The following is a 57,412-nucleotide window of genomic DNA, read 5'->3' as shown; positions in this document are numbered from 1 at the left end:
TTCTGGTTCTGCCAGTCTTCGGTGTGTTCTCCGAAATCGCGGCAACCTTCTCGCGTAAACGTCTGTTTGGTTACACCTCGCTGGTGTGGGCAACCGTGTGTATCACCGTTCTGTCGTTCGTTGTTTGGCTGCACCACTTCTTCACCATGGGTGCAGGCGCTAACGTAAACGCCTTCTTCGGTATCACCACCATGATTATCGCCATCCCGACCGGGGTGAAGATCTTCAACTGGCTGTTCACCATGTATCAGGGCCGTATCGTATTCCACTCAGCAATGCTGTGGACGATTGGCTTTATCGTCACCTTCTCAGTCGGCGGCATGACCGGTGTACTGCTGGCGGTGCCGGGTGCGGACTTCGTTCTGCACAACAGTCTGTTCCTGATCGCGCACTTCCATAACGTTATCATCGGCGGTGTCGTATTTGGATGCTTCGCTGGTATGACCTACTGGTGGCCAAAAGCGTTTGGCTTCACGCTGAACGAAACCTGGGGTAAACGCGCATTCTGGTTCTGGATCATCGGCTTCTTCGTAGCATTTATGCCACTGTACGTGCTGGGCTTCATGGGTATGACCCGTCGCCTCAGCCAGCAGATTGATCCACAGTTCCATCCGATGCTGGTCGTTGCCGCCTGCGGCGCCGCGCTGATTGCACTGGGTATCCTGTGCCAGCTGATTCAGATCTTCGTTTCTATTCGCGACCGCGAGCAGAACCGTGACCTGACCGGTGACCCATGGGGTGGTCGTACGCTGGAGTGGGCAACCTCTTCCCCGCCTCCGTTCTATAACTTTGCCGTTGTGCCGCACGTTCACGAGCGTGATGCCTTCTGGGAAATGAAAGAAAAAGGTGAAGCGTACAAGCAGCCTGCGCACTATGAAGAAATTCATATGCCGAAGAACAGCGGTGCCGGTATCGTCATTACCGCCTTCGCAACACTGTTTGGTTTCGCCATGATCTGGCATATCTGGTGGCTGGCAATTGCAAGCTTCGCAGGCATGATCATCAGCTGGATTGTGAAAAGCTTTGATGAAGACGTGGATTACTACGTGCCGGTCCCGGAAGTCGAAAAACTGGAAAACCAGCATTTCGATGAGATTACTAAGGCAGGGCTGAAAAATGGCAACTGATACTTTAACGCACGCGACTGCCCACGCGCACGAACACGGGCACCACGATGCAGGCCAGACCAAGATCTTCGGATTCTGGGTCTACCTGATGAGCGACTGCATTCTGTTCTCTATTCTGTTTGCAACCTATGCCGTTCTGGTGAACGGCACCGCAGGTGGCCCGACAGGTAAGGACATTTTTGAACTGCCGTTCGTTCTGGTTGAAACATTCCTGCTGTTATTCAGCTCCATTACTTACGGCATGGCAGCGATTGCCATGTACAAGAACAACAAGAGCCAGGTTATCTCCTGGCTGGCGTTGACCTTCTTGTTCGGTGCCGGATTCATCGGGATGGAACTCTATGAATTCCATCACCTGATTGTTAACGGTATGGGCCCGGATCGCAGTGGCTTCCTGTCTGCGTTCTTCGCGCTGGTCGGCACGCACGGTCTGCACGTCACCTCCGGTCTTATCTGGATGGCAGTGCTGATGGTGCAAGTTGCTCGTCGCGGCCTGACCAGTACTAACCGTACCCGCATCATGTGCCTGAGCCTGTTCTGGCACTTCCTGGATGTGGTGTGGATCTGTGTGTTCACTGTTGTTTATCTGATGGGGGCGATGTAATGAGTCATTCTAACGAGAGCGGCGGCGCATCCCATGGCAGCGTAAAAACCTACATGACAGGTTTTATCCTGTCGATCATCCTGACGGTCATTCCGTTCTGGATGGTGATGACAGGTTCTGCCTCACCGGCCGTCATTCTGGGAACTATTCTGGCAATGGCAGTGGTACAGATTCTGGTGCACCTGGTGTGCTTCCTGCACATGAATAGCAAATCTGATGAAGGTTGGAACATGACGGCCTTTGTCTTTACTGTGCTAATCATCGCCATCCTGGTTGTGGGCTCCATCTGGATTATGTGGAACCTTAACTACAACATGATGATGCACTAAGAGCGGCGATTATGATGTTTAAGCAATACCTGCAAGTAACGAAACCAGGCATCATCTTTGGCAACCTGATCTCGGTGATTGGGGGATTCCTGCTGGCCTCGAAAGGCAGCATTGATTATCCCCTGTTTATCTACACGCTGGTTGGGGTGTCACTGGTTGTGGCGTCGGGTTGTGTATTTAACAACTACATCGACAGGGATATCGACAGGAAGATGGAGAGGACCAAAAACCGCGTGTTGGTTAAAGGTCTGATTTCCCCTGCGGTCTCGCTGGTATACGCCACCCTGCTGGGTATTGCTGGCTTTATGCTGCTGTGGTTTGGCGCGAACCCTCTGGCCTGCTGGCTGGGGGTAATGGGCTTCGTGGTCTATGTGGGCGTTTATAGCCTGTACATGAAGCGCCATTCCGTTTACGGCACGCTGATTGGCTCACTCTCCGGCGCTGCGCCGCCGGTGATTGGCTACTGTGCCGTAACCGGTGAGTTCGATAGCGGTGCGTTGATTCTGCTGGCTATTTTCAGCCTGTGGCAGATGCCGCACTCGTACGCGATTGCGATTTTCCGCTTCAAGGATTATCAGGCTGCCAACATCCCGGTACTGCCGGTGGTGAAAGGTATTTCGGTCGCGAAGAACCATATCACGCTGTACATCGTGGCGTTTGCTATCGCCACGCTGATGCTAACCCTGGGCGGCTATGCAGGTTATAAATACCTGATTGTTGCAGCGGCGGTGAGCGTCTGGTGGTTGGGCATGGCGCTGCGCGGTTATAAAGTGGAAGATGACAGAGTCTGGGCGCGCAAGCTGTTCGGTTTCTCCATCATCGCCATTACCGCGCTTTCCGTGATGATGTCCGTCGACTTTATGGTGCCAAACTCGCAGAACCTGCTGACTTACGTCTGGTAAGTTAATCGTCACACCTTCTATGCCGGATGGCGGCTGACGCCTTATCCGGCCTACAAAAAAGCACATAGCTTGTAGGCCGGATAAGTTACGTTCAGATCGCTATCCGGCATTTTCGTCTCCAGCCGACGCCCCTCACAACCCCAACATTTGTTAATAAAGCGCATATTTACCCAGCCTGCTTAGCGCTTTACACTAGGCGCGAAATTAATACAGAGGTGGGAATGAACGATTACAAAATGACGCCCGGTGAGTTGCGCGCCACCTGGGGTTTAGGGACCGTATTCTCGTTGCGCATGCTTGGCATGTTTATGGTCCTGCCGGTTCTGACCACATACGGTATGGCGCTACAGGGTGCCAGTGAAGCGCTGATTGGCCTTGCCATCGGCATATATGGTCTGGCACAAGCCGTTTTCCAAATCCCCTTTGGCCTACTCTCTGACCGCATCGGTCGTAAGCCACTTATTGTCGGCGGGCTGGCGGTATTTGTTCTCGGCAGCATAATTGCTGCTCTCTCCGATTCAATCTGGGGAATTATTCTTGGCCGGGCTTTGCAAGGCTCTGGCGCGATTGCTGCTGCCGTAATGGCGCTACTTTCCGACTTAACCCGTGAGCAAAACCGTACCAAAGCGATGGCGTTTATCGGCGTCAGCTTCGGTATCACCTTCGCCATTGCGATGGTGCTGGGACCAATAGTTACCCATGCGCTGGGGCTACACGCGCTGTTCTGGATGATTGCAGCTCTTGCTACCACGGGTATTGTGCTAACCATTTGGGTCGTTCCCAATAGCACTACCCACGTGTTGAACCGCGAGTCGGGCATGGTAAAAGGCAGCTTCAGCAAAGTGCTGGCGGAGCCAAAACTGCTGAAGCTCAATTTTGGCATCATGTGCCTGCACATTTTGCTGATGTCCACATTCGTCGCCTTACCAGGCCAACTGGCGAAAGCGGGCTTCCCCGCCGCAGAGCACTGGAAAATTTATCTGGTGACGATGCTGCTGTCCTTTGTTTCCGTAGTGCCGTTCATCATTTACGCCGAAGTGAAGCGCAAGATGAAACGTGTGTTCCTCGCCTGCGTGTTACTGATACTTATTGCAGAGATTGTATTGTGGAGCGCTAACATTCGTTTCTGGGGGCTGATTGCGGGCGTGCAGATATTCTTCCTCGCCTTCAACCTGATGGAAGCCCTCCTCCCCTCGCTTATCAGTAAAGAATCACCTGCGGGTTATAAAGGCACGGCGATGGGCGTTTACTCCACCAGCCAGTTTCTTGGCGTGGCGATTGGCGGTTCGCTCGGCGGTTGGGTGGTTGAAATGTTTGATGGTCAGGCCGTATTCCTGGCCGGCGCGTTTCTGGCAGCAGTTTGGTTAGTTGTGGCAAGTACAATGAAAGAGCCGCCGTATGTCAGCAGCCTGCGTGTGGAAATTCCACCGGAGATTGCCGCCGATGACACTTTAAAGCAGCGCCTGCTGGCAAAAGAAGGAATAAGCGAAGTGTTAATTGTGGCAAAAGAGCATTCGGCCTACGTGAAAATCGACAGCAAAGTCACCAATCGATTTGAGGTTGAGCAGGCCATCAGTCAGGCGTGATGATTGCCGGATGGCGACTATCGTCTTATCCGGCCTACAAATAACGTGTGCTACCTGTAGGCCTGATAAGCGTCGCGCCATCAGGCATTACGACTTAATCGCGGAAGTTCTTAAACTGGAACGGCTGGCCGAGGTCGCCGCCGCGAACCAGTGCCATGACGGATTGCAGGTCGTCACGCGCCTTGCCGGTTACACGGATTTCTTCGCCCTGAATCTGCGCCTGCACCTTCAGTTTGCTGTCTTTGATCAGCTTAACGATCTTCTTTTGCACTGCGCTTTCAATGCCTTGTTTCAGCTTAGCTTCAACAAACCAGGTTTTACCGCTGTGCACGAAGGTTTCTGGTACGTCCAGCGACGTGCCTTCAATACCGCGTTTGAGCAGCTTGGCACGCAGAATATCCAGCAACTGATTGACCTGAAAATCAGACTCGCTCAGCACCTTAATCGTCTTATTTGACTCATTCAGCTCAAAAGTCGCTTCAACGCCACGAAAATCAAAGCGTGACTCCACTTCGCGGCTGGCGTTATCTACCGCGTTACGGGCTTCCTGAAGATCAACTTCAGAGACAATATCGAAAGATGGCATCTTTTCCTCTCCCTTCATTTTTGATGCGAAGCATAATACCTGCAAAGTTACCCAACAGACAGCGCTATACTAGGCTGTATCCTTTAATTGTACGTGGTACTGATACCTGCGAACAATAATGGGGTACGGCCGATATGGATTAACACCTGGTGCTGTTGCAGGTGAGGAGGAAGAATGAAAATTACCGTACTGGGATGTGGAGCGCTAGGACAGCTTTGGCTTACCACGCTATGCAAACATGGACATGAGGTGCAAGGGTGGCTACGCGTACCGCAACCCTATTGCAGCGTAAACCTGATCGACACGGATGGGTCAGTTTTTAATGAATCCCTGACGGCAAACGACCCCGACTTTTTGGCAAAAAGCGACCTGCTGCTGGTCACCCTGAAAGCCTGGCAGGTTTCTGATGCGGTAAAAGGCCTGGCCGCAATTCTGCCTGAAACCACCCCGATTCTGCTGATTCACAACGGTATGGGGACGATTGAAGAGCTGCATAGCATTAAGCAACCTCTGCTGATGGGCACCACCACCCACGCGGCACGCCGTGACGGCAACGTCATCATTCATGTCGCTCAGGGAACAACGCGCATTGGTCCGGCGCGTGAACAAGACGGTGATTTCAGTTATCTGGCTGAAGTCCTGCAAGAGGTGCTACCGGACGTCGCCTGGCACGACACTATTCGCGCCGAGCTGTGGCGCAAACTGGCCGTCAACTGTGTCATTAACCCGCTGACCGCATTATGGGATTGCCCAAACGGCGAGTTACGCCATCATCCTGAAAAAATAGCACTCATCTGCGAGGAAGTGGCCGCGGTCATTGAACGCGAAGGCCACCACACATCTGTGGATGATTTACGCTATTATGTCGAGCAAGTGATTGACAGTACGGCGGAAAATATCTCATCGATGCTGCAAGACATACGTGCCCTGCGCCATACTGAGATCGACTACATTACCGGTTATTTGTTAAAACGCGCCCGCGCGCACGGCATCGCCGTTCCGGAAAATGCCCACCTGTTTGAAATGGTTAAGAGAAAGGAAAGTGAGTATGAGCGCTCAAGCACTGGTATGTCTCGCCCCTGGTAGTGAGGAGACCGAAGCGGTCACCACTATCGATCTGCTGGTTCGCGGCGGAATTAAGGTCACAACCGCCAGCGTCGCCAGCGATGGCGGCCTGACTATTGTGTGCTCACGCGGAGTAAAGCTGCTGGCGGATGCACCATTAGTCGAAGTTGCTGACGGCGATTTCGACATTATCGTGCTACCGGGCGGTATTAAAGGCGCCGAGTGTTTTCGCGACAGCCCGCTGCTTATCGAAACCGTGAAACAGTTTCATCGTTCCGGGCGCATTGTCGCGGCAATTTGCGCCGCGGCCGCCACCGTACTCCTCCCACACGATATTTTCCCCATCGGTAACATGACCGGTTTTCCGGCGCTGAAAGACCAAATTCCCGCTGACCAGTGGCAGGACAAGCGCGTCGTATGGGATCCGCGCGTCAATCTGTTAACCAGCCAGGGACCGGGAACCTCAATCGATTTCGGTTTAAAAATCATTGATCTGCTGGTGAGTCGCGAAAAAGCTCACGAGGTGGCGTCACAGCTGGTGATGGCCGCGGGAATCTATAACTACTACGAGTAAATCTTCGAGCCACTCCCTTATAAGGAATCATAATGAAAGGATATCTGAGTGGAGTGGCTTTACTGCTCCTTTCCGGTTATGCCACAGCGACGCAACTCGAAATAAAGAGTATTGAATATCGCTATCCCGGAAGCACTGAAATGCAGTATCGCGTGCCATGGTTTTCCTCGACGGATAACCCCAGAGTTGCAAAACGCATTAACGATTATATTTTCGCAAACTTTATCAATCAGCTACCGGGCAATACTCCACAGGCCACAGTAAATCAGTTTGCGAAATCAGCCATGAATCCCACCGCAAACCTTGACTACACGGTTGAGTATCGCGACGCAAAAATCCTGACGCTCAACATGTTTATCGAAGGTTGCGGGGCGTATTGCGAGTCGTACAATGTGCCGATCAGCTTCGATTTAGCCAGCGGTGCGGCAATTACCCTTAACGATCTCTTTTCCCGGGCTACAATCGCCGAATTAAACACCCGCATCAGAAAAAATATCCGCGGCCAAATCGATACCTTTGTTACGGCACATAATTCGCAAACACCAGAACAAATAAAAGAAGAGAAAGGTGAAGATTTTAACTATGCCGAATTCTACGCATCGTGCGCAACCTACACCGACGGTTTGTACTACATCGACAAATTCTCCCTGCAAAAAGACCATCTGGCTTTCCTGAACGGACGCTGTAGCAACCACGCCAGCCGTGCGCTCGACGAGTTGGGTGATTTCACAACGAAAATCCCAACCGCGGAACTGCAAAATCGACTCACACCGTACGGCCAATATCTGACTACCGTAAAGAGTACAACACCAGTTTCTCCAGCGCCCGGCATTGACGGCAAAGTCATGTACGGCACGCTGGGAAAAAGCATGCGTATTGTGTTGAAGGTGGACTGCAAATACGGTGATTTTTTTGAAGGGGCTTACTTTTACCAAAAATTTGGCGCGCCGATTGAATTGACCGGCAAATGCGACACAGCCGACAATCAACATTATGAACTGAAGACATCTGCGGCTGAACAAACGCAAGAGAAGATAACGCTAGAGTTTAAAGACGGTGTCTATCAGGGGGTCTGGGAGTCGAACGGGAAGACGCTTCCCGTTCGTTTTGAATAATATCGTTATATTGCCGGATGGCGGCGTAACCGCCTTATCCGGCCTACAACACGATGTTTACTCAATTACGGGCGATACACCTTCACATTTTCAAAGCCCTGCTCGCGCAGATAAAGCGCCTGCAGGCGACTCATCACCCCGCGTTCACACCACAGCAGCCAGGTTTTACTCTGGTCCAGATCGCCGAATTTAGTGCTCAGCTTGTAGAATGGCAGAGAAACGACGTCCACACCTTCAACCTTCAGCGGTTTATCATCCTGTTCATCCACAGAACGGATATCAAGGATTACGTCATTCGGGCCGAAACCGCTCACGGTTTCCACTTCTACCACGGTCTGCTGCGTCTGCTGGGCGATATCGCGAATATCGATATTGTTCGCTTCTTCAACCACTTTATCGAGGATAGAGAAATCGAAGTTTTCTTCTTCGGCCTCAATCTTCGCTTTGATCGCTTTCACCGTCGGGCTTTTTGAAATCACACCGCAGTATTCCGGCATGGTACGGGCAAAGTCCTCGGTACCAATTTCACGCGCCAGATTGATGATGTGCTCTTTATCATGGGAGATAAGCGGGCGCAGGATCAGGGTGTCGGATACGTTATCGATCAGACGCAGGTTGGTCAGCGTCTGGCTGGACACCTGGCCCAGTGCTTCACCGGTTACCAGCGCCTGTACGCCGTAGCGCTCAGCGACTTTCGACGCCGCGCGAACCATCATACGTTTGAGAACCACGCCCATCTGGCCGTCATCAACTTTCTCCAGGATCTCACCGACCACCGGTTCAAAGTTGATAGCAACAAAACGCACGCGATGCGAACTACCGAAGCGATTCCACAGGTAATGCGCCACCTGGCGAACGCCGATTTCATGCGCTGCGCCGCCAAGGTTAAAGAAGCAATAGTGCACACGGCAGCCGCGACGCATCAGCATATAGCTGGACACACCGGAGTCGAAACCGCCGGAAATCAGCGACAGTACATCTTCCTGCGTACCAATAGGGAAACCGCCAATACCTTCATAGCGGCCTTTAACCAGCAGCAGACGGTCGTTTTCGATTTCAAGATTAACCGTCACGTCCGGCTTCGTCAGCTTCACGCGTGCAGATTCAATATGTTGGTTCAGTCCACCGCCAACATAACGTTCCACCTCAATGGAGCTAAACTCATGCTTCCCGCGACGCTTAACGCGTACGCAGAAGGTTTTTCCTTCCAGTTGATCGCGATACTGCACCAGTGCCTTCTCAAAAATATCGTGCATATCGGTAAACGGCACGTCTTCTACTTCGAGAATGTGGTGGATACCCGGAATACGGGTCAGCGCGTCGCGAATATCCAGGCGCTGGCTTTCATCTTTAGCGCGAACCTCTACGTGATCCCAGTGACGGACAACGGCAAGGTCTTCATCATAGTGCTTTAAAACGTTACGAATGTTCCCTGTCAGAATTTTTATAAAGCGCAAACGCACAGATTGGCTTTTGATGGTGATTTCTGGGAACAATTTAATGATAAACTTCATGGCGGCAATGGTTCTTAGGCAAGTCTGAATGACTTGTAATGGAAAAAAATACAGCAGCCCATACCCGCGACTGCATCCAGGCGCGCAAGTATATCACCATCACGCGGCTACTGTGCACATTGCGCGTTATTTGCTTATCAGTGCGAGTCCGTTACCATAGTCTTGTGCTGCCAATACAGAGAGTCAGACATTCATTATGCCGAAGAAAAATGAAGCGCCCGCCAGTTTTGAAACCGCGCTGAGCGAGCTGGAACAAATTGTTACCCGTCTGGAAGGCGGCGACCTGCCGTTAGAAGAAGCGTTGAACGAATTCGAACGTGGCGTACAGTTGGCGCGTCAGGGACAGGTCAAATTACAACAGGCTGAACAGCGCGTACAAATCCTGCTGTCAGATACTGAAGACGCCGCCCTTACGCCTTTTACACCGGATAATGAGTAAATGGATTTTACGCAGCAGCTACAGGCTTGCGTTGAGCAGGCAAACCAGGCACTGAGCCGTTTTATCGCGCCACTGCCCTTTCAGAACACTCCCGTGGTAGAAACCATGCAATATGGCGCATTATTAGGCGGTAAACGTCTGCGCCCGTTCCTGGTGTATGCGACCGGTCAGATGTTTGGTGTCAGCCTGAGTACGCTTGATGCTCCCGCTGCCGCCGTCGAATGCATTCATGCCTATTCGCTGATGCACGATGATTTGCCCGCGATGGATGACGATGACCTGCGACGCGGTCTGCCGACTTGCCACGTAAAATTTGGCGAGGCAAATGCGATCTTGGCCGGAGATGCGCTACAAACGCTGGCATTCTCCATTATCAGCGACGCCCCAATGCCGGAAGTCACTGACCGTGACCGCATCGCGATGATCTCTGAACTGGCTCAGGCCAGCGGCATTGCCGGTATGTGCGGCGGCCAGGCACTGGATCTGGAAGCTGAAGGTCATCAGGTTGAGCTGGGTGCACTGGAGCGGATTCACCGCCATAAAACCGGAGCATTGATTCGCGCCGCCGTGCGTTTGGGGGCGTTAAGTGCTGGCGATAAAGGGCGAGAATGCCTGCCAATACTCGACAAATACGCAGAAAGCATCGGTCTGGCTTTCCAGGTTCAGGATGACATCCTGGATGTGGTAGGCGATACTGCAACATTGGGTAAACGTCAGGGTGCTGACCAGCAGCTTGGCAAAAGTACCTATCCTGCACTTCTGGGTCTTGAGCAAGCCCAGAATAAAGCCCGGGATTTAATCGAGGACGCCCGCCAGTCGCTAAGTCTGCTGGCCGCACAGTCACTCGATACCTCGGCACTGGAAGCGCTAGCGGACTACATAATCCAGCGTGATAAATAAACCAACATATCCCATGAGCTTGCGATGAGTTTTGATATAGCCAAATACCCGACCCTGGCGCTGGTCGACTCCACCCAGGAGTTACGTCTGCTGCCAAAAGAGAGCCTGCCAAAGCTTTGCGACGAACTGCGCCGCTATTTGCTCGACAGCGTAAGCCGTTCCAGCGGGCACTTCGCCTCTGGTCTGGGCACGGTGGAACTCACCGTCGCGCTGCACTATGTCTACAACACCCCGTTTGACCAGTTAATCTGGGATGTGGGACATCAGGCTTATCCGCACAAAATTCTGACTGGTCGCCGCGATAAAATCGGCACCATTCGTCAGAAAGGCGGCCTGCATCCGTTCCCATGGCGCGGTGAAAGCGAGTATGACGTACTGAGCGTTGGGCACTCTTCAACCTCCATCAGCGCAGGTATAGGTATTGCCGTTGCCGCCGAGAAAGAAGGTAAAGAGCGCCGTACCGTGTGTGTGATTGGTGATGGAGCCATCACCGCAGGGATGGCGTTTGAAGCGATGAACCACGCGGGCGATATTAGGCCCGACATGCTGGTTATCCTCAACGACAACGAAATGTCGATTTCAGAGAACGTTGGCGCGCTGAACAATCATCTGGCACAGCTGCTCTCTGGCAAACTCTACTCCTCGCTGCGCGAAGGCGGGAAGAAAGTCTTCTCCGGCGTGCCGCCGATTAAAGAACTGCTCAAACGTACTGAAGAACACATTAAAGGTATGGTTGTGCCGGGGACTCTGTTTGAAGAACTGGGCTTTAACTATATCGGTCCGGTGGACGGTCACGACGTGCTGGGGCTTATTACTACGCTCAAAAACATGCGCGATCTGAAAGGCCCACAGTTCCTGCACATCATGACCAAAAAGGGTCGTGGCTACGAGCCTGCGGAAAAAGATCCGATAACCTTCCACGCGGTACCCAAATTCGATCCGTCCAGCGGATGCCTGCCGAAAAGCAGTGGCGGCCTGCCGAGCTATTCAAAAATTTTCGGTGACTGGCTGTGCGAGACCGCAGCGAAAGACAATAAGCTGATGGCAATCACCCCGGCGATGCGCGAAGGTTCCGGAATGGTGGAGTTTTCACGTAAGTTCCCAGACCGCTATTTCGATGTGGCGATTGCCGAGCAGCACGCGGTGACGTTTGCTGCCGGTCTGGCGATTGGCGGCTACAAGCCGGTGGTAGCCATTTACTCGACCTTCCTGCAACGCGCCTACGATCAGGTGCTGCACGATGTAGCCATCCAGAAACTGCCGGTCCTGTTCGCCGTTGACCGGGCAGGGATTGTTGGCGCAGATGGACAAACCCATCAGGGGGCTTTCGATCTCTCCTTCCTGCGCTGCATCCCGGAAATGGTCATCATGACCCCGAGTGATGAAAACGAATGCCGCCAGATGCTGTTCACCGGCTATCACTACAATGACGGTCCAACGGTCGTGCGCTACCCACGCGGCAACGCGGTAGGCGTTGAGCTGACCCCGCTGGAACAACTGCCAATTGGTAAAGGCATCGTGAAACGTCACGGGGAAAAAGTGGCGATTCTCAACTTCGGTACCCTGATGCCGGAAGCCGCTCAGGTAGCAGAGTCGCTGAACGCCACGCTGGTCGATATGCGTTTTGTAAAACCACTGGATGAAACGTTGATCCTTGAAATGGCTGCCCAACACGAGGTGCTGGTTACCATTGAAGAGAACGCCATTATGGGTGGTGCTGGCAGCGGCGTAAACGAAGTGCTGATGGCCCATCGTAAGCCCGTCCCGGTGCTGAACATTGGCCTGCCTGACTTTTTCATCCCGCAGGGAACTCAGGATGAAGCTCGTGCCGATCTGGGTCTGAATGCCGCCGGAATTGAGACCAAAATCAAGGCCTGGCTGGCATAATCCCCTCCCCGCTCCTGCTATGCTTAATTCATCACGAGCTAAGCAGGAGTGGATTGATGAAATACAACATCTTAGGAAAAACCGACCTACGGGTCTCCCGCCTTTGCCTGGGTTGCATGACGTTTGGCGAACCCAATCGCGGCAATCACGCCTGGACGCTACCTGAAGAAAGCAGCCGCCCGATAATCAAACACGCCCTTGAGGGTGGCATTAACTTTTTCGATACCGCCAACAGCTACTCCGCTGGCAGTAGCGAAGAGATTGTCGGTCGCGCGCTGCGTGATTTCGCCCGCCGCGAAGATGTCGTGGTCGCTACCAAGGTTTTTCATCAGGTGGATGATTTAGCGGAAGGTTTATCCCGCGCACAAATCCTGCGCTCAATCGACGACAGCCTCAGACGCCTGGGTATGGACTATGTGGACATCCTGCAAATTCACCGCTGGGATTACAACACGCCGATCGAAGAAACGCTGGAGGCCCTCAACGACGTCGTAAAAGCCGGTAAAGCTCGCTATATTGGCGCCTCATCCATGCACGCTTCGCAGTTTGCCCAGGCACTGGCCTTACAAAAGCAACACGGCTGGGCGCAGTTCGTCAGCATGCAGGATCACTACAACCTAATCTACCGCGAAGAAGAACGCAAAATGCTGCCGCTTTGCTATCAGGAAGGCGTGGCCGTCATCCCATGGAGCCCGCTGGCGCGCGGTCGCCTGACGCGTCCCTGGGGAGAAACGACCGCACGTCTGGTTTCCGATGAAGTCGGTAAAAATTTGTACAACGAGAGCGATGAAAACGACGCGCAAATCGCCGCACGACTGACCGGTGTCAGTGAGGAGTTGGGTGTAACGCGGGCACAGGTTGCGCTGGCCTGGCTGCTGAGCAAACCCGGCGTGGCAGCGCCAATTATTGGCTCTTCGCGTGAGGAACAGCTGGATGAGTTGCTCAACGCGGTAGATTTAACGTTGAAGCCGGAGCAAATTGCCGAGCTGGAAACGCCGTACAAACAGCATCCGGTGGTGGGATTTAAATAAGCGCGGTTGAAGATTGTAGGCCGGATAAGCATAGCGCATCCGGCACTGATCGCCCGATGTCTCGGCGTTTATCGGGCCTACAATAGCCCCTGAAAAGGGTTAAATGATACCTACCGGCCAGTGATGACCGATAAAATACAAAATTCCGGCAGAGAGTATTCCAGCCACAATATCGTCGATCATGATTCCCGTCCCGCCATGCACGTTGCGATCGAACCAACGAATCGGCCACGGCTTCCACATATCCAGAATACGGAAAATCACAAATCCGGCGGCAACCCACTGCCAGTCGTTTGTCGGCAGCGCCATCAGGGTAATCCACATCCCGACAAACTCATCCCAGACTATGCTACCGTGATCGTGCACGCCCATATCTTTCGCCGTTTGATGGCACAGATAAACGCCGATACAGATAGATAACATCACCACCAGCGAATACAGCTGCCACGGCAGAAAGGTCATTAAATACCAAAAAGGGATCGCCGCCAGCGATCCCATCGTGCCAGGAACAATTGGGCTCAGCCCGCTGCCAAAACCGGTGGCTAACAGGTGCCACGGATTGCGCATACTCAGGCGGCTTTTGGCGACATCTTTTTTAAGGCGCGGCAAAATGGTCATATCCTTTCCAGTCAAACGTGACGGGTTTTCCATCGCGCGTAAAGTGAATGCCTTCCACGTCCGCGCTCATCTGCCCAATGCAGGTAAACGCTGCGCCGAGATTTCCCAGCGCCACGTCCAGCGCACCACGATTAATTTCCGGTACGGTAAAGCATAACTCATAATCTTCACCGCCCGAGAGCGCCCAGCGCAGGGCCTGTTCCGGCTCAACGTGCTGTGACAATGCCGTGGAGTATGGCAGCACATCAACGTTAACCCGTGCGCCACAGCCGCTGGCATTAACGATGTGCCCCAAATCGGAAATCAAACCGTCGGAAATATCGATAGCCGCACTGGCCAGATCGCGCAGGGCTTGTCCCTGCAAAATACGCGGCGTGGGACGCAGATGGCGTTGCAGCAGATAGTCCGCGTCTGTTGCATCTGCAACCTGCAATCGGTTCTGCAAAATCGCCAGCCCGGCCGCACTGTCACCCGGCGTGCCGGTAACATAAATCCAGTCACCCGGTTTCGCGCCAGAGCGTTTTAAGGCCCGCCCAACGGGGACGTAGCCATGGATACCCAGCGTCATCGACAGCGGCCCACGCGTGGTGTCACCGCCAATCAGCTGCATATCATAGTAATTGAGGAGTTCAAACAGGCCATCGCTGAAGGCTTCCAGCCAGGCTTCATCGACGTCAGGTAACGTGAGCGCCAGCGTCAGCCACGCAGGATCCGCCCCCATCGCCGCCAGATCGCTCAAATTCACCGCCAGCGCTTTCCAGGCGAGATCGGTCGGATCAATGTCGGGGAGGAAGTGGTTACCTGCCACCAGCGTATCGGTACTGATCGCCAGCGTTTGTTTTTCAGGGATGTTCAGAAGTGCGCAGTCGTCACCAATACCGGTTTCGACATCAAGACGAGAAGTTCTTACGCGGTCAAAATAACGGGCAATCAGGGAAAACTCGCCACATGCCATACGTTATGCCTCAGCAGAAAAAAAAGAAAAAGCCGGGGACAGCGGAAACAGGTTCCACCATCCAGCCGGCCTCGGGATTACTTTTTGTTGGGGCGAATCACAGGTGCTGCTTTATCCAGTACGCCGTTCACGAATTTGTGGCTATCTTCGGCGCCGAAGGTTTTTGCCAGTTCAATCGCTTCGTTGATGGCCACTTTGTACGGCACATCACTACGTTTAGACAATTCAAACAGCGCAATACGCAGTACAGCTTTTTCTACCTGACCCAGCTCTTCCAACAGACGAGACAGGTAAGGCTTCATTAATCCATCCAGGTACGCGCTGTTAGTCGCCACCCCGGACAGCAGTTCACGGAAATACAGAACGTCGACATCTTTAACGTCCTGTTCCGCCAGGAACTGGTATTCAACATCAGCGATGTCGTTCTGGGACAACTGCCAGGAGTAGAGCGCCTGGACGGCACACTCACGGGCGCGGCGACGAGCAGCAGGTTTCACGGATTTCCCCTTACAAAAATCAGGCCTTGATGGCTTTCAATACATTAATCATTTCAAGCGCAGTCAGTGCAGCTTCTGCGCCTTTGTTACCGGCTTTAGTGCCAGCACGTTCGATGGCTTGTTCAATACTTTCGGTGGTCAGAACACCGAAGGCTACCGGAATGCCACTGTCCTGAGCGACATGCGCCAGGCCATTGCTTGCACCGCCAGCCACATATTCGAAGTGCGCGGTACCGCCACGGATCACCGTACCGAGCGCAATCACTGCGTCGTATTTACCGGTTTTTGCCAGTGCGTCGGCCGCCAGTGGCAGCTCATATGCACCTGGAACCCAAACAACGGTAATGTTTTCATCTTTAACCTGGCCAATACGTTTCAGGGCGTCGATAGCACCTTCCAGCAGGCTGTCATTGATAAAGTTGTTGAAACGCGCAATGGTGATGGCGACGCGAGCGTCCGGAGTAGCAACGTTAGCTTCAATAATGTTCATATTCTTCCTTCGGGTTCGATTTATGGCCCCTTCGGGTTCGATTTATGGCCCCGTAAGGGGGGCGGATTTTATCATAATATTCTGTGCGCTGCTTCCTCTAAATCAGAAAGCCTCACGCAGTCGTTAAATGCAGGCAAACGTCCGGGCCCACCTGACGTATCTCATTGAATTTGAAATGGGGTGCGTCAGCCAGTTTCTCAAGGCCTGGAAGCACACATAATCCTCTCGCATCGCTGCCTAACAGTTTAGGCGCAACATAAACGATTAGCTCATCGACCAAACCGGCCTGTAATAATGCCCCTGCGAGCGTTGGGCCTGCTTCAACCCAAATGCTGTTAATTTGCTGTTTGCCCAGTTGCATCATTAGCACCACCAGATCCAGATGCCCGTTATGTTCCGGCACCTTCAGGCTGCGCACCGTCTCCGGCCAGCTACGAGGGTCGTCTTCAGTCCGGACAATCCAGGTTTCTCCTGGCTGTTGCACAATTTGGTGCTCCGGTGTGACCTGATTCTGGCTATCAAGAACAATGCGGATTGGCTGGCGCAGCTGTTCCTGCGGGTAACTCGCCTGAGTTGACTCCCCTAGCTCCGACCAACGCACGGTAAGCTGAGGGTCGTCTGCCAGCACCGTAGAACTGCTGGTTAAAATGGCATGGCTTTGCGCGCGCAAGCGTTGCACATCGCGGCGCGCCTGTGGCGAGGTAATCCACTGGCTTTCACCGCTGGCCATCGCCGTACGGCCATCAAGCGACGCGCCAAGCTTAAGCTGAAGATACGGGAATCCCGTACGCATGCGCTTGAGGAAGCCTTTATTCAGTTGCTCAACTTCGCTCATCATCAGCCCGTGGCTGACGTCGATGCCCGCCTGCTGTAAACGGTAGAGCCCACGTCCTGCGACCTGCGGATTGGGATCCTGCATCGCCGCAACCACACGCGACACCCCCGCCGCAATCAGCGCATCGCAACACGGCGGCGTGCGACCATGATGACTGCAGGGTTCGAGCGTCACGTAGGCAGTTGCCCCCTGCGCTTTTTCTCCGGCCATCCGCAGAGCATGAACTTCGGCATGCGGTTCGCCCGCACGGTGATGATATCCTTCACCGACGATCTCCCCATCTTTCACAATCACGCAGCCCACGTTGGGGTTGGGGTGAGTGGTAAAACGTCCGCGCGCAGCAAGCTTCAGCGCGCGCGCCATGTACAATTCATCCTGCATGGCTTAGTCCTGTAGGCGAGCAATCTCTTCGCCAAATTCTTTGATATCTTCGAAACTCCGGTAGACAGAGGCAAAGCGGATGTAGGCGACTTTATCGAGCTTTTTCAACTGCTCCATCACCAGGTTGCCAATCATCTTACTCGGCACCTCACGCTCGCCCGTCGCACGCAGCTGTGATTTGATATGGTTTAACGCCATTTCGACGTCATCTGCGCTGACAGGCCGTTTCTCAAGCGCTCTGAGCATGCCGCTGCGCAGCTTTTCTTCATTAAAGGGTTCACGCACATCGTTGCTTTTCACAACGCGCGGCATGACAAGTTCAGCCACTTCAAAAGTGGTGAAACGTTCGTTACAAACCAGACACTGCCGACGGCGGCGTACCGAGGAGCCCTCGCCTACAAGACGAGAGTCAATTACCTTAGTGTCTACGGCGAAACAGAATGGGCAATGCATACGGCGTCCTGTACCTCAGTGGTTAACAGAATCTATTTTACCCTGAACTGCCGTGACAACAAAGGCGCTGCGCTTTTGAGACAAAGGATCGATGCCTTCGTGCTCAGTGCACACTACCATTATGCTATCGCGACAATGAAGGAAGTAATCACAATGACAAGACGTTACCTAAGAATTCTCCTGGTGGGAAGTCTCTTTAGTCTTAGTGCCTGCGCACAGCAAAGCGAAGTACGCCAGATGCATCAAAGCGTTAGCACGTTGAATAAAGAGATGACGCAGCTTAATCAGGAAACTGTAAAAATTACGCAACAAAATATGTTGAATGCAAAATCAACCAGCGGCGTCTATCTGCTACCGGGTTCCAAAACCCCGGCACGACTGGACAGCCAGATTGGCACCTTACGCATGTCGCTGGTGAACATTGCACCGAACGCCGATGGTACGCACCTGACGCTACGGATTCAGGGTGAATCCAACACGCCTTTACCCGCTTTTAGCGCCACCGTTGAGTACGGGCAAATTCAGGGCACCACGGACAATTATCAGGAAGTGAACGTTCACAACCAGTTGGTCAACGCTCCGGCGAGTATTCTTGCTCCCAGCGACGTAGACATTCCGTTGCAGATAAATGGCCTCACTCCAGATCAGTTAGGATTTGTTCGCATCCACGACGTCCAGCCTGTTAGCCAATAAACTTTTTTGCGGAACGTTTTGTGCGTTCCGCAACATCATCCCAGTCCATTTTGTTACTCCTCTGACATCACCGATATTTCTGGTAAAACTTGGCAACATTCATGGGAGCCAGTACAATTCGCCGCCTAAAGTACGCAAACGTGAACGCAATCGATTACGTAAATGATAGAACTGTGAAACAAGACATATTTTTGTGAACAATGATTTTTATAATAGGCTCCGAAGAATTACGAAATATTTAGAAACGCAAATTGCGCATTTTTCACTCCCGAAAGGGATTTCAAACAGTGGCATACATATGAAAAAAACATTACTTGCAGCCGGTGCAGTGCTGGCGCTCTCCTCGTCTTTTACTGCCAACGCAGCAGAAAATGACAAACCGCAATATCTGTCCGACTGGTGGCACCAGAGCGTTAACGTGGTGGGTAGCTATCACACCCGTTTCTCCCCGAAACTGAACAACGACGTGTATCTGGAATACGAAGCGTTTGCTAAAAAAGACTGGTTTGACTTCTATGGCTACATCGATATTCCGAAAACCTTCGACTGGGGTAACGGCAACGATAAAGGTATCTGGTCTGACGGTTCCCCGCTGTTTATGGAAATCGAACCGCGTTTCTCCATCGACAAACTGACCGGCGCTGACCTGAGCTTTGGTCCGTTCAAAGAATGGTATTTCGCCAACAACTACATCTACGATATGGGTGATAACAAAGCCAGCCGCCAGAGCACCTGGTATATGGGTCTGGGTACCGATATCGATACCGGTCTGCCGATGGGTCTGTCTTTGAACGTGTATGCTAAATACCAGTGGCAGAACTATGGCGCATCCAACGAAAACGAGTGGGATGGCTACCGTTTCAAAGTGAAATACTTTGTGCCGATCACCCAGGTTTGGGGCGGTCAGTTGACCTACATCGGCTTCACCAACTTCGACTGGGGCTCAGATTTGGGTGATGATCCGAACCGCACCAGCAACTCTATCGCGTCCAGCCACGTCCTGGCGCTGAACTACGATCACTGGCATTACTCCGTCGTAGCGCGTTACTTCCATAACGGCGGCCAGTGGAAAGGTGGAGATACCCTGAACTGGGGCGAAGGCGATTTCAGCGCGAAATCTACCGGTTGGGGTGGTTACCTGGTCGTAGGTTACAACTTCTAATCCAGACAATGTTTCGCAGACAAGCCAGCTTAACCGCTGGCTTTTTTATGGCTGGTCTTCACAGCGTACTTTACGCAAAAAGTCACTTAGCGAGCGATCTGCCGATTCGCGAAAATGCCTGTCGAGTGGCGTAATCTTCAGACATCGATCAACGCGAAAGCAACGATAATCGTCACGCTTCTCGCACCAGCCAACCAGCAGCCAGTGCTCGCCCCAGAAAAATAATCCCAGCGGCTGAACGTCGCGCCAGGAGAGGTTCCCGGACTCATCGCGATAATGCAGCGCCAGCACCTGCTGTGCTGAAACCGCGCGATGTATGAGATCGAAGGCACTACGTGAATGCGGCTGATTACCAAAATCTGGCGCGAAAATCCGCGTTTGCTCGGCTCTGCGCCGACTCTCTGGCGGCAATATCGCCAACACTTTTTCCTGCGCGGATTCCAACGCCTGTGAGAGTGAATCCCCACCCCATGTTTTCAGCAACCGAATCGCTACCATCAATGCTTCTGATTCGTGATGCGTTAACATCAACGGCGGTAGATCAAACCCGGCCATTAAGCGGTATCCGCTGCCCACTTCGCCTTCAATAGGCACGCCGGATAAAGAGAGATCGCGGATATCGCGATAAATCGTCCGTTCAGAAACCTCAAGACGCTCTGCCAGCAGCGCCGCCGTTGTCACTCGCCTGCCACGCAGGATTTGCACAATCTGAAACAAGCGGTCGGCGCGTCTGCTCATTTTAATCCTCAGTGCTGAAAATATTACGCGGGTTGATGTAAACCAACACGATTGCCTTCGCTGTCAGTAAATAGCGCAATCGTACCAATGTCCTGCCCCAGTTCGAGTGGGCCAAACACACACTGACCGCCAGCAGTGGCGACGCGTTCAAGCGTTGCAGCCAAATCGTCCGTATGCAGATAAATAATAGCGCCCTGCGCTGAAGGCGTAATACCATCAAATTTAGCCAGCGCCCCGCCGGGAGCGGGATCCTGATGCGGAAATACGGCGAGCTCAGCGCAGTCCATGTTCTCCCTACGCAAAGAAACCTGCATCACTGGCTCATAAAAAGCGATGGCGCGATCCATTTGTGCCACGGGGATTTCAAACCAATTAATTACGTTGCTCATACTTCCTCCTGCCTGTGTGGGTAATCTCAGGAGGACTATAAGACAGGGCTACTGACAGCATACTGTCAGTAGTGTGGCGACAGGAAAAGATAATTACCTGTCGCTAACTCACAGGCAAAAAAAATCCCGACCTTGCGATCGGGATTCCAGTATCTTCACTCCTTGATGGGTTAAGGCAGAATCGACGGTTGATCCGCCCCTTCTTTCTCGACCTTCTGCTGCAGCATGTGCTCACGCTTCATACCCAGCTTCAGCGCCAGCGCCGAAGCCACGTAGATAGAAGACGCAGTACCGATGGAAACACCGATCAGCATCGTCAGTGAGAATCCTTCCAGTACCGGACCACCGAACAGGAACAGCATCAGAATAACCATCAACGTTGTACCGGACGTAATCAACGTACGGTGCAGCGTTTGAGTCAGTGACACGTTAAAGATTTCGTAAGGCGTACCGCGACGAATTTTGCGGAAGTTTTCACGAATACGGTCAGATACAACGATACTGTCGTTCAGCGAGTAACCGATTACCGACATCAGTGATGCGACGATAGTCAGGTCAATCTCGATATGGAACAACGACAGGATCCCAAGTGTGATAATCACGTCGTGCGCCAGCGCGATAACTACCCCTGCCGCCAGTCGCCACTCAAAACGGAAACCGACGTACACCAGGATGGAGATCAACGCCGCCATCAGCGCCATCGCACCGGTTTGCGCCAGGTCTGCACCCACGCTCGGACCCACGAATTCAATTCGCTTCACCGCGGCGTTTTGGTTGGTGGATTCGTTAATCACACTCAACACTTTACTACCCAGCACCTGACCGCCGTCTGCACCTTCAGTTGGCGGCATACGTACCATAATGTCGTGGCTGCTGCCGAAGTTCTGCAGAAGCGGATCAACGAAGCCCGCTTTCTCCAGCGCATCGCGCATCACGTCCATATCGGCCGGTTTTTCCAGCGTGATTTCAATAACCGTACCACCGGTGAAATCGAGACCCCAGTTAAACCCGCGTACGCCCATCACCACGATGGCCGCAATCAGCAGGAAACCTGAAATGCCGAAAGCCCAGTAGTCCCAGCGCATAAAGTCCCAGACTTTACGGTCGTGGTTCAATTGTTCAACAGTATATTCCTGTGCCACTTCGCACTCCTCAGATTGACAGCTTTTTGACGCGCTTGCCGCCATACAGCAGGTTTACGATGGCACGTGTACCGACAATCGCGGTAAACATCGACGTCGCCACACCAATACCGGTAGTAATCGCGAACCCTTTAATTGCCCCGGTGCCCACTGCGTACAGGATGATGACCTTGATCAGCGTCGTAATGTTCGCATCAAAGATGGAGCTAAATGCGCCCGCATAACCTTCATTGATGGCCTGCTGCACCGAACGCCCGTTACTCAACTCTTCTTTGATACGTTCGTTGATCAGTACGTTCGCATCGACCGCGACAGCAAGGGTTAAGACGATCCCCGCAATCCCCGGCATACTCAGCGTAGCACCCGGCAGCAACGACATAATACCGACAATCAGCACCAGGTTAGCAATCAGCGCACTGGTCGCAATCAGACCGAACTTCTTATAGAAGAAGATCATGAACAGGATAGACACCACCAGACCGGCCAGACATGCTTCCAGACCCTGTTTAATGTTCTGCATACCCAGGGTTGGGCCGATGGTACGTTCTTCAACAATCTGAATTGGCGCAATCAACGCACCGGCACGTAACAGCAGGGAAAGCTGGCGTGCTTCGTTCGGGTTGTTGATACCGGTGATACGGAAGCTGTTACCCAGACGAGACTGGATATTGGCGATGTTAATCACCTCTTCCTGTTTCACCAGTACTGCACGACCGTTAGCATCTTTCTTACCGCTGTCTTTGTACTCCACAAACAGGGTCGCCATCGGCTTACCGATGTTGTCCTTAGTGAAGTTGGACATGATGTTACCACCTGCGCTATCCAGCGAGATGTTAACCTGCGGCTGATTGTATTCGTCCTGGCTGGAAGTAGAGTCGGTGATATGGTCACCGGTCAGAATCACGCGTTTGTACAGCACAACCGGCTGGCCTTCACGAGACTGTTTCACTTCCGAATCACCCGGAACACGACCCGATGCCGCAGCGGACTGGTCAACGTTGGTGTTTACCAGACGGAACTCCAGCGTCGCGGTTGCGCCCAGAATTTCTTTCGCACGCGCGGTATCCTGAATACCCGGCAGTTCGACCACAATGCGGTCAGCCCCCTGGCGTTGTACCACCGGCTCAGCAACACCCAGTTGGTTAACACGATTACGCAGAATGTTGATGTTCTGCTGTACCGCGTATTCACGGGCTTCGCTCAGGCGCGCATCGGTCATTACCGCACGCAGAGCATTGCTGCCCTGGCTGGAAATAACCAGATCCTGGTGACGTTTGCTCAGGTAAGAGATAGCTTCATCACGGGCGCTGCTATCACGGAAAGTGATGCTCAGACCGTAGTTATCTTCTTTGCGAACAGTAGTATAAGGAATGCCTTTTTCACGCAGATCGCTGCGCAGGCTATCGATATTTTGTTCCTGCAACTTACTCAGCGCGGTGTCCATATCCACTTCCATCAGGAAGTGAACGCCGCCACGCAGGTCAAGACCGAGTTTCATCGGTTCTGCGTGAATGGCAGCCAGCCAGCGTGGGGTTGCCGGAGCAAGGTTAAGCGCCACGACGTACTGATCGCCCAGTACGCCCATTAATACTTCACGTGCGCGCAGTTGGGTATCAGTGGAGTCGAAGCGCGCGAGAATAGCACCCTCTTCCAGAGCCACAGACTTAGGTGTGATTTTATCTTCTTGTAACGTTTTCTGGACCTGGATCAGCGTTTGCTCACTGGCGGCGGCACCGCGCACGCCAGTGATTTGAACAGCCGGATCCTCACCATACAGGTTGGGAAGCGCATAGAGCAGACCGACGACAATAACGACGATCAGCATGACATACTTCCACAAAGGATAACGGTTTAACACGGCAGTTCCCTTTGGGAAAACAATAAATTACAGCGCCTTCATGGTGCCTTTCGGCAGAACGGCAGCTACGAAATCACGTTTGATAACCACTTCAGTGGTGTCGTTCAGCGCGATAGCGATGTAGCCAGATTCTGCTACTTTAGTCACGCGACCCACAAGACCACCGTTAGTCAGTACTTCATCGCCTTTCGCAATGGAGTTCATCAGGTTCTTGTGTTCTTTGGTACGCTTTTGCTGTGGGCGCAGGATCATAAAATAGAAAATCAGACCAAACACCACCAGCATCAGAATCAGAGACATCGGGCTGCCCTGCGCCGGAGCACCTGTTGCCGCTACCGCATCAGAAATAAAAAAGCTCATTCAAATTCCCTCATTATTAAAATTAATCAACGTTCACAGGTGGAACTGGTCTACCCTGACGTTGGTAAAAATCGGTCACGAAGCTCTCTAATTTACCCTCTTCAATAGCCTTGCGTAAACCCGCCATCAAACGCTGGTAGTAGCGAAGGTTATGAATCGTGTTGAGTCGCGCGCCCAATATTTCGTTGCAACGGTCGAGATGATGCAAGTAAGCGCGCGAATAATTGCGACAGGTGTAACAATCACACTCAGCATCGAGCGGACTGGTGTCGCTTTTATGTTTCGCGTTACGAATTTTTACCACGCCGTCAGTCACAAACAAATGACCATTACGGGCATTTCGCGTTGGCATCACGCAGTCAAACATATCGATACCGCGACGCACGCCTTCAACCAGATCTTCTGGTTTGCCGACGCCCATCAGGTAACGCGGTTTATCTGCCGGAATCTGCGGGCAAACATGTTCCAGAATGCGGTGCATATCTTCCTTCGGCTCACCGACAGCCAAACCGCCGACAGCGTAGCCATCAAAGCCGATATCTACCAGACCTTTGACGGAGATATCACGTAAATCTTCGTAAACACTGCCCTGAATGATGCCAAAAAGCGCATTTTTGTTGCCGAGACTATCAAAACGGTCACGGCTGCGCTTCGCCCAACGCAAAGACATCTCCATTGAGCGTTTAGCATAGTCCCAGTCGGCCGGATACGGTGTACATTCGTCGAAGATCATCACGACATCGGAACCGAGATCGTATTGAATCTCCATCGACTTCTCGGGATCGAGGAAAATCGGATCGCCGTTGATCGGGTTACGGAAATGCACGCCCTGCTCGGTTATCTTACGGATATCGCCCAGGCTGAACACCTGGAAGCCGCCGGAATCGGTAAGGATTGGCCCTTTCCACTGCATGAAATCGTGCAGATCGCCGTGCAGTTTCATGATTTCCTGACCCGGGCGCAGCCACAGGTGGAAAGTGTTGCCGAGGATGATCTGCGCGCCGGTCGCTTCAACTTCTTCCGGCGTCATGCCTTTTACTGTGCCGTAAGTACCGACCGGCATAAAAGCAGGCGTTTCTACTACGCCACGATCAAAAACCAGGCGGCCACGGCGAGCGCGACCGTCTGTGGTATCCAGTTCAAATTTCATTTTTTCTCCTGCATCAGAGAGACAGTCTGATGATTAAACTTTCCCCACGGAATCACTCCACGGAGTAAAAATATATTAACCCACTGGCGAAGGCGCAATCGGCGCAGCCAGTTTGGGGGCGACCAGCGCACAGCCACCGGAGCGTACACGCAGTACGTGAGGATGGCGAGCACTGCCCGACATCAAAATGGCAAGTGAGATAGCCTTCTCACGGTCGCTCAGAAATAGCCTGCGGATTGTACGTGATAAACATGGCATCCCCGTAACTAAAAAAGCGATATTCCGCTTTTACCGCTTCATGATAGGCGTGCATGGTGTTTTTATAACCAGCAAATGCGGAAACCAGCATAATCAGCGTCGATTCCGGCAGGTGGAAGTTGGTGACCAGAGCATCAATCACCTGATATTTATAGCCTGGATAAATAAAGATTTGTGTATCGCCGAAGAACGGCTCGATGAGATCGTTTTTGGCCGCCTGCGCCGCACTTTCCAGTGAGCGAACGGACGTTGTTCCCACGGCTATCACGCGATTACCGCGCGCTTTCGCCGCCAGCACCGCGTCCACCACATCCTGCGGCACTTCCGCATATTCAGAATGCATAATGTGGTCTTCGATGGTGTCTACGCGCACCGGCTGGAAAGTACCCGCGCCAACGTGCAGGGTGACGAACGCCATTTCAATGCCTTTATCGCGCAGTTTAGCCAGCAGCGGATCGTCAAAATGCAGACCCGCGGTCGGCGCTGCGACGGCACCCGGTTTTTCGCTGTACACGGTCTGGTACAGCTCGCGGTCGGCGTCTTCATCCGGACGGTCGATATACGGCGGCAACGGCATATGGCCGATGGCGTTGAGGATATCCAGCACGCTGCGTTCGTCGTTAAACTCAACTTCAAACAGCGCGTCATGGCGGGCGACCATCGTCGCTTTAATACTTTCGTCGTCGCCCAGCAGCAGCTCGGCACCCGGTTTCGGCGCTTTCGAGGCACGAATATGCGCCAGAATACGTTTGTCATCCAGCATACGCTCGACCAGCACTTCAATCTTGCCGCCGCTGGCTTTACGACCAAACAGACGCGCAGGAATGACGCGGGTGTTGTTAAAGACCAGCAAGTCTCCAGGGTTGAGCTTGTCGAGCAAATCGGTGAAAGTACCGTGCGTCAGCGCGCCCGTCGGCCCGTCCAAAGACAGCAAGCGGCAGCTACTGCGCTCAGCTTGCGGATAGTGGGCAATCAGGGATTCGGGTAGTTCAAAGGTGAAATCGGTAACGCGCATGACACTGACTCAGACTAAAATAAGAGGCGGGTAGTCTAGTGCCGGGGCGTTCTCCCTGCAACCTTTACCCCTCTGGATAAACGTTTAACTATGAATTTTCTTGCACATTTGCATCTCGCTCACCTTGCCGATAGCTCGCTTTCCGGCAATCTGCTGGCCGATTTTGTCCGGGGTAATCCGGAAACGCACTACTCGCCTGATGTGGTAGCAGGCATCTTTATGCATCGTCGTATCGATGTGATGACCGATAACTTACCGCAGGTGCGTGAAGCCAAAGAGTGGTTTCGTAGCGAAACGCGCCGCGTCGCGCCGATTACGCTGGACGTTATGTGGGATCATTTTCTGTCGCGCCATTGGTCGGAAATCTCACCTGACTTCCCGCTGACGGACTTTGTGCGCTATGCCCGTACCCAGGTAACCACTATTTTGCCGGAATCGCCGCCGCGCTTTATCAATCTGAACAACTATATATGGTCAGAGAAATGGCTTGAGCGCTACCGGGACATGGATTTTATCCAGAACGTCCTGAACGGCATGGCCAGCCGCCGTCCACGGCTCGATGCCCTACGCGACTCATGGTATGACCTCGATACGCATTACGATGCGTTAGAAGAACGATTCTGGCAGTTTTATCCGCAAATGATGGAACAGGCGCGGTGCAAAACCCTTTGATCGCAGCCCGTATTCCCCGCCGGATAAGCAGTAGCCACCGTCCGGCAAAAGATTGATAGACAAAACCTGTCTCATTGATTGCCAGCGCCTCTTTGTCTTATTCCCGAACACTCTCTATACTGGCCCGCGTTGCGTTCCAAAAACCCCTTAACTTTGCAGGAGAATTATATGGTACTGGTAACTCGTCAGGCTCCGGATTTCACAGCAGCTGCGGTACTGGGTAGCGGTGAGATCGTTGAAAACTTCAACTTCAAACAGCATACCAACGGTAAAACCACCGTTCTGTTCTTCTGGCCGATGGACTTCACCTTCGTTTGCCCGTCTGAACTGATCGCATTCGACAAACGTTACGAAGAATTCCAGAAGCGCGGCGTTGAAGTTGTTGGCGTTTCCTTCGACTCTGAATTTGTCCACAACGCATGGCGTAACACCCCTGTCGACAAAGGCGGCATCGGTGCAGTGAAATACGCAATGGTTGCTGACATTAAACGCGAAATCCAGAAAGCCTACGGCATTGAGCACCCGGAAGCGGGCGTTGCGCTGCGCGGTTCTTTCCTGATCGACGCTAACGGCGTTGTTCGCCACCAGGTGGTTAACGATCTGCCGCTGGGTCGTAACATCGACGAAATGCTGCGCATGGTTGACGCGCTGCAGTTCCACGAAGAGCACGGCGACGTTTGCCCGGCACAGTGGGAAAAAGGTAAAGAAGGTATGAACGCGTCTCCGGACGGCGTGGCAAAATACCTGACCGAGAACGTTTCCAGCCTGTAATTGGCATGAATCGACGAAAGGCCCGCAAATGCGGGCCTTTTTTATTGTTCGCAGATCAGATAAGCGATTGCGTCACTTTCCGTTAGTATCGCCAGTGACGATACGCTTATCCAAACCACAATTAAAACGCGAAGCAGGAGCAGCCAAGCGCGCCCCAGAAAGCCCGGTCATCTGACACCGGAATCCCCGATTTCCGCGCAATATCATGCTGGTGACCGTGTACACCGCAGCTACCGCAGCACTGGTGCATCTGCACCATTGCGCCAATTTTCGCCGCAGCAGGTGGCGCTGAGCGATAGTGCCCCGGCACCTTCACTACCGGCGACCAGTCCGGCACAACCGGAATAGCAGGTGGTGCCAGCGGGGTGAAATGCCCGGCGGCGTAAACCACTTTGCCATCAACAATGGTCATTACCGACTCAATACCTTTAATCTCTTCTTCCGGCACGCTGAAGTAATCTTTGGACAGCACCACCAGGTCGGCCAGTTGATCTTTCTCGATGCGCCCTTTCTTACCCTGTTCGCTGGAGAACCAGGCGCTACCGGCCGTCCACAGTTCCAGTGCCACATCGCGTGGCAGGCGATTGTTATCATCATACATCGCCATACCACCAACGGTACGGCCCGAAACCAGCCAGTAGAGCGCGGTCCACGGGTTGTAGCTGGCCACGCGTGTGGCGTCAGTCCCCAGTCCGACCGGAACGTCAGCCGCCAGCATTTTCGCCACCGGCGGTGTATGTTTGACCGCATCTTTACCGTAGCGATCGACAAAATATTCGCCCTGGAACGCCATGCGGTGCTGAACCGCTATCCCGCCCCCCAGCGCTTTTACACGCTCGATATTCCGTTCGGTAATCGTTTCGGCGTGATCGAAGAACCAGTGCAGACCATTGAACGGGATATCACGATTTACCTTCTCAAACACGTCCAGCATTCGGCTGATGGATTCATCGTAGGTAGCATGCAAGCGGAACGGCCAGCGGTGCTCAACCAGGTGTCGCACCACGCGCTCCAGCTCATCTTCCATACCTTCCGGCAGATCCGGGCGTGGCTGGAGGAAGTCTTCAAAATCCGCGGCCGAGAAAACCAGCATTTCCCCTGCCCCATTGGCACGATAGAAGTCGGTTCCCTGCCCTGGCTTGAGCATATCAGTCCAGCGTTCAAAGTCTTCCAGTTCCTGCTTCGGACGCTGGGTAAACAGGTTGTAGGCAATACGCACCGTCATCTGTTTGTTGGCGTGTAACTGCTCAATGATCTCGTAATCTTCCGGGTAGTTCTGGAACCCGCCGCCCGCATCGATGGCGCTGGTCAGTCCCAGACGGTTCAGCTCGCGCATAAACTGACGGGTCGAGTTAACCTGCATTTCCAGCGGCAGTTTTGGTCCCTTTGCCAGCGTCGAGTAAAGGATCATCGCGTTCGGTTTAGCGATCAGCATTCCGGTCGGGTTGCCGTTGCTATCACGCACAATCTCACCGCCCGCCGGATCCGGCGTCGCTTTGGTATAGCCAACCGCTTTCAGCGCGGCGCGGTTGAGCAAAGCCCGGTCGTAGAGATGCAGAACAAAAACCGGAGTATCAGGAGCGGCTTCATTCAGTTCTTCGAGGGTTGGCATGCGACGTTCGGCAAACTGGAATTCACTCCAGCCGCCCACCACGCGTACCCATTGTGGCGACGGCGTTCTGTCAGCCTGGTCTTTGAGCATGCGTAGCGCGTCCGCCAGTGACGGCACGCCCTCCCAACGCAATTCCAGGTTGTAATTCAGTCCACCACGAATAAGGTGCAGGTGCGAATCGTTCAGGCCAGGGATCACCGTATGCCCTTGCAGATCGACAACCTGCGTCCCTTCAGCGGTAAAGCTCATTACCCGTTCGTGGCTACCGGTCGCCAGAATCTTTCCGTTGGCGATCGCCACCGCCTCGACCTGAGGACTTTGTCTGTCGAGAGTATGAATTTTTCCGTGAGTCAGAATCAGTGTGGCAGTTTGAGACATAACAATCTCCTGAGATACCGGTCAGGCTTTTTTCAGCCATCCGGCAAACAGACGGGTTACGATGGGCATCCAGAACCAGACCACCAGCGCAACCACAAAGGCATCATTGATGAGATGCAGGAGTAACGAGCCCTTCATTGCAGGCAGCACAATGCCGGTCAACCACGGCACCAGATTGGTGCTTGGAAATATCACCAGCAGGGTTATCAGAAACTGTTTCCAGCGTTTGGGCTGTCGTACATGGGGCGCGGGCGGCGTAAACCAGAATGCTGCTTCGGTGCGAATTTCGGTTTTGTCACCTTCAGCCAGCAGTGGAGCAATCTCTTCGACCAACACGCGACGCGTATCGGACTGGGTCCAGCTATACAGATGCTCAAGCGTGTCGAAGCGGATAATGATGTTCCACAGGTTGTTGCCATCTGCCGGGCGAATCACGTTCGCCCCGAGATGACCGGGAAATTCAGCCGCTACAGGCATGATTTTCCCCAGCCACTGCTCATACCGCTGCGCCTGCTCAGGTAGCAGAGTGTGAGTAATTACCAACGTCACATGTTTGTTCTGCGCCATGAAGGGTTCCTTGTTGACAGGAAACAGGCCGCTTAGGCCCGGAAAGTAATACACAAAATCATTCATGGTGCATCGAGGCGGCAAGGTTGTGGATCCCCGGGAGCTTACATAAGTAAGTGACCGGGGGACGCAAGCGAAGCCAACAAAGATGCAACATGAAGGATGACGTGTATTTAAGCTTTACGTTCCGGCGCGCCATGCACCATGGTATAGGCATAATCCACGCCCATACCGTAGGCACCGCTGTGCTCGCGTACCAGATCCATTACGGCGTCGTAGGTTTCTTTGCGGGACCAGTCGCGCTGGTACTCGAGAAGAACCTGTTGCCAGGTTACGGGTACGGCACCAGCCTGTACCATGCGGTCGATAGAACGCTCATGAGCATCTACGGACGTGCCGCCGGAGGTATCCGTTACCACATAAACTTCATAGCCTGCCTCCAGTGCCATCAGCGCTGGAAAAGTCAGGCATACTTCGGTCCACAGCGCGGAGATAATCAGTTTTTTACGCCCGGTCGCTTCCACCGCTTTCACAAACGCCGTATCTTCCCAGGAGTTCATTGAGGTGCGTTCAATGGGTTTGACATCAGGATGAACCGCTAACAATTCCGGCCAGATATATCCGCTAAAACTTTTAGTTTCTACAGAAGTATAAATCACCGGAACATTGAATATTTTCCCGGTTTTCGCTAATGCCACGGTATTATTTTTTAAAGTCTGGCGATCAATATTCGCCACACCGAATGACATTTGCGGCTGATGATCAATAAAAATAAGCGTAGAGTTTTGAGGGTCAATCAGTTCCCGAATAGACATAGCACACCTTCTTAATCAATAAGTTAAAAGGCAACGGTCTGTATCTGCCGTCAGCAACAGGATCCTGAATCAGAAAGCTTGTTGAGTATAGCGGGAAATTTCTAACGAGTTATTAAAGAAAACTTACCATCCTGTGAAACTATTAATTTTGTGTTGCGATATATCCTAAACAACATCAAAAAAATGCGCATGACTCATCTAATTTATTCACTGGCATTGTTTTTCTTCATTCGGTACAACAGAAGGGTTTAATTTTCAGGATATTTTCTGCTTATGCGCATTAATCTGGATGTTTTGCTTATTCTCGACGCTCTCGACAAACAGGGTTCATTTGCCGCAGCGGCCGAGTCGCTGTTTAAAACCCCTGCCGCACTCAGCTATATGATTCAGAAGCTGGAAAGCGATTTGAATATCGAGCTGCTTGACCGTTCCGGGCACCGGGCAAAATTTACCGATACCGGACAGATGATGCTGGAAAAAGGGCGTTTGCTGCTGAATGCGGCAAAAGATCTCGAAAAACAGGCGGTACAGCTGAGTTCAGGCTGGGAAAAAGAGCTGGCAATTGCGCTGGACGACTCCTTCCCTTTCGCTGCGCTGTTGCCCATTATCGATGAATTTCATGCGCTGAATAAGCAAACTCGCCTCAGTTTTACCCACCATACGCTGGCGGGCTCCTGGGAGGAACTGACCCATAATGGAGCCGATATAATTCTGGGGGCAATTAATGAACCGCCAACGTCTGCAGCCTGGTCCTATAAAATGCTCGGCACGTTGGACAATGTGTTTGTCGTTGCGCCTGAGCATCCGCTGGCCGCAGCAGCAGACGGCCTGACCAACGAACAGTTATGCCTGCATCGCGCGATTGTTATCAGCGACAGCGCCCGCTTCTGCCATCCGTTACAAACCAATCTGATGGAGGAACAGGCGCAAATCCGCGTCGATGACTTCCACAGTAAGGTGATGCTACTGCGGGCCGGTATGGGCTGCGGATTTCTCCCCCGCCATATTGCCAGCCCGTGGCTTACCACGGGCGAGCTGGTGGAAAAAACGGTTATCTCATTTCGCCAAAAAGACGTGGCTTATATGGCATGGCGCAATAACCGCGATGGGCTGGCACAGCGCTGGTGGCGGGAAACGCTGCTGGCAAGCCCGGAGATTGCGCGCTTATATCAATGACCTATCCATACCGAGGCGGAAATCGCCGGCAGCGTCAGGATATCGTCGGTAAGCATACCGTTGCCCTCTTTGTGCTGCCATTGACTCACGCTCAGTAATGGCGAGGCTGGCAGGACCACTTCACAAGCGTGGCCACGGTTAATCGCCACCAGTACGCGCTGTCGGTTTAGCACGCGAACAAACACCACCACGTTATCCTCGGCGTAAATCACCTGGCAACCACCGTGGCGAAGCGCCTGATTCTGGTGGCGTAATTTTGCCAGCCGCTGATACAACGCCAGCAGAGTAGCGTCCTGTTTTTCAGGCTGCCACGGGAACGGTTTGCGACAAAACGGATCGTTGTTCCCGTCCAGCCCCACTTCGTCACCGTAGTAAATACAGGGCACGCCAGGCCAGGTAAACAGCCATACCACCGCTAGCGGTAACCGTGCGACGTCTTTACCGAGCAGAGATTTAAAGCGGGCGGTATCGTGGCTGTCGAGCTGATTAAACATCCGCAGCTGTTGCTGATGCGACAACCCCGCGCGGTAGTTATCCATCCACGCCATACAGGTCTGGGCATCAATGGATTGCGGGTCGTATGAGATATCGGTATTGGCGAGGAATCCCCAGAGGGGGAAAGTAAAGCCGCGATAGTTCATGGCGGCATCTTCTGCATCAGCCTGCAACCACTGGCGCGCATCGCCAAAATGCTCACCCACCACATACGCCTCTGGCTGGGTTTCTTTTGCCGCCTGCGTAATTCCGGCCACATGTTGTAGGTTGTTACGTGCGCCTCCGGCCTCTCCCAGCATGTGCACCACATCAAGACGCCAGCCGTCCATACTCCACGGCGCTTTCAGCCAGTGGCGGACGATACTGTCTTCACCACGATAAATTTCATTCACCAGGCTTTCCGAAGAAAAGTCCAGCTTGGGCAGGCTGGAATATCCCAGCCAGTCGAGCGCAACGCCGTCGGCTGAGAAATGATACCAGTCGCGCCAGGGGGATTCTGGATTATGGCACGCCCCGTCCGTCCCCCGATTATGTCGGTCAAACCAGGCGTGCGAATCGCCGCTATGGTTAAAGACGCCGTCGAGAATCAGACGCATGCCCTGCTGTTGGGTGTTGTGCCGCAGACGCAGGAGCGCCCTGTCGCCGCCAAATTGCGGATCAACATGACGGTAATCTTCGGTATCGTATTTATGCACGCTCGGGGCGGTAAATACAGGATTCAGGTACAGCGCCGTGACCCCTAACGTTTTCAGGTACGGTAGCTTTTCGCTGATGCCGTCCAAATCACCGCCATAGAACGTGGAGCCACCGGCCTGAGCCGTAAGCGGTTCATCCCATTCGCGCCGTAAGATGTCGTGTCCGGCGGCGTGGTGGTAATAGACGTTATCCTGGCCCGCTTCACGCGACTGGCTGCGGGCAAAACGGTCCGGGAAAATTTGATAGAAAATCTGATCGGCAACCCACTGCGGACCGTTATCCGGCACATCAACCGCAAACTGCTCCAGACGCGCAGGCGGAAAACGGCCGAATCCCTGCGGGGTGAACCACAGCTGACGATCGGGCCAAAGTAATTTAAAGCTATAGCGTCGACGAGGCTGCCCGCTGGAGAGATCGATCGCCGCTCGCCACGCGATCACGCCCGGCTGCGGCTGGCTGCGCTGCTTGTGCATAGCCAGCGAAATCTCTTCGTTATCGTTTTCTGCGCGTAGCGTCACCCGCTGGGGTGGATTTTCCCCCGCCAACCATAATGTAATCGTCAGTTGATCTTTGTTTTGCTTAACAAATGGGGCAACCGGAAGGTGCCAGGCGTTCAACATCACGTATCCCCTTTGATGATAATGACGTCACCTTGCCATAGCGAAGTGCAGGATCACTCATCATCTTAACGTTTATTGGGGGAGGAGTTCGGGGGAGGAGAAAATTGCCGGGTAACGCAAAGCTACCCGGCAAAAATATTACTGTGCTTCAGCCAGTTGGCGCTCGCGACGGCGCTTGAATCCCCAGCCGACCAGCAGCAGAACAATCCACGCAAAGCCGACGTACAGCGAAATGCGGGTATCCGGATGATAGCCGATGAGCGCGATGATAAAGACCAGGAAAATTAGGCCAACAACAGTCGTCGTTACCCCACCCGGTACTTTAAATTTCAGCGCTTTGACCTCTTCCGGCGGCAGACGACGACGGAAAGCAATCTGCGACAACAGGATCATAATCCACACCCATACCGTGGCGAAAGTCGCCAAAGAGGCGATCACCAGGAAGACGTTTTCCGGCATGATGTAGTTAAGATACACCGCAAACAGCAGCGCGATAGTCATCACCATTACCGTCACCCACGGCACGCCACGACGCGACGTCTTGGCGAACATTTTCGGGGCACTGCCCTGCTCCGCCATGCCGTGCAGCATACGCCCCACACCGAAGACGTCAGAGTTAATAGCCGACAGCGACGCAGTCAGAACCACAAAGTTGAGGATCCCGGCAGCAAAGGTAATACCCATATGCTGGAACGTCATAACGAACGGGCTACCGTCGGTACCCACCTGGTTCCACGGGTAGATAGACATAATGACGAACAGCGTCCCCACATAAAACACCAGGATACGCATTGGTACGGAATTGATGGCGCGCGGAATAGATTTTTCCGGATCTTTGGCTTCGCCTGCGGTAATCCCGATAATCTCAATCCCGCCATAGGCAAACATCACCATTTGCAGCGACATCACCATGCCGAGCCAGCCGTTGCTGAAGAAGCCACCGTTGCTCCATAAGTTATGGATACCGGTTGGTTGTCCGCCGTTGCCAATCCCCCAAATGATGATACCGAAACCGGCAACAATCATGATGATAATGGTGGCGACTTTGAAGAACGAGAACCAGAACTCCAGCTCACCAAACACCTTCACGCTCATCAGGTTGATGGCGCAGATAATCAGCACCACGCTGAGTACCCAAATCCAGTGCGGTACCGCCGGGAACCAGACGCCCATGTATATGCCGAAGGCTGTCACGTCGGCAATGGCGACAATCAGGATTTCAAAACAGTAGGTCCAGCCGGTAATGTAGCCTGCCAGCGGTCCGAGGTTTTCCTGCGCATAGCGCGAGAAGGAGCTGGCTGCCGGGTTATGAACAGACATTTCGCCCAGCGCACGCATAATAATGTACGCTGCGACACCGCCGATAATATAGGCCAGCAACACGCTTGGCCCCGCCATTTTGATGGCGTCGGCCGAGCCGTAAAACAGCCCGGTACCAATTGCTGAACCTAATGCCATAAAGCGGATGTGCCGGGTGCTCAGCCCACGCTTTAGCTTGTTATTACTTTCCATCGATTCCTAACCTGTTAACACAATAAAAAAACCACGGGGCCATGTTAATAGCCCCGTGGTTAAAACTTATTGTCAGTGATATTAGTGTGCGCTGGAGGTCACTTGTCGACCCGCGGCGCGATCCCAGATAACTGCCAGGACCACCATCACGACTGTTGGCATCAACCACGCCAGCCCCTGCTCCGCCAGCGGTAAACGCTGGGTCCAGGCCGGTAACACGTCGCCAATTGCAGAAGCTTTAATGCCATCAAGGATACCAAAAATCAGGCTGATAAACATCGCAGGTGCAATGACGCGGGAAGAATTATGCCACCATGAGCGGGTAAAGCTTAATACAACCAGTGCGATACATGGCGGATAGATAGCCGTCAGCACCGGAATAGAGATCTGAATCAGATGGCTCAGACCCAGGTTAGAAACCACCATCGAGAAGCCGCCGAGGATAAATACCAGCGTACGATAAGACAGTGGAACGTACTGGGCAAAGAACTCTGCGCAGGCGCAGGTCAGGCCAACCGCGGTGACCAGACAGGCGATGAAAATCAGCGCCGCCAGCAGGAAGCTTCCTGCACCGCCAAAGGTGTGCTGAACATACGCATGCAGAATCGCCGCGCCGTTAGCAGACTGATCGACCAGAATCGCGCTATCTGAACCCAGACGGAACAGCGCGAGATACAGCAGCGTTAAGCCCACACCCGCCATTAAACCCGCCCAAACGGTGTAACGGGTCAGCAGACGCGCTTCAGTAACACCACGCGAGCGAGCGGCGTTAACGATAACAATACCAAACACCATCGCGCCCAGCGTATCCATGGTCAGATACCCGTTCACGAAGCCATTAGAAAACGCCGCAGTTTGATAGGCTTCCATCGCATTACTGATCGGGCCTGCAGGCCAGACGATTGCAGCGACAGACAGGACCACCAGCGCCAGGATTTTCAGCGGTGCCAGGAAATTACCCACCGTATCCAGCAGTTTGCCTGGATAAAGCGAAACCAGAATGACAATCGCGAAATAGATAACACTATAGATAAACAGCGGCAGCGCAGAGTCACCAGTCAGCGGTGCAATCCCGACTTCGAAAGAGACCGTCGCGGTACGCGGGGTAGCAAATAACGGCCCAACGGCCAGATAGCAAACGGTCGCCAGCAGCAGACCGGCAACTTTACCGATAGGCGTGCTCAGTCGGTCCACACCACCGCCGACTTTCGCCAGCGCGACAACGGTAAGTACCGGCAGGCCAACGGCGGTAATCAAAAAGCCAAAAGCCGCAGTCCAGACGTGTTCACCTGCCTGCAAACCAACCATTGGGGGGAAGATGATGTTACCTGCACCAACGAACAGTGCAAATGTCATAAATCCCAAAGCGATAATATCGCGCGATTTTAACTGATGGGTCATAAAGTCTTACTGCCTGTGGATGTGGTGTTGAAAATAGTAAATTTTTGCCTTTCCCTGGGGGACAATACAGCGGCATTTTTGCTCAATTCCAGCGGGAAACACTCCCGACCTGGCGCGGCGAAGAATAGTTTTTCGATTTACCGCGTAAATGCAGTCGGTATGACAGCACCTGGAGCGCAATTTAAACGCTTATAACGTTTTAAAGCAAGGTGGGATCCAAAAACCAGAACAATATAGCGATATGAAAAATAGGGTTAGCACAAAAAACCATTTCATGGAAAAAGGTATGGGTAATAATTCGAACAAAAAACAATCAAACGTCGTAAAATTCAGGAGGCATCTATTGACCACATAAAAAAAACCAGCTTGCGCTGGCTTTTGGAAAGATTATCTTACGAATACGTCTTAGCCGTTACTTTTGGCAATGAAACGTTCCGGGATCATGAAACTAAATCGCGTCCCTTTGCCTGGTTCGCTTTCGATGTTCAAACGGCTGTCGTGATGATGCAGCGCATGTTTCACGATAGCCAGACCCAGCCCGCTACCGCCCGTTTGTCGCGATCTCGCCTTATCCACACGATAAAAACGCTCGGTCAAACGTGGTATATGCTCGGGGGCAATGCCCGGACCGTTGTCTTCCACGCAAAACTCCGCCCCCGACGCCACATGCTGCCAGCGTACGATAATGTGCGTTCCCGCTGGTGTGTGGTTAACCGCGTTGTACACGAGATTCGAGATAGCGCTACGCAACTGCTCCTCGTTGCCTCGCACGTTCAGGCTGTTATCGACATCAAAGGTAAACGTATGTTTATGCTGGCTCAGGGTTTGCGCTTCGTGCTCGATCACGCGCAGCATCATGGGCACATCGACTTTCTCATTCAGCTGCAACGTCGGCGCAGCTTCAATTTTTGACAGCGTCAGCAGCTGTTTCACCAGACCTTCCATACGGTACGTTTGTTCACGCATGGTATGCAGCGCTTTTTCGCGCGTTGTCCCTTCCAGCGGATGCTCCTGCATCATTTCCAGGTAGCCTTGCAGCACCGTCAGCGGTGTGCGCAGCTCATGGCTGGCGTTGGCGAAAAAGTTACGCCGTGAACCTTCCAGTTGGTGCATCTGGGTAACGTCGCGTGCCACCATCAACAATTGCTTATCGGTATAGGGCATCACGCGAATTTCCAGATGCCGTCCGGTATTGAGCACCAGATTGATTGGCCGGCTAAAATCGCGCGTTTTCAGATATTGTGTGAATTCCGGGTAGCGCAGCAGGTTAAGAATATTTTGCCCGCTATCGTCCGGCCAACGCAGTCCCAGAACCTGCTGAGCCAGTCCGTTACACCAGAAGATACCGCCTTCTTCGGTGGTCAACACCACCGCGTCGGGTAGGGATTCCGCCCCGCTGCGAAAACGTTTAATCAGGTTACCCAGTTCTCGACGGCGCTTTTTGTTGCGAAGCTGCATTTGATGCAGCCCATATAACAACGGCTCCCAACTGCCTCGCCCTGGTGGCGGCGTCATACTTCTGTCGACCCATAACCACCAGGATAAACGTAATAAATTCCAGAAATGCCAGATAAGCAGGCCCGTTACCGACGCCAGTAAAAACCAGGGCAGGTAACCGAAAAAAGCGCTAAGGATAAATGCCGGTATGCAGCACAGGATCAGCTCCAGTACCAACCTTTTCCATGACAATCGTTCTAGCAAACGTCTTACTCCATAAACGACCTAATCCATCAGGCCCTGATTCTTGTCAGTCAAAAGCGGGTCGAAAAACGATATCCCGTCCCGCGAACTGTCTGCACCATACGATCGTGTCCGCTGTGCTCCAGCGCTTTACGTAATCGGCGGATATGCACATCAACTGTCCGGTCTTCCACGTAGACATTGGTTCCCCAGACATGATTGAGGAGCTGTTCACGACTGTATACGCGTTCGGGGTGAGTCATAAAGAAGTGCAACAGTTTGAATTCGGTCGGCCCCATATCCAGCGGTTCTTCGCCGGTCATCACGCGATGCGAAGTGGGATCAAGACTCAGCCCCTGCATCTCAATCACCTCTTCCACCGCCATGGGGGAAATTCGACGCAGCACAGCTTTAATACGCGCCACCAGCTCTTTGGGAGAAAACGGCTTGGTAATATAGTCATCCGCACCGGTTTCCAGACCCCGGACGCGATCTTCCTCTTCTCCCCTCGCCGTCAGCATCATCACGGGGATGTCCCGTGTCATGGCTTCGCGCTTGAGATGCTTAATAAACTGTAGACCCGAGCCGCCGGGAAGCATCCAGTCAAGCAGGACGAGATCCGGCCAGGGTTCATTGAGTTGGTTCACAGCACTGTCATAGTCTTCGGCTTCTACGGGTTGAAAACCGTTTTGCTCGAGCACGAAGCAGACCATTTCACGAATTGGAGCTTCATCTTCTACGACCAGAATACGTCTCGCCATGATTTGCCCTGTTTATAATTAAATCGTTTGCCATCAATACGGTGCCATTATGCGTCAGTTTTATGACAGATTTATGAAAAGATAGTCCAGGTTTAACGCAGCCAGACGAATTATGACAGCCCGGAGACAAGATATTACCGTCCCTGAAAGGTTATAATCCCCGCCACTGTTTTATCGTCATGGAACTCTTATGCGCATCCTTCACACGTCTGACTGGCATCTGGGCCAAAATTTCTACAGCAAGAGCCGCGCCGCTGAACATCAGGCCTTTCTCGACTGGCTGCTGGAGACGGCACAATCCCAGCAGGTGGATGCCATTATTGTGGCTGGCGATATTTTCGATACCGGCTCACCGCCAAGCTACGCCCGTGAGCTGTATAACCGTTTTGTCGTCAATCTGCAGCAAACTGGCTGTCATCTGGTGGTGCTGGCAGGCAACCACGATTCCGTCGCCACGCTCAATGAATCCCGCGATATTCTGGCGTTTCTCAACACCACGGTCGTTGCCAGCGCCGGCCATGCGCCGCAGGTACTGCCGCAACGTGATGGCACGCCGGGAGCGATCCTGTGTCCGGTTCCTTTCTTACGACCACGTGACATCATTACCAGCCAGGCCGGGCTAACCGGACAAGAAAAACAGCAGCATCTGCTGGGGGCGATCACCGACTATTACCAGCAGCAGTATCAGGACGCCTGCACGCTGCGTGGCGATCGAAACCTGCCCATCATTGCGACCGGGCATTTGACCACCGTTGGCGCCAGTAAAAGTGACGCCGTACGTGACATTTATATCGGTACGCTGGACGCCTTTCCGGCGCAAAACTTTCCACCCGCGGACTACATCGCACTGGGGCATATTCACCGGGCGCAGGTTATCGGCGGGACGGACCATATTCGCTACTGCGGTTCACCGATTGCCCTCAGTTTTGACGAGTGCGGCAAAAACAAATGTGTACATCTGGTGAGCTTTGAAGCGGGGAAACTCAGCGCCGTTGAAAATCTCACCGTACCGGTCACCCAGCCGCTTGCGGTACTGAAAGGCGATTTAGCTGCCATTACCACCCAGCTTGAACAGTGGCGTAACGTACCACAAGAGCCGCCGATATGGCTGGATATTGAAATCACCACCGACGACTATCTGCATGACATGCAACGTAAGATCCAGGCCTTAACCGAAGATTTACCGGTCGAGGTGTTATTGGTGCGCCGCAGTCGGGAACAACGTGAACGTATTATGGCCAGTGAACGACGCGAAACGTTAAGCGAGCTAAGCGTAACGGAAGTTTTTGACCGCCGCCTGGCGCTGGAAGAGCTCGAAGAGCCTCAGCGCGAGCGGTTGAATCAGCTGTTTAGCGCAACCTTACACACGCTTGCAGGGGAGAGTGAAGCATGAAAATTCTCAGCCTGCGCCTGAAGAACCTCAACTCCCTGAAGGGAGAATGGAAAGTCGATTTCACGGCAGAACCTTTTGCCAGCAACGGGTTGTTCGCCATCACCGGGCCAACGGGCGCGGGGAAAACCACCCTGCTGGACGCGATATGCCTCGCCCTGTACCACGAAACGCCACGCCTGAATAACGTGTCACAGTCGCAAAATGACCTGATGACCCGCGACACTGCGGAGTGTCTGGCCGAGGTCGAGTTTGAGGTGCGCGGCGAAGCCTACCGCGCATTCTGGAGTCAGAACCGGGCACGCAACCAGCCTGAGGGCAACCTGCAGGTCCCGCGCGTAGAGCTGGCCCGCTGCGCCGACGGTAAAATCCTCGCCGATAAAGTCAAAGACAAGCTGGAGATGACAGCCGAGCTTACCGGGCTGGATTACGGGCGTTTTACCCGTTCGATGCTGCTGTCTCAGGGGCAGTTTGCCGCCTTTCTTAATGCCAAACCGAAAGAGCGCGCCGAGCTGCTGGAAGAGTTAACCGGTACTGAGATCTACGGCCAAATCTCCGCCATGGTGTTTGAAAAGCACAAGTCAGCGCGTACAGAACTGGAAAAGCTGCAGGCCCAGGCCAGCGGCGTTGCGCTGTTAGCACCAGAGCAGGTGCAGTCCCTGACAGAAAGTTTGCAGGTACTTACTGACGAAGAAAAACAATACCTTACCAGCCAACAAATCCAGCAACAGCACCTCAACTGGCTTATTCGGCAAAATGAGCTTCAGACGGACATAAACCGCCACCAGCAGGCATTACAGGCAGCACTTCAGGTGCAAGAAGACGCGCAGCCGCAGCTGGCAGCGCTGAGCCTGGCGCAGCCAGCCAGAGCATTACGCCCACACTGGGAGCGAATCCAGGAACAAACGGCTACTATCGAGCGCACGCGCCAGAAGATTCAGGAAGTGAATACTCGCTTACAAAGCAGCTTAGCGCTGCGCGGGCGCATCCGTCAGCAGGCGCACACGCAATCGACCGCGATACTCGCCGAACAACAGACGTTAACCGACTGGCTGAACGAACATGACCGCTTCCGCTTATGGAGTAGCGAACTGGCAGGATGGAAAGCGCTTCTGGCGCAACAGTCCGACGCCAGCGCCCAGCTACGCCAGTGGCAGCAGTTGCGGGAGAACGACACCCGTAAGCTCAATGCACTAACGCTTCCCGCGCTGACCCTTTCGCCTCAGGAGGTAACGGATGCGTTGGCACAACATGTGCAGCTTCGTCCGCTACGCCAGCGGCTGAGCAATCTGCACGGGCAAATCGCCCCGAAGCAAAAGCAACTGGCACAGTTACGCGCCACGCTTGTACAGCGTCAGCAAGAGCTAACTCAGCGCAACGCGGTGCTTGCCGAAAAACGTCAGCGCTATAAAGATAAAAATCAGCAACTTACCGATGTAAAAGTCATTTGCGAGCAGGAAGCCCGCATCAAAGATCTGGAAAGCCAACGGGCATTATTGCAATCCGGCATGCCTTGCCCGCTATGCGGCTCCACCGCACATCCGGCGATTGAACGCTATCAAACGCTCGAACTGAGCGTGAATCAGACGCGGCGTGAAGCGCTGGAAAAAGAGGTCAAAACGCTGGCCGATGAAGGTTCCACGTTACGCGGCCAGCTTGAGGCGATCACGCAGCAACTTCAGCGGGATGAACGCGAAGCACAGACGCTTTCTCAGGAGGAGCAAGCACTTACTCAAGAGTGGCTGACCGTCACCGCCAGCCTCAACGTCACGCTACAACCGCAGGATGACATTGCCCCGTGGCTGGCCGCTCAGGAAGAGCACGAACAACAGCTTCACCAGTTGAGCCTGCGTCATACCCTGCAGGCGCAAATCGCAGCCCATACCGAGCAGATTACCCAGCTCCAGCAGCATATTGACCAGCGCCAGGCGATGCTAACCGTCGAGCTGGCCCGTCATGGTCTGGCCCTTCCGCCAGAGGATAACGTTGCCTCATGGCTAAGCGAACGGGCGAACGAAGCGCAAATGTGGCAACAGCGCCAGAATGAACTGACCGAGTTACAGGCCCGGATTGCCCAGCTTGCGCCGCTGCTGGAAACGCTGCCAGAAACCGAGGCGCTTTCTGAAGACATTGAGGATTTGTCGCTGGAAAACTGGCGGCAGGTGCACGACGATTGCCTCTCTTTACAGGGACAGTGGCAAACCTTGCAACAGCAGGAGGCGCAGGACGTTCAGCGCGCCGCAGACATTCAGGCGCAGTTTGATTCCGCATTGCAGGCCAGCATCTTTGACAATCGTGACGCCTTTATTGCCGCCCTGCTGGATGAAGAGACTTTCAACCGTCTTGAGCAGTTGAAGCAATCGCTGGAAAGCCAGCAACAACAGGCGCAAACGCTGCTTAATCAGGCCCAGCAGGCGCTGACGACTCATCAACAGCAGCAACCAACCGGGGTAGATCTCTCGCTTACCGCACAACATCTACACGACGCGCTGGCGCAGCTCACCCAGCTGCTACGCGATAACACGACTCGTCAGGGCGAAATTCGCCAGCAGCTTAAGCAAGATGCTGAAAACCGCCAGCAGCAGCAGGCGCTGATGCAGGAGATTGAAAAAGTCGCACAGCAGGTCGAAGACTGGGGGTATTTGAATGCGCTGATCGGCTCGAAAGAGGGAGATAAGTTCCGCAAATTTGCCCAGGGGCTGACGCTGGATAACCTCGTCTGGCTTGCCAACAACCAGTTAACCCGTCTGCACGGTCGCTATTTGTTGCAGCGCAAGGCCAGCGAAGCGTTAGAGCTGGAAGTGGTTGATACCTGGCAGGCCGATGCGGTGCGTGACACGCGTACGCTTTCCGGCGGCGAGAGCTTCCTGGTGAGTCTGGCGCTGGCGCTGGCATTATCCGATCTGGTCAGCCACAAAACACGAATTGACTCCCTGTTCCTCGACGAAGGCTTCGGCACGCTGGACAGTGAAACGCTGGATACCGCTCTGGACGCGCTGGATGCGCTCAACGCTACCGGTAAAACCATTGGCGTCATCAGCCACGTCGAAGCAATGAAAGAACGCATTCCGGTGCAGATCAAGGTGAAAAAAATCAACGGTCTGGGCTACAGCAAACTCGACAAGATGTTTGCGGTGGAGTAATCGACCAGCGGATGTGGTGTCACAGGCCGGATAAGCGCTAGCGCCATCCGGCACTCTATGTAGCACAATATTGCATACTCAGGGACGGATATGAAATGGCATTCCACTTCGCTTATCCGCAAGCTATCGCTATTGGCGGCGAACGTTCGCCGCTATGACGCACATCCTGCGTCTTTCTTGTTGGCAGGTGGTATGAAAAAAGTCATTTTCTCTTTAGCGCTGGGAACATTTGGGCTGGGCATGGCCGAGTTTGGCATTATGGGCGTTCTCACCGAGCTGGCGCAGGACGTGGGAATTTCTATTCCTGCCGCTGGCCATATGATCTCGTTTTACGCCTTTGGCGTGGTGCTGGGCGCCCCCATTATTGCGCTCTTTTCCAGCCGTTTTTCACTCAAGCATATTCTGCTGTTTCTGGTCACACTGTGTGTGATTGGCAACACCATCTTCACCCTCTCCTCCTCCTATTTTATGCTGGCGGTAGGCAGGCTGGTCTCCGGCTTCCCGCATGGTGCGTTTTTTGGCGTTGGCGCAATAATCCTGTCGAAGCTCGCCCGTCCGGGAAAAGTCACCGCCGCCGTCGCGGGTATGATTTCGGGGATGACCGTAGCCAATCTGGTTGGCATTCCTTTCGGCACCTGGCTGAGTCAGGAATTTAGCTGGCGCTATACGTTCCTGCTGATTGCCGTCTTTAATATCGCCGTGATGGTCTCGGTCGCTTTTTGGGTACCCAACATCAGCGATGAAGCAAAAGGAAAACTGCGCGAACAATTTCACTTTTTGAAAAGCCCCGCCCCGTGGCTCATTTTCTCCGCCACCATGTTCGGTAACGCCGGGGTTTTCGCCTGGTTCAGCTACGTCAAACCGTACATGATGTATATCTCCGGCTTCTCCGAATCGCTGATGACCTTCATCATGATGCTGGTAGGATTAGGAATGGTGTTGGGAAATCTGCTGAGCGGTCGGCTGTCTGGTCGCTATACGCCGCTGCGCATTGCGGTGATAACCGACTTCGTGATTGTGCTGGCTCTGCTGTTGCTCTTTGCCTTTGGCGGGATCAAAGTCGCGTCGCTGACCTTCGCCTTTATTTGCTGCGCGGGCCTGTTTGCCCTGTCGGCGCCGCTGCAAATTTTACTGCTGCAAAATGCTAAAGGAGGGGAGCTGCTGGGTGCGGCTGGCGGGCAAATTGCCTTTAACCTCGGCAGCGCGATTGGCGCTTATTGCGGTGGCATGATGCTGACGCTGGGCTTTGCCTACAACTACGTGACACTGCCGGCGGCACTACTGTCGTTTTCTGCGATGTCGTCACTGTTGCTGTACGGTCGCCTGAAGCGCGCAGTCCCCCAGATGACACACGCTGCCGGATAGCATCTGCGCTACCCGGCTACGCGAACATTACTCCTGCGGCCACAGCCAGGCCGCACCGCGTACACCGCTGGAATCCCCGTGTAGCGCCTTGCGTAGAGGCGTTTCGCACTCGCCACCAAAGACAAACTGCTTAATCAACGTCGGAACGTTTTGATACAGTCGGTCGACATTGCTCATTCCGCCACCCAGCACAATGACGTCCGGATCGAGAATATTCACCACATGAGCCAGTGATTTCGCCAGACGACGCTCATAGCGGCTCAACGCTTGCTCCGCAAGAGCATCCTGCGCATTAACAAGGCTGATAATTTCATTACCTTTGAGCTTCTTACCGCTCAGACGCTGGTAGTCGGTGGCAAAACCGGTCCCGGAAATGAAGGTTTCAATGCAGCCTTGCTTGCCACAATAACAGGGGACTTCCTGTCGAAAACGCAGCTCATCTTCGTCCATCCACGGCAGCGGATTATGCCCCCACTCCCCTGCGGTACCGTTGCCGCCGGTGTGCGCCCGACCATTCAGTGCCACGCCTGCGCCACATCCAGTGCCGATAATCACCGCAAACACGGTTTGCGCCCCCGCCGCCGCACCATCCACCGCTTCTGAAACCGCCAGACAGTTGGCATCATTTGCCAACCGCACTTCGCGATTCAGACGCGAACTCAGGTCTTTGTCAAAAGGTTGTCCGTTAAGCCAGGTCGAGTTGGCATTCTTTACCACCCCGGTGTAGGGCGAGATTGAACCTGGAATGCCCATTCCCACGGTTCCCGTCTGCCCGGTGGCGTTTTCCGCCATCTCCACCAGCGTGGCGATGGTTTCTATCGTTTGCCGATAATCATCACGCGGCGTGGGCAGGCGATGGCGAAAAAGCTGCTCGCCCGCATCGCCAAGCGCAATAACTTCCGTTTTCGTACCGCCCAAATCGATACCTATACGCACTGTTTGCTCCTCTTCCCGATTAACAATGCAAGCATAGCGACAATTCGCTATCATGCCCGCTGGATTTAACGACAAGGCCGTGGAAATTATCATGCTGTGGTTCAAAAATTTAATGGTTTACCGTCTTAGCCGCGATGTTTCTTTGCGAGCCGAAGAGATGGAAAAACAGCTGGCATCAATGACGTTCACCCCTTGCGGTAGCCAGGATATGGCAAAAATGGGCTGGGTTCCGCCGATGGGATCGCACAGCGATGCATTAACGCATACCGCCAATGGCCAAATTATTATCTGCGCCCGCAAAGAAGAAAAAATTCTGCCGTCGCCGGTTATCAAACAGGCGCTGGAAGCCAAAATATTCAAACTGGAAGCTGAGCAAGGTCGCAAACTTAAGAAGACCGAAAAAGACTCGCTGAAAGATGAAGTTCTGCACTCATTGCTGCCGCGCGCCTTTAGCCGCTTCAGCCAGACAATGATGTGGATCGATACCGTCAACGATCTGATCATGGTTGATTGTGCGAGCGCGAAAAAAGCCGAAGATACGCTGGCGCTGCTGCGTAAGAGTCTCGGTTCGCTGCCGGTCGTTCCGTTGACGATGGAAAACCCTATTGAGCTGACGCTGACCGAATGGGTTCGCTCCGGCACCACGGCGCAGGGCTTCCAACTGCTGGATGAAGCTGAACTGAAAGCGATCCTTGAAGACGGCGGTGTGATCCGCGCGAAAAAGCAGGATCTGGTCTGCGACGAAATCGCCGTGCATATCGAAGCGGGCAAACTGGTCACCAAGCTGGCCCTCGACTGGCAGCAACGCATTCAGTTTGTTATGTGTGACGACGGCTCCATTAAGCGCCTGAAGTTCAGCGACGAGCTGCGCGATCAGAATGAAGATATCGACCGCGAAGATTATGCTCAGCGTTTTGATGCCGATTTCATCCTGATGACAGGTGAACTGGCGGCGCTGATTAAAAGTCTGGTGGAAGGATTAGGCGGCGAAGCGCAACGTTAAGCCGTGTTTAGCGAATGGCGACTCAATATCGCCATTCGTCATTTTTACGCTTACAGGTAACGGCAAAGATAGGATGTTGGCTCTGCTACCTGCAGATGAAACTCGCTGTTGCCCGGTACGTTAAACACGTCTCCTGCGGCATACACTTTCCACTCGGTTTCCCCTGGCAGCAGCACGTTCAGTGCGCCACTAACTACCGTCATCTCTTCAGGCGCCGCAGTACCAAAGGTATATTCACCTTCAGCCATCACGCCTACACTGGCGCGGCCAGTACTGCTGCTGGTAAAACCGATCGATTTTACTTTGCCGGAAAAGTATTCATTACTTTGAAGCATACAACTGGCCCTATCTCGTGATTAAGTTAGGAACCAATATAGGGGGCTGACGTTCCACCTGTCACGCAAAATTACGCCAGCAATTCCGAAGCCAGTCGAGCAATCAACACATTGGACAACAGAACCGGGACATCCAGCGACTTTTGCAGTAAATCACGATGACGTTGATGAAACCCCAGGCAGTCCAGCATAAGAACATCAGCACCTTGCTCAAGGAGATATTTCCCGGCATCAATCAGCTGTTGTTCGGAACCTTCTACTGGATTCGCCACGGCGTACACTGGCGGAGTTTGTAACACCTGCCACTTTTGTGTCTGGGCTTTGAGCAATTCAGCAACAGGTACAATGACCCCAACCTGATGCCCTTCGACAATTGAAGCCACTAACGGGGGAATAATGCGTATGGGTTCCAACAAGATACTATTGCGGGCGGTCAGACGGGTGATTGAGGCGGTACTCATCAGCAGGATCACATCAAATCCCTGATTATCGAGAACCTCCACAATGCTTTGCAGCGAGCGTTCCACTTTCTGACGTGAGACATGAGCAAGTTGGTGGTCGCTAAGCAGTGTTAATAACAGCTCGTCACCGGGTGAAGCCCCGTACTCGGCCATCACATCTTCTCGCTGCATCTGCCCCAGCAGACTGTGGTGAGTAATGTGCTGTTCATCAATATATTCCGTCAGGAGCGGTAACATCTCACACATCGGCACAACGCCAATCGTGAGGATAGCCAACGACGTACTCATTTGTTGCTCCACCGTCTTCTTACTTTGCTGTGAAATCCCGGATAAGTGCCGGGCGCTGACCTGTGCTACAAATGCTCAAAAGCGTAGCAGTAGATCGGCGGTGTATTGTGTAAAGATTCCAGATCATTCCAGTACTGGATTGTTATTGTTTAATTTTCAATTTTTACTGTATACGGCGAAATTTAAAATAATGTGATGCACGCCCGGACTGGCACTTTTAAGACTCGTGCCAGAGCGGTCTTCATATCAGGTTTTATCGGGGTCTTCGTAGCGTTTTTTAGCATCCATCGCTTCCTGAGCTGAAGGATGCTCACTGATCAACGAATTCGGTTTAGGGTGATCGGCACGAAGTTGATACCAGGTTACCGTCTGGCCTGGCGTCCCTTTTTCAACCGTAACAATGGTCGCTTGACGTGGGTAAGGTGGTTGTGTCGGCATAGTTCTTCCTTTTCACTGGATGAACATTAAGTATAGACACCGCCCTGCAACCGTGGCGCTGCCTGCGCCAGTATTCCAAGAATGTCTTCCACTACCTGCGAAGGCGGATTGGTGGCATCAACGATATAGTGCGCAGCCTCGCGATACAAAACATCGCGCTGGGCGAGCACTTCCTGAACCTCTTCGGTCAACGGCTTGCCGGTTAGAGTCGGTCGTAATCCTTCTTCAGGCGTGGCCTCCAGACGATCAACCAGTACCGATACCGGTGCGCTTAGATAGATAACCACGCCGTGGCTGCGCATGTAGCGGCGATTAAACTCGGTAAGAATGATACCGCCGCCGGTCGCAACAACCGTGGCAGGAGCTGTGACAGCCTGCAGAGCGGTCGTTTCCTGGGCACGAAACCCTTCCCATCCTTCTCTTTCGACGATTTCCGCCACGGTCATTTGCACGTGCGATTGCAACCAGCGATCGGTATCAACGAACTGGAAATCAATAGCCTTTGCCAGCACCATACCGGTTGTCGTCTTACCACACCCCCGGGGGCCAACAAGAAAAAGAGGTTGCGTCATCACAGAATTTCCCCAGAGAGCCGCCAACAAGCGGGATCTGATGCGGTTAAAAATATAATCATATCATCAAACTAGTACACCGCCAAAACTGTAAATAAAAAATTACAGAAGAAATGGCGAGGTGAGTTAACCCCTACTATAACAAGAATTCACAATGAATAAAGTGTAAATAATAAATTACACACTCTATTTTCTACGCTGAACTTCCAGCCACCACTTATCCAGTTCAGCCGCAAAATGCTGTCTGTCGCGGGGCGAAAGGCTATCCGGCCCCCCGGTCTGAATACCGCTGGCACGCAGTGTATCCATAAAATCACGCATCATCAGACGCTCACGGATCGTCGCGTCGGTATAACGTTCGCCACGCGGGTTAAGCGCCGCCGCACCCTTTTCAATCACTTCAGCCGCCAGCGGAATATCTGCCGTTATCACTAAATCACCGGCGCTGCACTGACGCACAATCTCGTTATCAGCCACGTCAAAGCCCGCAGGCACACGTAATGTGCTGATGAAACGCGAAGGCGGGACGCGCAGGCTTTGATTGGCCACTAAAACAAGCGGCATTTGCATGCGCTCAGAGGCGCGGTACAAAATGTCTTTAATCACATTCGGACACGCATCGGCATCCACCCATATTGTCATAACTTCTCCCCACTGGTGTGCTGTCGCACATTGTCGCGTGCTTTTACTTTCAGGCAAAGTGCTGTTTCTCCTTCTGCACATATTCATTCCGCGCTAAGCTTACCTTTCCCAGATTTACCCTAAATACTTCAAGTAACTTGAAGTATTTAGGGTATAAAACAATGAATATCATCCATAGGGAGTGACAAGATGGACAAGAAAATTGGTTTTATCGGCTGCGGTAATATGGGCAAAGCCATTCTTGGCGGCATGATCGCCAGCGGTCAGGTTCTCCCCGGACAAATCTGGGTCTACACCCCTTCCCCCGATAAGGTCGCCGCACTACACGACCAGTACGGCATTAATGCGGCGCAGTCTGCACAAGAAGTCGCGCAGATCGCTGATATTGTTTTTGGGGCCGTAAAGCCAGGCATTATGATTAAGGTGCTGAGCGAAATTACCTCCAGCCTGAACAAAGACTCCCTTGTCGTTTCGATTGCCGCGGGCGTCACCCTCGATCAGCTCGCTCGCGCGCTGGGTCATGACCGTAAAATCATTCGCGCGATGCCAAACACGCCATCACTGGTGAACGCCGGAATGACCTCCGTCACGCCAAACGCCTTAGTCACGCCGGAAGATACGGCCGACGTGCTCAATATCTTCCGCTGCTTTGGCGAAGCTGAAGTCATTGCGGAGGCAATGATTCATCCGGTCGTTGGCGTCAGCGGTTCAGCACCGGCCTATGTATTTATGTTTATCGAAGCGATGGCAGATGCCGCCGTTCAGGGGGGGATGCCCCGCGCGCAGGCTTATAAATTTGCAGCACAAGCGGTAATGGGTTCGGCGAAGATGGTGCTGGAAACGGGTAAACATCCAGGCGAATTAAAGGATATGGTGTGCTCGCCGGGTGGAACCACCATTGAGGCGGTACGCGTCCTGGAAGAACGCGGTTTCCGTTCATCGGTGATTGAAGCGATGATTAAGTGCATGGAGCAGTCGGAAAAACTCAGCCGCTCCTGAGTTAACACCGCCGGACGTCAGGCCGCCGCTTCAGTGCGGTTACGTCCGGAATTCTTTGCTTTGTAGAGAGCCATATCTGCTGATTTTAACCATTCTCGATAGTGTTCAGTTTCAGATGTCAGCGGCGCAACGCCCACGCTAATGCGCAGGTCAACCTGCGGCGCGCAGGATAAACGCAGTTGGGTAAGCCGTTCGTGAACACGTGACATCGCTGCAATCGCGCTGCTCGCTGACGTGCCACACATGATTACCGCGAACTCATCACCGCCAAAGCGACCAATCACATCGCTACCGCGTAAGGTCATCTGTAACTGGCGGGTCAGTGCAACAATGGCCTGATCCCCGACGTCATGGCCCCAGGTATCATTGATACTCTTAAAATGGTCAATATCGATGATAAGGAGCGTGGCGTCACGCTGATGGCGGCGGCAATTATCAAATTCATTCCGCAGCAACAGTTCCCAATGACGTCGGTTATAAACCCCGGTCATCCCATCTCGCGTACTCATAACCTGTAAGCGGCGTTTATGTTCTGCCAGCCTGATGAGTGTCTGGTAACTCACCCAGGCAAACAGCAACGGGTAAACCACTAACACCGGCAGCGACAGCAGCACGCCCAGTTGCGTACTGCTAAAAGCCACGGGGATATCCGTTAACTGTAACGTCACCAGGCATGAAACCACCATCAACACGGCACCTGCGATGAAGACACGCATCCCCCCTGCGCCCATCAGGTTGATACAGATAATCATCAACAGCGCCGTGGATGGCAGCAAGTTTATCCCCATAATCCCCATCCACATCCCGGCGAGGATGGCATCGGCTTTTAAGTTGGTATATTCGCTATGCAGTGGATCGATAGCTTTACTTGCCAATTGCCATGCCAGATGCGGCCAGACAAACGCCCATCCCACCAGCAAAAGCCACCAGCCTCCGGTTATTGGCTGAGAAACTAATACCGACGCGATAGGGAAAAACATTCCCCCCAGTCCCACCGCTCGCGGCAGCCTGATTCGTCGGGCAAATCGCAGACCGGAACGTTGGTGGTCATTTTGATGAAGCAATATAAATGCTTCATTCGGGACGACCTTCTTTTGATAAAAGTTTTCATCATTCATCGTATTTGGGAATATTCTGAAACAAATTTCCCAAATTATAGGAAGGGGTCTGGTGGCGGAAGTATGATATTTCGGGTGAGCGATTTTACCTGCTCACCCGGAAGTGCTAAGCAGATTTTTTCAGGCAAGCGCTCATAAACTTATTACGATCATCGCCTTTCAGCGACTGTTCCGTCGCCTTGACGTTGCATTCACGCATTTTCTGCTGCTGCGGCGTCAGGCTCTTTTCCTCAGGCGCAGATTTACTGTTTTTCAGGCAATCACTCATGTAGGTCTTACGCGCATCCCCTTTTAAGGTCTGCGCCGTTGCCTGCTGATTGCAGGTGGTCATACGCTGTTGTTGCGGGGTTAACGTCTTCTCGGCAGCACCGACTGTAGTTAAAAAAATAAGGCCAAAGAGTAACGTCATTAATAATGTAATTTTCATAGCACCATCCTTTTCTGAACGACGACACACAGGTAAGTTTGGCTGCTAACGATAAAAATACCACCCAACGGCAAAAGTATTGCCGTCGGGTGTCAGCTTATTTCAGTCCTAACGCCGCTTTCATGGTGTAAAACAGATCGGTTTGATCGGTCAGGCCAACCACATTCGCCGCATGAGGGCCATAGGCTGCAATACGCAGTTGGCTGCCGGTGTGCTCCTGGGACTCTTCTTCAGAGTTGCCATAGCTAATGACCATCACCGCGCCATCTTTGGTGTTCAGCGCTTGCGTTAAACCGGGTGCTTTGGTATCCGGTGCGACGATCTGGCTGGCATGCGCGTGGTCAGCGGTTACCACAACCAGGGTGTTGCCATCTTTCTTAGCAAAAGCAAGAGCACGCTGCACCGCTTCATCCAGATCGACCGTTTCACCAATTTGTCCACACGGGTTAGCGGCATGATCTTGTTTGTCGATTGACGCGCCTTCTACTTGCAGGAAGAAACCTTTCTCATTTTTGCTTAACAGCTCAATCGCTTTATCCGTCATCTGCGCCAGCGTTGGCACGCTGTCGTTACGTTTTGGATTTGGCGTGCAGGTCACTACCGGCTTATCCAGATTTCCGTGATAAGACGCTTTCGGGCCTTCCCAACGCACTGGCATATTGCCGTCTGAGAACAGACCCAACAGCGGTTTATCCTGATTCGCTTCGGTAATCGCCGCCAGCGTCGCGGCATCACTGACCATCTGGTAACCACGGGCCTGTGCTTGTTCTCGCAGAGTTTTACCCTGCCACTCACCTGCCGCAGCGGTTTCAGTAAATGTTTTTGCTCCGCCGCCTAACGTAACATCCGCACGGGCATTTAATAATTGTTCGGTAATCGACCCTTTACCGCCTTTTTCCAGCGCGTTCGTCGGGCATTTTTCAGCCGTCACGCTCGGGCCATAGCATTTACGCGAAGTGACATGGGCAACCAGTGCGGCCGGGGTGGCATCCTGCAATTCAGCCGTGGAAACGTTGCCTGTCGCCAGACCTGCCGCTTTGGCCATTTCCAGAATAGTGGCGTGATCTTTTTCACGAATATCAACGCCCAGAGCACCATTGTAAGTTTTAACGCCGGTCGTCCACGCCGTCGCGGATGCTGCTGAATCTGTCACATAATCAGGTTTCCCTGTTTTCTTATCCAACGCATAATGCGTGTATTGCCCGGTCAGCGGTAAAGCATCAATACCTTTAAAAAAGCCGCCCGCGCCTTCAGCATAATTTCGCGCTGCCGTTATTTCGGAATCGCCCATCCCATCGCCAATCAGCAAAATAATATTTTTGGCTGGTTTATCGTTCAGGGATTCGCGCAGAGCCGCCGTTTGATCGGCAGACAATCGGCGAGCGCCACCCGGCGTGGTGATATCACCTTGAGCGGCACGATTATCCATAACCGCTACAGTAGATGTTTCTGCATTAATAACCGGGGTAAACAGCAAAGGTAACAGGGCAATAGCGAGTGCACTTTGTTTCACTTTATATTCTCCATGTATAAATACGGTAAAATTAAAACAAAGCGACTATAAGTATTTGATGTGACACTTTTATGATAATTTGTGGGTGTCCCGCCACAGAGGGTTCAAAACGCTTTTTGTACGCCCTCGCAAGCGCTATGTATGTTCGTCAGAAACGCGGGCATGTGGTTTACATCAGCCAGCGCCCCCTCAATTTGACGAATAAATATTTGCCGATCGTTCCACGCCATATTGCGCAGCATTTCGATGATTACCCGTTCCAACGTTTCGACCTGTGCCGCCAGATCTTGCGACTCTTCTTCTTTTTGCGCGAGCTTAAGTAACAACTCAGTGACGAGGTTTTTCATTTGCCTATTCCCTTAACAAAATATGGGCCACGTTATCATTAAGGCTCACAACTGCCTAGAGGATGAAAGTTGTATTTTTATAAGGAATAAAAAGATTTGCGAAAACAATCACAACACAAAATAAGGGTAAATGCGTCTGGATGCAGAATTATTCAATATAAAAAGGTAAGAAAATTAATAATCACACAAATATATAATACGCAATTATGGATTAACAACGCTGACAGGCAGCGTTGTTAATCAGGAACTCAACGAACCCCGCGCCGACGTCGTAACGCGATAGCTAGTTGCCAGATATTGATAAGCACAATGCTTGCTGTAGCAATGAACACCCAACGGAACCCCGCCATTGCCGAAACCGTCGCCCCCATTAATGGCCCGGCGACGTTGCCGAGATACATAAATGACTGGTTATAGCCAAAGATGCGCCCGGTTATCTGGTCGCTGGAGTATTTCACCAGCAGCGTCTGCACCGCCGGCAACATCGCGCCGTCGGCAAATCCAAGCAGAAAACGTAGTACTCCCAACTGCAACGGCGTGGTGACCCACGACATGGCGAAAAACAGCACCACCGCAAAGATTAACGTCGCCATTAAAATCCGCTCAGTACCAATACGGTCGCCTAATTTACCCAGTCGAGGCGCGGAAATCAGAGCAGAAATGCCCGGTACTGAAGCTATCAGCCCGCTGAGAAAGGCAATATTCGAACTATCTGGGACCATCGATTTGATAAACAGCGCCAGAATCGGCCCAATTGAACCGTTACACAGTTGAATCACCATGGTGGTAAAAAACAGGCTGATCACCAACGCCGGATGCGAAAGCGAGGCAAACACGGCCTTCCCACTCAGACGTTCACTTTTTTTAACCGTCGGGCGAACGCCCTCTTTGATCAAGAACAGTGTGACCAGAAAACTCACCACCAGCAAGGCGGCGGTAATACAGAATACCGCCCGTAAGCCAACATGATCGGCGATAAAGCCTCCCATCAGCGGTCCGCCAATGACGCCGCTAATTTGCGCCGTAGAGAGCGTACTCAGCGCCCAGCCGCTGCGCTCGCGTGGAACCTGTGACGCAACCAGCGCCATCGCATTAGGAATATATCCGGAGGTTAACCCCATCACCCCGCGCAGCAGAAAAAGCTGCCAGACATTAGTGGCAAATGCCTGGAGCAAAATCGCAATGGCCATCCCCAGTGAGGCCCGCAGCAGCATCAGCTTGCGTCCTTTGCGGTCGGCTAGACTGCCCCACATCGGAGAAACAATGGCTGAAATCAGGAAGGTGACGCTGAACGTTAATCCGGACCACATTGATAGCGCTTCATGCGAGGTCACGCCCAGTTGGGAGATATAGAGTGGTAAAAAAGGCAAGATTTGGCTAATCGCCAGTCCGGTAAAAAAGCACCCGAACCAAACGGAAATAAGGTTAACTCTCCAGGATTCCATAAGGACTCATAACGATAAGTAGCTGAAAACTGCGAGCAGCTTAACAAATTACTTAGCCGAATAAGGGTCTACAGGTGCGATAAATCACAGTTTAGGATTTTATCTTCCCGCTCATCATATTTGTGATATAGCTCACATCAAACCCATAATACAAACAGGGGATTGTGCTTCCCGCGCGATCTGCGTGTATGTCCCCTTCTAATCCCCTGTCATTCGCCAAAACAATCTGCCAGAAGCCGAGGAAACCTGCGTTTTGTCGTGGTAATGTATGTGCTTTGCATTCATGGAATGGGTTTTTAAGATGGCAAAGTTGCGGGTAGGAATCGTATTTGGTGGTAAATCAGCGGAACATGAAGTGTCATTGCAATCGGCAAAAAATATTGTCGATGCCATCGACAAGACTCGCTTTGACGTTGTGCTGTTAGGTATTGATAAACAAGGGCAATGGCACGTCAGCGATGCCAGTAGCTATCTGCTCAATTCAGACGATCCGGCGCATATTGCGCTGCGGCCTTCTGAAACCAGCCTGGCGCAGGTACCCGGTAAACAAGAGCACCAGTTGATCGATGCACAAAACGGTCAACCACTGCCGACGGTCGATGTTATTTTCCCAATCGTACACGGTACTTTGGGTGAAGATGGCTCTCTGCAGGGCATGCTGCGCGTGGCGAACCTGCCGTTTGTCGGTTCTGATGTGCTGGGTTCTGCTGCCTGTATGGATAAAGACGTGACCAAACGTCTGCTGCGTGATGCCGGGTTAAACATCGCGCCATTTATTACGCTCACTCGCGCGAATCGCAACAGCATCAGCTTTGCCGAAGTAGAATCCCGCCTGGGTCTGCCGCTGTTTGTAAAACCGGCCAACCAGGGATCGTCCGTTGGCGTCAGTAAAGTAACCAGCGAAGCCCAATACGATCAAGCCGTCGCGCTGGCATTTGAATTCGATCATAAAGTCGTTGTGGAGCAAGGGATCAAAGGCCGCGAGATCGAATGTGCGGTACTGGGCAACGATCATCCGCAGGCCAGTACCTGTGGTGAGATCGTGCTGAACAGCGATTTTTACGCTTACGACACTAAATACATTGACGATAACGGTGCCAAAGTTGTCGTTCCGGCAGCAATTGCGCCAGAGATTAACGATAAGATCCGCGAAATCGCCATTCAGGCATACCAGACTCTGG

The 57,412-nt window shown here is 52.9% G+C and carries 57 protein-coding genes (2 of these 57 only partly in view); 23 read left to right on the top strand and 34 right to left on the bottom strand.

All coding sequences use genetic code 11. The annotated features are described in order from the left end of the window. The 5 genes from cyoB to OGX92_RS02710 form a co-directional block, all read left to right on the top strand. A protein-coding gene (gene cyoB / locus OGX92_RS02730) for a cytochrome o ubiquinol oxidase subunit I (RefSeq protein WP_003831008.1) crosses the window boundary here: on the top strand, positions 1–1,127 show its 3' portion. The gene continues 865 nt to the left of window position 1, outside the view; only the last 1,127 of its 1,992 coding nucleotides appear in the window; its start codon lies off the left edge, out of view; its stop codon occupies positions 1,125–1,127. Further along, positions 1,117–1,731: a cytochrome o ubiquinol oxidase subunit III gene (locus OGX92_RS02725; protein ID WP_003831007.1), complete on the top strand. Its 615-nt coding sequence runs from the start codon at positions 1,117–1,119 to the stop codon at positions 1,729–1,731. Before cyoB ends, OGX92_RS02725 begins: the two co-directional genes overlap by 11 nt. Continuing rightward, positions 1,731–2,060, top strand: coding sequence for a cytochrome o ubiquinol oxidase subunit IV (locus OGX92_RS02720; RefSeq protein ID WP_003831006.1), 330 nt, complete (start codon positions 1,731–1,733; stop codon positions 2,058–2,060). Before OGX92_RS02725 ends, OGX92_RS02720 begins: the two co-directional genes overlap by 1 nt. A gap of 11 nt (positions 2,061–2,071) precedes the next feature. Then, positions 2,072–2,962 (top strand): heme o synthase, encoded by an 891-nt coding sequence (gene cyoE, locus OGX92_RS02715; protein WP_003831005.1) that lies wholly within the window; start codon positions 2,072–2,074, stop codon positions 2,960–2,962. Between the two features lie 221 nt (positions 2,963–3,183). Beyond that, complete coding sequence (locus OGX92_RS02710; protein ID WP_206159847.1) at positions 3,184–4,548, top strand: MFS transporter; 1,365 nt, start codon at positions 3,184–3,186, stop codon at positions 4,546–4,548. A 94-nt stretch (positions 4,549–4,642) separates the two neighbouring features. On the opposite strand, the gene OGX92_RS02705 is transcribed toward OGX92_RS02710, so the two are convergent. Beyond that, positions 4,643–5,134: a YajQ family cyclic di-GMP-binding protein gene (locus tag OGX92_RS02705; RefSeq protein WP_003831002.1), complete on the bottom strand. Its 492-nt coding sequence runs from the start codon at positions 5,132–5,134 to the stop codon at positions 4,643–4,645. Positions 5,135–5,308: 174 nt separating this feature from the next. On the opposite strand from OGX92_RS02705, the gene panE reads away from it, so the two are divergent. Genes panE through OGX92_RS02690 form a run of 3 tightly spaced genes read left to right on the top strand, consistent with a single transcriptional unit; the run spans position 5,309 to position 7,888 of the window. Next, entirely contained in the window at positions 5,309–6,220 is a 912-nt protein-coding gene (gene panE / locus OGX92_RS02700; RefSeq protein ID WP_003831001.1) for a 2-dehydropantoate 2-reductase, read from the top strand. Then, on the top strand, positions 6,183–6,773 hold the full coding sequence (gene yajL, locus OGX92_RS02695) for a protein deglycase YajL (protein ID WP_267392292.1): 591 nt from the start codon (positions 6,183–6,185) through the stop codon (positions 6,771–6,773). Before panE ends, yajL begins: the two co-directional genes overlap by 38 nt. Before the next feature lie 32 nt (positions 6,774–6,805). Next, positions 6,806–7,888: a hypothetical protein gene (locus tag OGX92_RS02690; protein ID WP_267392291.1), complete on the top strand. Its 1,083-nt coding sequence runs from the start codon at positions 6,806–6,808 to the stop codon at positions 7,886–7,888. A gap of 65 nt (positions 7,889–7,953) precedes the next feature. Here the strand turns inward: OGX92_RS02690 and thiI are convergent, their stop codons facing one another. Further along, a complete protein-coding gene (gene thiI / locus OGX92_RS02685) occupies positions 7,954–9,402 on the bottom strand; it encodes a tRNA uracil 4-sulfurtransferase ThiI (protein ID WP_008783933.1) in 1,449 nt (482 codons plus the stop codon). A gap of 196 nt (positions 9,403–9,598) precedes the next feature. On the opposite strand from thiI, the gene xseB reads away from it, so the two are divergent. From xseB to yajO, 4 genes are read left to right on the top strand one after another with little or no spacing between them, the layout of a single operon-like run. Next, positions 9,599–9,841: an exodeoxyribonuclease VII small subunit gene (gene xseB, locus OGX92_RS02680; RefSeq protein ID WP_003021586.1), complete on the top strand. Its 243-nt coding sequence runs from the start codon at positions 9,599–9,601 to the stop codon at positions 9,839–9,841. Further along, positions 9,842–10,741 (top strand): (2E,6E)-farnesyl diphosphate synthase, encoded by a 900-nt coding sequence (ispA, locus tag OGX92_RS02675; protein ID WP_003830997.1) that lies wholly within the window; start codon positions 9,842–9,844, stop codon positions 10,739–10,741. Positions 10,742–10,765: 24 nt separating this feature from the next. After that, positions 10,766–12,628: a 1-deoxy-D-xylulose-5-phosphate synthase gene (dxs, locus tag OGX92_RS02670; protein ID WP_003830996.1), complete on the top strand. Its 1,863-nt coding sequence runs from the start codon at positions 10,766–10,768 to the stop codon at positions 12,626–12,628. Positions 12,629–12,684: 56 nt separating this feature from the next. Next, positions 12,685–13,659: a 1-deoxyxylulose-5-phosphate synthase YajO gene (yajO, locus tag OGX92_RS02665; protein WP_286586216.1), complete on the top strand. Its 975-nt coding sequence runs from the start codon at positions 12,685–12,687 to the stop codon at positions 13,657–13,659. Between the two features lie 99 nt (positions 13,660–13,758). Here yajO and pgpA read toward each other — a convergent pair whose 3' ends face one another. From pgpA to nrdR, 6 genes are all read right to left on the bottom strand, one after another. Further along, positions 13,759–14,277 carry a phosphatidylglycerophosphatase A gene (gene pgpA / locus OGX92_RS02660; RefSeq protein WP_003021578.1) on the bottom strand — a complete coding sequence of 173 codons (519 nt, stop codon included), beginning with the start codon at positions 14,275–14,277 and terminating at the stop codon, positions 13,759–13,761. Beyond that, the gene (gene thiL, locus OGX92_RS02655) at positions 14,255–15,232 is read right to left on the bottom strand and encodes a thiamine-phosphate kinase (RefSeq protein ID WP_164563050.1); all 978 of its coding nucleotides are present in this window, start codon (positions 15,230–15,232) and stop codon (positions 14,255–14,257) included. Before thiL ends, pgpA begins: the two co-directional genes overlap by 23 nt. A 77-nt stretch (positions 15,233–15,309) precedes the next feature. Beyond that, on the bottom strand, positions 15,310–15,729 hold the full coding sequence (gene nusB / locus OGX92_RS02650) for a transcription antitermination factor NusB (protein WP_000801129.1): 420 nt from the start codon (positions 15,727–15,729) through the stop codon (positions 15,310–15,312). Between the two features lie 19 nt (positions 15,730–15,748). Beyond that, the gene (ribH, locus tag OGX92_RS02645; protein ID WP_003021575.1) at positions 15,749–16,219 is read right to left on the bottom strand and encodes a 6,7-dimethyl-8-ribityllumazine synthase; all 471 of its coding nucleotides are present in this window, start codon (positions 16,217–16,219) and stop codon (positions 15,749–15,751) included. Between the two features lie 112 nt (positions 16,220–16,331). Next, a complete protein-coding gene (gene ribD, locus OGX92_RS02640; protein WP_286586215.1) occupies positions 16,332–17,435 on the bottom strand; it encodes a bifunctional diaminohydroxyphosphoribosylaminopyrimidine deaminase/5-amino-6-(5-phosphoribosylamino)uracil reductase RibD in 1,104 nt (367 codons plus the stop codon). A gap of 3 nt (positions 17,436–17,438) precedes the next feature. Beyond that, entirely contained in the window at positions 17,439–17,888 is a 450-nt protein-coding gene (nrdR, locus tag OGX92_RS02635) for a transcriptional regulator NrdR (RefSeq protein WP_003021571.1), read from the bottom strand. A gap of 153 nt (positions 17,889–18,041) precedes the next feature. On the opposite strand from nrdR, the gene OGX92_RS02630 reads away from it, so the two are divergent. Together OGX92_RS02630 and OGX92_RS02625 are read left to right on the top strand one after the other, a co-directional pair. After that, a complete protein-coding gene (locus tag OGX92_RS02630; protein WP_286586214.1) occupies positions 18,042–18,581 on the top strand; it encodes a SadB/YajI family lipoprotein in 540 nt (179 codons plus the stop codon). A 298-nt stretch (positions 18,582–18,879) separates the two neighbouring features. Continuing rightward, on the top strand, positions 18,880–19,743 hold the full coding sequence (locus OGX92_RS02625) for a nucleoside-specific channel-forming protein Tsx (RefSeq protein WP_003021561.1): 864 nt from the start codon (positions 18,880–18,882) through the stop codon (positions 19,741–19,743). A gap of 45 nt (positions 19,744–19,788) precedes the next feature. Here OGX92_RS02625 and OGX92_RS02620 read toward each other — a convergent pair whose 3' ends face one another. The 7 genes from OGX92_RS02620 to queA all read right to left on the bottom strand — a co-directional run bounded on the left by OGX92_RS02620 (position 19,789) and on the right by queA (position 26,653). Further along, complete coding sequence (locus OGX92_RS02620; RefSeq protein ID WP_032942528.1) at positions 19,789–20,481, bottom strand: helix-turn-helix transcriptional regulator; 693 nt, start codon at positions 20,479–20,481, stop codon at positions 19,789–19,791. Positions 20,482–20,504: 23 nt separating this feature from the next. Next, positions 20,505–20,870 (bottom strand): VOC family protein, encoded by a 366-nt coding sequence (locus OGX92_RS02615; protein WP_003021554.1) that lies wholly within the window; start codon positions 20,868–20,870, stop codon positions 20,505–20,507. 170 nt (positions 20,871–21,040) lie between these two features. Continuing rightward, positions 21,041–22,012 (bottom strand): protein translocase subunit SecF, encoded by a 972-nt coding sequence (gene secF / locus OGX92_RS02610; RefSeq protein ID WP_286586213.1) that lies wholly within the window; start codon positions 22,010–22,012, stop codon positions 21,041–21,043. Positions 22,013–22,022: 10 nt separating this feature from the next. Beyond that, the gene (gene secD / locus OGX92_RS02605; protein WP_003021547.1) at positions 22,023–23,870 is read right to left on the bottom strand and encodes a protein translocase subunit SecD; all 1,848 of its coding nucleotides are present in this window, start codon (positions 23,868–23,870) and stop codon (positions 22,023–22,025) included. Positions 23,871–23,897: 27 nt separating this feature from the next. After that, complete coding sequence (yajC, locus tag OGX92_RS02600; RefSeq protein WP_003021544.1) at positions 23,898–24,230, bottom strand: preprotein translocase subunit YajC; 333 nt, start codon at positions 24,228–24,230, stop codon at positions 23,898–23,900. Between the two features lie 22 nt (positions 24,231–24,252). Beyond that, positions 24,253–25,380: a tRNA guanosine(34) transglycosylase Tgt gene (tgt, locus tag OGX92_RS02595; RefSeq protein WP_286586212.1), complete on the bottom strand. Its 1,128-nt coding sequence runs from the start codon at positions 25,378–25,380 to the stop codon at positions 24,253–24,255. Positions 25,381–25,588: 208 nt separating this feature from the next. Beyond that, positions 25,589–26,653, bottom strand: coding sequence for a tRNA preQ1(34) S-adenosylmethionine ribosyltransferase-isomerase QueA (gene queA, locus OGX92_RS02590; RefSeq protein WP_032942525.1), 1,065 nt, complete (start codon positions 26,651–26,653; stop codon positions 25,589–25,591). A gap of 90 nt (positions 26,654–26,743) precedes the next feature. Between queA and acpH the strand changes: the two genes are divergently transcribed. Continuing rightward, entirely contained in the window at positions 26,744–27,325 is a 582-nt protein-coding gene (acpH, locus tag OGX92_RS02585) for an ACP phosphodiesterase (protein ID WP_003830978.1), read from the top strand. A gap of 168 nt (positions 27,326–27,493) precedes the next feature. After that, complete coding sequence (locus OGX92_RS02580; protein ID WP_003021524.1) at positions 27,494–28,096, top strand: peroxiredoxin; 603 nt, start codon at positions 27,494–27,496, stop codon at positions 28,094–28,096. A 121-nt stretch (positions 28,097–28,217) separates the two neighbouring features. Here the strand turns inward: OGX92_RS02580 and OGX92_RS02575 are convergent, their stop codons facing one another. From OGX92_RS02575 to OGX92_RS02565, 3 genes are all read right to left on the bottom strand, one after another. Continuing rightward, positions 28,218–30,086 carry an amidohydrolase gene (locus tag OGX92_RS02575; protein WP_193135102.1) on the bottom strand — a complete coding sequence of 623 codons (1,869 nt, stop codon included), beginning with the start codon at positions 30,084–30,086 and terminating at the stop codon, positions 28,218–28,220. 21 nt (positions 30,087–30,107) lie between these two features. Continuing rightward, positions 30,108–30,653, bottom strand: a complete 546-nt coding sequence (locus tag OGX92_RS02570) for an antibiotic biosynthesis monooxygenase (RefSeq protein WP_003830975.1) — start codon at positions 30,651–30,653, stop codon at positions 30,108–30,110. Positions 30,654–30,826: 173 nt separating this feature from the next. Then, positions 30,827–31,468 carry a hydrolase gene (locus OGX92_RS02565; protein WP_003830974.1) on the bottom strand — a complete coding sequence of 214 codons (642 nt, stop codon included), beginning with the start codon at positions 31,466–31,468 and terminating at the stop codon, positions 30,827–30,829. Positions 31,469–31,741: 273 nt separating this feature from the next. Here OGX92_RS02565 and OGX92_RS02560 point away from each other — a divergent pair, with 273 nt between their 5' ends. Continuing rightward, positions 31,742–32,644 carry a LysR family transcriptional regulator gene (locus OGX92_RS02560; protein WP_003830973.1) on the top strand — a complete coding sequence of 301 codons (903 nt, stop codon included), beginning with the start codon at positions 31,742–31,744 and terminating at the stop codon, positions 32,642–32,644. Here OGX92_RS02560 and malZ read toward each other — a convergent pair. The 5 genes from malZ to phoB form a co-directional block, all read right to left on the bottom strand. Continuing rightward, complete coding sequence (gene malZ, locus OGX92_RS02555) at positions 32,638–34,455, bottom strand: maltodextrin glucosidase (protein WP_286586210.1); 1,818 nt, start codon at positions 34,453–34,455, stop codon at positions 32,638–32,640. The two genes, OGX92_RS02560 and malZ, sit on opposite strands and share 7 nt — an antisense overlap. 138 nt (positions 34,456–34,593) lie before the next feature. After that, positions 34,594–35,967: a proline-specific permease ProY gene (proY, locus tag OGX92_RS02550; RefSeq protein ID WP_003021504.1), complete on the bottom strand. Its 1,374-nt coding sequence runs from the start codon at positions 35,965–35,967 to the stop codon at positions 34,594–34,596. Positions 35,968–36,048: 81 nt separating this feature from the next. Beyond that, a complete protein-coding gene (gene brnQ, locus OGX92_RS02545) occupies positions 36,049–37,368 on the bottom strand; it encodes a branched-chain amino acid transporter carrier protein BrnQ (RefSeq protein WP_003021501.1) in 1,320 nt (439 codons plus the stop codon). Between the two features lie 405 nt (positions 37,369–37,773). Next, the gene (gene phoR, locus OGX92_RS02540; RefSeq protein ID WP_286586209.1) at positions 37,774–39,069 is read right to left on the bottom strand and encodes a phosphate regulon sensor histidine kinase PhoR; all 1,296 of its coding nucleotides are present in this window, start codon (positions 39,067–39,069) and stop codon (positions 37,774–37,776) included. 50 nt (positions 39,070–39,119) lie between these two features. Next, a complete protein-coding gene (gene phoB / locus OGX92_RS02535; RefSeq protein ID WP_003830970.1) occupies positions 39,120–39,809 on the bottom strand; it encodes a phosphate response regulator transcription factor PhoB in 690 nt (229 codons plus the stop codon). 190 nt (positions 39,810–39,999) lie between these two features. On the opposite strand from phoB, the gene sbcD reads away from it, so the two are divergent. The 3 genes from sbcD to araJ all read left to right on the top strand — a co-directional run bounded on the left by sbcD (position 40,000) and on the right by araJ (position 45,707). Further along, positions 40,000–41,202 (top strand): exonuclease subunit SbcD, encoded by a 1,203-nt coding sequence (gene sbcD / locus OGX92_RS02530; protein WP_126955932.1) that lies wholly within the window; start codon positions 40,000–40,002, stop codon positions 41,200–41,202. Further along, positions 41,199–44,342: an exonuclease subunit SbcC gene (sbcC, locus tag OGX92_RS02525; protein WP_197385235.1), complete on the top strand. Its 3,144-nt coding sequence runs from the start codon at positions 41,199–41,201 to the stop codon at positions 44,340–44,342. Before sbcD ends, sbcC begins: the two co-directional genes overlap by 4 nt. Positions 44,343–44,534: 192 nt before the next feature. Then, positions 44,535–45,707, top strand: coding sequence for an MFS transporter AraJ (gene araJ, locus OGX92_RS02520; RefSeq protein WP_286586235.1), 1,173 nt, complete (start codon positions 44,535–44,537; stop codon positions 45,705–45,707). A gap of 27 nt (positions 45,708–45,734) precedes the next feature. Here the strand turns inward: araJ and mak are convergent, their stop codons facing one another. Next, a complete protein-coding gene (gene mak / locus OGX92_RS02515; RefSeq protein WP_063941294.1) occupies positions 45,735–46,643 on the bottom strand; it encodes a fructokinase in 909 nt (302 codons plus the stop codon). A 91-nt stretch (positions 46,644–46,734) separates the two neighbouring features. Here mak and rdgC point away from each other — a divergent pair, with 91 nt between their 5' ends. Next, the gene (gene rdgC, locus OGX92_RS02510; RefSeq protein WP_003021479.1) at positions 46,735–47,646 is read left to right on the top strand and encodes a recombination-associated protein RdgC; all 912 of its coding nucleotides are present in this window, start codon (positions 46,735–46,737) and stop codon (positions 47,644–47,646) included. A 50-nt stretch (positions 47,647–47,696) separates the two neighbouring features. Here the strand turns inward: rdgC and ppnP are convergent, their stop codons facing one another. The 5 genes from ppnP to OGX92_RS02485 all read right to left on the bottom strand — a co-directional run bounded on the left by ppnP (position 47,697) and on the right by OGX92_RS02485 (position 50,382). Further along, a complete protein-coding gene (gene ppnP / locus OGX92_RS02505; RefSeq protein ID WP_003021477.1) occupies positions 47,697–47,981 on the bottom strand; it encodes a pyrimidine/purine nucleoside phosphorylase in 285 nt (94 codons plus the stop codon). A gap of 71 nt (positions 47,982–48,052) precedes the next feature. After that, positions 48,053–48,730: an AroM family protein gene (locus tag OGX92_RS02500; protein WP_003830963.1), complete on the bottom strand. Its 678-nt coding sequence runs from the start codon at positions 48,728–48,730 to the stop codon at positions 48,053–48,055. A 246-nt stretch (positions 48,731–48,976) separates the two neighbouring features. After that, complete coding sequence (gene yaiA, locus OGX92_RS02495; protein WP_003021472.1) at positions 48,977–49,168, bottom strand: protein YaiA; 192 nt, start codon at positions 49,166–49,168, stop codon at positions 48,977–48,979. Positions 49,169–49,194: 26 nt separating this feature from the next. Next, a complete protein-coding gene (gene aroL / locus OGX92_RS02490) occupies positions 49,195–49,740 on the bottom strand; it encodes a shikimate kinase AroL (RefSeq protein WP_191221775.1) in 546 nt (181 codons plus the stop codon). Positions 49,741–49,926: 186 nt separating this feature from the next. Next, positions 49,927–50,382, bottom strand: a complete 456-nt coding sequence (locus OGX92_RS02485) for a YaiI/YqxD family protein (protein WP_003830959.1) — start codon at positions 50,380–50,382, stop codon at positions 49,927–49,929. Between the two features lie 189 nt (positions 50,383–50,571). Between OGX92_RS02485 and proC the strand changes: the two genes are divergently transcribed. Beyond that, positions 50,572–51,381 carry a pyrroline-5-carboxylate reductase gene (gene proC / locus OGX92_RS02480; protein WP_003021462.1) on the top strand — a complete coding sequence of 270 codons (810 nt, stop codon included), beginning with the start codon at positions 50,572–50,574 and terminating at the stop codon, positions 51,379–51,381. Between the two features lie 17 nt (positions 51,382–51,398). Here the strand turns inward: proC and adrA are convergent, their stop codons facing one another. The 5 genes from adrA to OGX92_RS02455 form a co-directional block, all read right to left on the bottom strand. Continuing rightward, positions 51,399–52,514 carry a diguanylate cyclase AdrA gene (adrA, locus tag OGX92_RS02475; protein ID WP_122973925.1) on the bottom strand — a complete coding sequence of 372 codons (1,116 nt, stop codon included), beginning with the start codon at positions 52,512–52,514 and terminating at the stop codon, positions 51,399–51,401. A 91-nt stretch (positions 52,515–52,605) separates the two neighbouring features. Beyond that, positions 52,606–52,926 (bottom strand): phosphate starvation-inducible protein PsiF, encoded by a 321-nt coding sequence (gene psiF, locus OGX92_RS02470; protein ID WP_003830956.1) that lies wholly within the window; start codon positions 52,924–52,926, stop codon positions 52,606–52,608. Positions 52,927–53,023: 97 nt separating this feature from the next. Further along, positions 53,024–54,439, bottom strand: a complete 1,416-nt coding sequence (gene phoA, locus OGX92_RS02465) for an alkaline phosphatase (protein ID WP_279275132.1) — start codon at positions 54,437–54,439, stop codon at positions 53,024–53,026. A 104-nt stretch (positions 54,440–54,543) separates the two neighbouring features. Beyond that, on the bottom strand, positions 54,544–54,786 hold the full coding sequence (locus OGX92_RS02460) for a sigma-S stabilization anti-adapter protein IraP (RefSeq protein WP_003830953.1): 243 nt from the start codon (positions 54,784–54,786) through the stop codon (positions 54,544–54,546). Between the two features lie 248 nt (positions 54,787–55,034). Beyond that, entirely contained in the window at positions 55,035–56,231 is a 1,197-nt protein-coding gene (locus OGX92_RS02455; protein ID WP_003830951.1) for a multidrug efflux MFS transporter, read from the bottom strand. Positions 56,232–56,532: 301 nt separating this feature from the next. Here OGX92_RS02455 and ddlA point away from each other — a divergent pair, with 301 nt between their 5' ends. Further along, on the top strand, positions 56,533–57,412 hold the 5' portion of the coding sequence (gene ddlA / locus OGX92_RS02450; RefSeq protein ID WP_032934537.1) for a D-alanine--D-alanine ligase. It continues 215 nt past the right edge of the window; the window shows 880 of its 1,095 coding nt (coding positions 1–880); the start codon lies at positions 56,533–56,535; the stop codon falls past the right edge of the window.

Origin of the sequence: Citrobacter sp. Cpo089 (genome assembly GCF_030332695.1) — a bacterium.
Classification (GTDB): domain Bacteria; phylum Pseudomonadota; class Gammaproteobacteria; order Enterobacterales; family Enterobacteriaceae; genus Citrobacter; species Citrobacter portucalensis.
This window is presented reverse-complemented; position numbering and strand designations above follow the sequence as displayed.

Bases quoted from the DNA above. Each gene is read 5' to 3' on its own strand.
- OGX92_RS02500 (WP_003830963.1), bottom strand. From the start codon at position 48,730: ATGAGTACGTCGTTGGCTATCCTCACGATTGGCGTTGTGCCGATGTGT.
- yaiA (WP_003021472.1), bottom strand. From the start codon at position 49,168: ATGCCGACACAACCACCTTACCCACGTCAAGCGACCATTGTTACGGTT.
- OGX92_RS02725 (WP_003831007.1), top strand. From the start codon at position 1,117: ATGGCAACTGATACTTTAACGCACGCGACTGCCCACGCGCACGAACAC.
- thiL (WP_164563050.1), bottom strand. From the start codon at position 15,232: ATGGCATGTGGCGAGTTTTCCCTGATTGCCCGTTATTTTGACCGCGTA.
- proC (WP_003021462.1), top strand. From the start codon at position 50,572: ATGGACAAGAAAATTGGTTTTATCGGCTGCGGTAATATGGGCAAAGCC.
- xseB (WP_003021586.1), top strand. From the start codon at position 9,599: ATGCCGAAGAAAAATGAAGCGCCCGCCAGTTTTGAAACCGCGCTGAGC.
- psiF (WP_003830956.1), bottom strand. From the start codon at position 52,926: ATGAAAATTACATTATTAATGACGTTACTCTTTGGCCTTATTTTTTTA.
- OGX92_RS02485 (WP_003830959.1), bottom strand. From the start codon at position 50,382: ATGACAATATGGGTGGATGCCGATGCGTGTCCGAATGTGATTAAAGAC.
- yajC (WP_003021544.1), bottom strand. From the start codon at position 24,230: ATGAGCTTTTTTATTTCTGATGCGGTAGCGGCAACAGGTGCTCCGGCG.
- queA (WP_032942525.1), bottom strand. From the start codon at position 26,653: ATGCGCGTTACCGATTTCACCTTTGAACTACCCGAATCCCTGATTGCC.
- brnQ (WP_003021501.1), bottom strand. From the start codon at position 37,368: ATGACCCATCAGTTAAAATCGCGCGATATTATCGCTTTGGGATTTATG.
- OGX92_RS02575 (WP_193135102.1), bottom strand. From the start codon at position 30,086: ATGTCTCAAACTGCCACACTGATTCTGACTCACGGAAAAATTCATACT.
- OGX92_RS02630 (WP_286586214.1), top strand. From the start codon at position 18,042: ATGACAAGACGTTACCTAAGAATTCTCCTGGTGGGAAGTCTCTTTAGT.
- OGX92_RS02615 (WP_003021554.1), bottom strand. From the start codon at position 20,870: ATGAGCAACGTAATTAATTGGTTTGAAATCCCCGTGGCACAAATGGAT.
- dxs (WP_003830996.1), top strand. From the start codon at position 10,766: ATGAGTTTTGATATAGCCAAATACCCGACCCTGGCGCTGGTCGACTCC.
- yajO (WP_286586216.1), top strand. From the start codon at position 12,685: ATGAAATACAACATCTTAGGAAAAACCGACCTACGGGTCTCCCGCCTT.
- OGX92_RS02455 (WP_003830951.1), bottom strand. From the start codon at position 56,231: ATGGAATCCTGGAGAGTTAACCTTATTTCCGTTTGGTTCGGGTGCTTT.
- yajL (WP_267392292.1), top strand. From the start codon at position 6,183: ATGAGCGCTCAAGCACTGGTATGTCTCGCCCCTGGTAGTGAGGAGACC.
- OGX92_RS02690 (WP_267392291.1), top strand. From the start codon at position 6,806: ATGAAAGGATATCTGAGTGGAGTGGCTTTACTGCTCCTTTCCGGTTAT.
- OGX92_RS02625 (WP_003021561.1), top strand. From the start codon at position 18,880: ATGAAAAAAACATTACTTGCAGCCGGTGCAGTGCTGGCGCTCTCCTCG.
- proY (WP_003021504.1), bottom strand. From the start codon at position 35,967: ATGGAAAGTAATAACAAGCTAAAGCGTGGGCTGAGCACCCGGCACATC.
- OGX92_RS02560 (WP_003830973.1), top strand. From the start codon at position 31,742: ATGCGCATTAATCTGGATGTTTTGCTTATTCTCGACGCTCTCGACAAA.
- cyoE (WP_003831005.1), top strand. From the start codon at position 2,072: ATGATGTTTAAGCAATACCTGCAAGTAACGAAACCAGGCATCATCTTT.
- OGX92_RS02570 (WP_003830975.1), bottom strand. From the start codon at position 30,653: ATGGCGCAGAACAAACATGTGACGTTGGTAATTACTCACACTCTGCTA.
- OGX92_RS02710 (WP_206159847.1), top strand. From the start codon at position 3,184: ATGAACGATTACAAAATGACGCCCGGTGAGTTGCGCGCCACCTGGGGT.
- panE (WP_003831001.1), top strand. From the start codon at position 5,309: ATGAAAATTACCGTACTGGGATGTGGAGCGCTAGGACAGCTTTGGCTT.
- OGX92_RS02580 (WP_003021524.1), top strand. From the start codon at position 27,494: ATGGTACTGGTAACTCGTCAGGCTCCGGATTTCACAGCAGCTGCGGTA.
- ribD (WP_286586215.1), bottom strand. From the start codon at position 17,435: ATGCAGGATGAATTGTACATGGCGCGCGCGCTGAAGCTTGCTGCGCGC.
- rdgC (WP_003021479.1), top strand. From the start codon at position 46,735: ATGCTGTGGTTCAAAAATTTAATGGTTTACCGTCTTAGCCGCGATGTT.
- ppnP (WP_003021477.1), bottom strand. From the start codon at position 47,981: ATGCTTCAAAGTAATGAATACTTTTCCGGCAAAGTAAAATCGATCGGT.
- ribH (WP_003021575.1), bottom strand. From the start codon at position 16,219: ATGAACATTATTGAAGCTAACGTTGCTACTCCGGACGCTCGCGTCGCC.
- sbcC (WP_197385235.1), top strand. From the start codon at position 41,199: ATGAAAATTCTCAGCCTGCGCCTGAAGAACCTCAACTCCCTGAAGGGA.
- OGX92_RS02620 (WP_032942528.1), bottom strand. From the start codon at position 20,481: ATGAGCAGACGCGCCGACCGCTTGTTTCAGATTGTGCAAATCCTGCGT.
- OGX92_RS02460 (WP_003830953.1), bottom strand. From the start codon at position 54,786: ATGAAAAACCTCGTCACTGAGTTGTTACTTAAGCTCGCGCAAAAAGAA.
- ispA (WP_003830997.1), top strand. From the start codon at position 9,842: ATGGATTTTACGCAGCAGCTACAGGCTTGCGTTGAGCAGGCAAACCAG.
- sbcD (WP_126955932.1), top strand. From the start codon at position 40,000: ATGCGCATCCTTCACACGTCTGACTGGCATCTGGGCCAAAATTTCTAC.
- tgt (WP_286586212.1), bottom strand. From the start codon at position 25,380: ATGAAATTTGAACTGGATACCACAGACGGTCGCGCTCGCCGTGGCCGC.
- OGX92_RS02565 (WP_003830974.1), bottom strand. From the start codon at position 31,468: ATGTCTATTCGGGAACTGATTGACCCTCAAAACTCTACGCTTATTTTT.
- aroL (WP_191221775.1), bottom strand. From the start codon at position 49,740: ATGACGCAACCTCTTTTTCTTGTTGGCCCCCGGGGGTGTGGTAAGACG.
- OGX92_RS02705 (WP_003831002.1), bottom strand. From the start codon at position 5,134: ATGCCATCTTTCGATATTGTCTCTGAAGTTGATCTTCAGGAAGCCCGT.
- OGX92_RS02720 (WP_003831006.1), top strand. From the start codon at position 1,731: ATGAGTCATTCTAACGAGAGCGGCGGCGCATCCCATGGCAGCGTAAAA.
- phoB (WP_003830970.1), bottom strand. From the start codon at position 39,809: ATGGCGAGACGTATTCTGGTCGTAGAAGATGAAGCTCCAATTCGTGAA.
- nrdR (WP_003021571.1), bottom strand. From the start codon at position 17,888: ATGCATTGCCCATTCTGTTTCGCCGTAGACACTAAGGTAATTGACTCT.
- thiI (WP_008783933.1), bottom strand. From the start codon at position 9,402: ATGAAGTTTATCATTAAATTGTTCCCAGAAATCACCATCAAAAGCCAA.
- acpH (WP_003830978.1), top strand. From the start codon at position 26,744: ATGAATTTTCTTGCACATTTGCATCTCGCTCACCTTGCCGATAGCTCG.
- pgpA (WP_003021578.1), bottom strand. From the start codon at position 14,277: ATGACCATTTTGCCGCGCCTTAAAAAAGATGTCGCCAAAAGCCGCCTG.
- araJ (WP_286586235.1), top strand. From the start codon at position 44,535: ATGAAAAAAGTCATTTTCTCTTTAGCGCTGGGAACATTTGGGCTGGGC.
- malZ (WP_286586210.1), bottom strand. From the start codon at position 34,455: ATGTTGAACGCCTGGCACCTTCCGGTTGCCCCATTTGTTAAGCAAAAC.